This window comes from Nocardia sp. NPDC060249, from assembly GCF_042728755.1.
GTDB lineage: Bacteria > Actinomycetota > Actinomycetes > Mycobacteriales > Mycobacteriaceae > Nocardia.
This window is the reverse complement of record NZ_JBHXAQ010000006.1, coordinates 174725-232196: the sequence shown is the minus strand read 5'-3', so window position 1 is coordinate 232196 and position 57472 is coordinate 174725. Positions and strand designations below refer to the sequence as shown.

At 69.1% G+C, this 57472-nt stretch carries 55 protein-coding genes (1 of these 55 only partly in view); 31 read left to right on the top strand and 24 right to left on the bottom strand.

Annotation, left to right across the window (positions count from 1 at the left end; all coding sequences use genetic code 11):
• The 7 genes from ACFWFP_RS22760 to ACFWFP_RS22730 all read left to right on the top strand — a co-directional run.
• A protein-coding gene (locus tag ACFWFP_RS22760) for a lytic murein transglycosylase (RefSeq protein WP_379298067.1) crosses the window boundary here: on the top strand, positions 1-739 show its 3' portion. The gene continues 629 nt to the left of window position 1, outside the view; the window shows 739 of its 1368 coding nt (coding positions 630-1368); its start codon lies off the left edge, out of view; it ends in the stop codon at positions 737-739.
• Positions 740-835: 96 nt separating this feature from the next.
• Complete coding sequence (locus ACFWFP_RS22755; RefSeq protein ID WP_379298065.1) at positions 836-1699, top strand: lytic transglycosylase domain-containing protein; 864 nt, start codon at positions 836-838, stop codon at positions 1697-1699.
• A 73-nt stretch (positions 1700-1772) separates the two neighbouring features.
• Positions 1773-2909, top strand: coding sequence for an Mrp/NBP35 family ATP-binding protein (locus ACFWFP_RS22750; protein WP_379298063.1), 1137 nt, complete (start codon positions 1773-1775; stop codon positions 2907-2909).
• Between the two features lie 37 nt (positions 2910-2946).
• Positions 2947-3267, top strand: a complete 321-nt coding sequence (locus ACFWFP_RS22745) for a DivIVA domain-containing protein (protein WP_378638270.1) — start codon at positions 2947-2949, stop codon at positions 3265-3267.
• Positions 3264-3896 carry a DNA-3-methyladenine glycosylase I gene (locus ACFWFP_RS22740; RefSeq protein ID WP_379298061.1) on the top strand — a complete coding sequence of 211 codons (633 nt, stop codon included), beginning with the start codon at positions 3264-3266 and terminating at the stop codon, positions 3894-3896. The genes ACFWFP_RS22745 and ACFWFP_RS22740 overlap by 4 nt, the downstream gene beginning before the upstream one ends.
• Before the next feature lie 106 nt (positions 3897-4002).
• Positions 4003-4170, top strand: coding sequence for a DUF3117 domain-containing protein (locus tag ACFWFP_RS22735; protein WP_011211259.1), 168 nt, complete (start codon positions 4003-4005; stop codon positions 4168-4170).
• Complete coding sequence (locus tag ACFWFP_RS22730; RefSeq protein WP_379298360.1) at positions 4167-4997, top strand: putative RNA methyltransferase; 831 nt, start codon at positions 4167-4169, stop codon at positions 4995-4997. Before ACFWFP_RS22735 ends, ACFWFP_RS22730 begins: the two co-directional genes overlap by 4 nt.
• Positions 4998-5001: 4 nt before the next feature.
• Here the strand turns inward: ACFWFP_RS22730 and fxsT are convergent, their stop codons facing one another.
• The 8 genes from fxsT to glgA all read right to left on the bottom strand — a co-directional run bounded on the left by fxsT (position 5002) and on the right by glgA (position 17682).
• Positions 5002-8001 (bottom strand): FxSxx-COOH system tetratricopeptide repeat protein, encoded by a 3000-nt coding sequence (gene fxsT, locus ACFWFP_RS22725; RefSeq protein WP_379298060.1) that lies wholly within the window; start codon positions 7999-8001, stop codon positions 5002-5004.
• 2 nt (positions 8002-8003) lie between these two features.
• On the bottom strand, positions 8004-9200 hold the full coding sequence (locus ACFWFP_RS22720; RefSeq protein WP_379298058.1) for an aKG-HExxH-type peptide beta-hydroxylase: 1197 nt from the start codon (positions 9198-9200) through the stop codon (positions 8004-8006).
• Between the two features lie 7 nt (positions 9201-9207).
• Positions 9208-10824 (bottom strand): chloride channel protein, encoded by a 1617-nt coding sequence (locus tag ACFWFP_RS22715; RefSeq protein WP_379298056.1) that lies wholly within the window; start codon positions 10822-10824, stop codon positions 9208-9210.
• Complete coding sequence (locus tag ACFWFP_RS22710; protein WP_379298054.1) at positions 10821-13157, bottom strand: SAV_2336 N-terminal domain-related protein; 2337 nt, start codon at positions 13155-13157, stop codon at positions 10821-10823. Before ACFWFP_RS22710 ends, ACFWFP_RS22715 begins: the two co-directional genes overlap by 4 nt.
• A gap of 3 nt (positions 13158-13160) precedes the next feature.
• A complete protein-coding gene (locus tag ACFWFP_RS22705; protein WP_379298052.1) occupies positions 13161-14174 on the bottom strand; it encodes an AAA family ATPase in 1014 nt (337 codons plus the stop codon).
• Complete coding sequence (locus ACFWFP_RS22700; protein ID WP_379298050.1) at positions 14171-16057, bottom strand: serine protease; 1887 nt, start codon at positions 16055-16057, stop codon at positions 14171-14173. Before ACFWFP_RS22700 ends, ACFWFP_RS22705 begins: the two co-directional genes overlap by 4 nt.
• Positions 16058-16070: 13 nt before the next feature.
• Entirely contained in the window at positions 16071-16427 is a 357-nt protein-coding gene (locus ACFWFP_RS22695) for a CU044_2847 family protein (RefSeq protein ID WP_379298048.1), read from the bottom strand.
• Between the two features lie 88 nt (positions 16428-16515).
• Positions 16516-17682 carry a glycogen synthase gene (gene glgA, locus ACFWFP_RS22690; RefSeq protein ID WP_379298359.1) on the bottom strand — a complete coding sequence of 389 codons (1167 nt, stop codon included), beginning with the start codon at positions 17680-17682 and terminating at the stop codon, positions 16516-16518.
• 110 nt (positions 17683-17792) lie between these two features.
• Between glgA and glgC the strand changes: the two genes are divergently transcribed.
• Complete coding sequence (gene glgC / locus ACFWFP_RS22685; protein WP_379298046.1) at positions 17793-19010, top strand: glucose-1-phosphate adenylyltransferase; 1218 nt, start codon at positions 17793-17795, stop codon at positions 19008-19010.
• Here glgC and ACFWFP_RS22680 read toward each other — a convergent pair.
• On the bottom strand, positions 19007-19639 hold the full coding sequence (locus tag ACFWFP_RS22680) for an O-methyltransferase (protein WP_379298044.1): 633 nt from the start codon (positions 19637-19639) through the stop codon (positions 19007-19009). The genes glgC and ACFWFP_RS22680 overlap by 4 nt on opposite strands.
• 376 nt (positions 19640-20015) lie before the next feature.
• Between ACFWFP_RS22680 and sigE the strand changes: the two genes are divergently transcribed.
• From sigE to ACFWFP_RS22630, 10 genes are all read left to right on the top strand, one after another.
• Positions 20016-20678, top strand: coding sequence for an RNA polymerase sigma factor SigE (sigE, locus tag ACFWFP_RS22675; RefSeq protein WP_379298042.1), 663 nt, complete (start codon positions 20016-20018; stop codon positions 20676-20678).
• A gap of 59 nt (positions 20679-20737) precedes the next feature.
• A complete protein-coding gene (locus ACFWFP_RS22670; protein WP_378940531.1) occupies positions 20738-21106 on the top strand; it encodes a hypothetical protein in 369 nt (122 codons plus the stop codon).
• 10 nt (positions 21107-21116) lie between these two features.
• The gene (locus tag ACFWFP_RS22665; protein ID WP_379298040.1) at positions 21117-22679 is read left to right on the top strand and encodes a trypsin-like peptidase domain-containing protein; all 1563 of its coding nucleotides are present in this window, start codon (positions 21117-21119) and stop codon (positions 22677-22679) included.
• A gap of 86 nt (positions 22680-22765) precedes the next feature.
• Positions 22766-22981, top strand: coding sequence for a hypothetical protein (locus ACFWFP_RS22660; RefSeq protein WP_379298038.1), 216 nt, complete (start codon positions 22766-22768; stop codon positions 22979-22981).
• A gap of 114 nt (positions 22982-23095) precedes the next feature.
• Positions 23096-23515, top strand: coding sequence for a Sec-independent protein translocase protein TatB (gene tatB / locus ACFWFP_RS22655; protein ID WP_379223610.1), 420 nt, complete (start codon positions 23096-23098; stop codon positions 23513-23515).
• A gap of 191 nt (positions 23516-23706) precedes the next feature.
• Positions 23707-24564: a hypothetical protein gene (locus ACFWFP_RS22650; protein WP_378711877.1), complete on the top strand. Its 858-nt coding sequence runs from the start codon at positions 23707-23709 to the stop codon at positions 24562-24564.
• Positions 24565-24680: 116 nt separating this feature from the next.
• Positions 24681-25247, top strand: coding sequence for a hypothetical protein (locus ACFWFP_RS22645; protein WP_379298036.1), 567 nt, complete (start codon positions 24681-24683; stop codon positions 25245-25247).
• Between the two features lie 101 nt (positions 25248-25348).
• Positions 25349-26428, top strand: a complete 1080-nt coding sequence (locus tag ACFWFP_RS22640) for an XdhC family protein (protein WP_379298034.1) — start codon at positions 25349-25351, stop codon at positions 26426-26428.
• Positions 26429-26531: 103 nt separating this feature from the next.
• A complete protein-coding gene (locus tag ACFWFP_RS22635; protein WP_379298032.1) occupies positions 26532-27125 on the top strand; it encodes a TetR/AcrR family transcriptional regulator in 594 nt (197 codons plus the stop codon).
• 1 nt (position 27126) lies between these two features.
• Positions 27127-27573, top strand: coding sequence for a DUF6640 family protein (locus ACFWFP_RS22630; protein WP_379298030.1), 447 nt, complete (start codon positions 27127-27129; stop codon positions 27571-27573).
• A 56-nt stretch (positions 27574-27629) separates the two neighbouring features.
• Here ACFWFP_RS22630 and ACFWFP_RS22625 read toward each other — a convergent pair whose 3' ends face one another.
• The 6 genes from ACFWFP_RS22625 to dapE all read right to left on the bottom strand — a co-directional run bounded on the left by ACFWFP_RS22625 (position 27630) and on the right by dapE (position 34001).
• On the bottom strand, positions 27630-28568 hold the full coding sequence (locus ACFWFP_RS22625; RefSeq protein WP_379298028.1) for a glucosyl-3-phosphoglycerate synthase: 939 nt from the start codon (positions 28566-28568) through the stop codon (positions 27630-27632).
• Entirely contained in the window at positions 28565-29536 is a 972-nt protein-coding gene (folP, locus tag ACFWFP_RS22620) for a dihydropteroate synthase (RefSeq protein WP_379298026.1), read from the bottom strand. The genes ACFWFP_RS22625 and folP overlap by 4 nt, the downstream gene beginning before the upstream one ends.
• 139 nt (positions 29537-29675) lie before the next feature.
• Positions 29676-31442 (bottom strand): long-chain-acyl-CoA synthetase, encoded by a 1767-nt coding sequence (locus ACFWFP_RS22615; RefSeq protein WP_379298024.1) that lies wholly within the window; start codon positions 31440-31442, stop codon positions 29676-29678.
• Between the two features lie 11 nt (positions 31443-31453).
• Positions 31454-32002 carry a TIGR00730 family Rossman fold protein gene (locus ACFWFP_RS22610; protein ID WP_379298022.1) on the bottom strand — a complete coding sequence of 183 codons (549 nt, stop codon included), beginning with the start codon at positions 32000-32002 and terminating at the stop codon, positions 31454-31456.
• The gene (locus ACFWFP_RS22605; protein ID WP_379298021.1) at positions 31996-32796 is read right to left on the bottom strand and encodes a TIGR00730 family Rossman fold protein; all 801 of its coding nucleotides are present in this window, start codon (positions 32794-32796) and stop codon (positions 31996-31998) included. Before ACFWFP_RS22605 ends, ACFWFP_RS22610 begins: the two co-directional genes overlap by 7 nt.
• A 110-nt stretch (positions 32797-32906) precedes the next feature.
• On the bottom strand, positions 32907-34001 hold the full coding sequence (dapE, locus tag ACFWFP_RS22600) for a succinyl-diaminopimelate desuccinylase (RefSeq protein ID WP_379298020.1): 1095 nt from the start codon (positions 33999-34001) through the stop codon (positions 32907-32909).
• A 119-nt stretch (positions 34002-34120) separates the two neighbouring features.
• On the opposite strand from dapE, the gene dapD reads away from it, so the two are divergent.
• The 5 genes from dapD to ACFWFP_RS22575 all read left to right on the top strand — a co-directional run bounded on the left by dapD (position 34121) and on the right by ACFWFP_RS22575 (position 38736).
• Positions 34121-35071, top strand: a complete 951-nt coding sequence (gene dapD, locus ACFWFP_RS22595) for a 2,3,4,5-tetrahydropyridine-2,6-dicarboxylate N-succinyltransferase (protein ID WP_379298019.1) — start codon at positions 34121-34123, stop codon at positions 35069-35071.
• Positions 35072-35379: 308 nt separating this feature from the next.
• Positions 35380-35859, top strand: coding sequence for a hypothetical protein (locus tag ACFWFP_RS22590; protein WP_379298018.1), 480 nt, complete (start codon positions 35380-35382; stop codon positions 35857-35859).
• A gap of 138 nt (positions 35860-35997) precedes the next feature.
• Entirely contained in the window at positions 35998-37077 is a 1080-nt protein-coding gene (locus ACFWFP_RS22585) for an NAD(P)/FAD-dependent oxidoreductase (protein WP_379298017.1), read from the top strand.
• A complete protein-coding gene (gene sigJ, locus ACFWFP_RS22580; RefSeq protein ID WP_379298016.1) occupies positions 37074-37952 on the top strand; it encodes an RNA polymerase sigma factor SigJ in 879 nt (292 codons plus the stop codon). Before ACFWFP_RS22585 ends, sigJ begins: the two co-directional genes overlap by 4 nt.
• A gap of 112 nt (positions 37953-38064) precedes the next feature.
• Positions 38065-38736 carry a molybdopterin-dependent oxidoreductase gene (locus ACFWFP_RS22575; RefSeq protein WP_379298015.1) on the top strand — a complete coding sequence of 224 codons (672 nt, stop codon included), beginning with the start codon at positions 38065-38067 and terminating at the stop codon, positions 38734-38736.
• Positions 38737-38755: 19 nt separating this feature from the next.
• On the opposite strand, the gene ACFWFP_RS22570 is transcribed toward ACFWFP_RS22575, so the two are convergent.
• The gene (locus ACFWFP_RS22570; protein ID WP_379298014.1) at positions 38756-40183 is read right to left on the bottom strand and encodes an acyl-CoA synthetase; all 1428 of its coding nucleotides are present in this window, start codon (positions 40181-40183) and stop codon (positions 38756-38758) included.
• Positions 40184-40309: 126 nt separating this feature from the next.
• Here ACFWFP_RS22570 and ACFWFP_RS22565 point away from each other — a divergent pair, with 126 nt between their 5' ends.
• Positions 40310-41161 (top strand): oxygenase MpaB family protein, encoded by an 852-nt coding sequence (locus tag ACFWFP_RS22565; RefSeq protein ID WP_379298013.1) that lies wholly within the window; start codon positions 40310-40312, stop codon positions 41159-41161.
• 94 nt (positions 41162-41255) lie between these two features.
• Entirely contained in the window at positions 41256-41966 is a 711-nt protein-coding gene (locus ACFWFP_RS22560; protein ID WP_379298012.1) for a hypothetical protein, read from the top strand.
• A 31-nt stretch (positions 41967-41997) separates the two neighbouring features.
• On the opposite strand, the gene ACFWFP_RS22555 is transcribed toward ACFWFP_RS22560, so the two are convergent.
• The 3 genes from ACFWFP_RS22555 to fdxA form a co-directional block, all read right to left on the bottom strand.
• The gene (locus tag ACFWFP_RS22555) at positions 41998-43710 is read right to left on the bottom strand and encodes a protein kinase (RefSeq protein WP_379298011.1); all 1713 of its coding nucleotides are present in this window, start codon (positions 43708-43710) and stop codon (positions 41998-42000) included.
• Positions 43711-43807: 97 nt separating this feature from the next.
• Positions 43808-44920 (bottom strand): succinyldiaminopimelate transaminase, encoded by a 1113-nt coding sequence (dapC, locus tag ACFWFP_RS22550; RefSeq protein ID WP_379298010.1) that lies wholly within the window; start codon positions 44918-44920, stop codon positions 43808-43810.
• A gap of 8 nt (positions 44921-44928) precedes the next feature.
• Positions 44929-45252, bottom strand: a complete 324-nt coding sequence (fdxA, locus tag ACFWFP_RS22545; protein WP_056813450.1) for a ferredoxin — start codon at positions 45250-45252, stop codon at positions 44929-44931.
• Positions 45253-45533: 281 nt separating this feature from the next.
• Between fdxA and ACFWFP_RS22540 the strand changes: the two genes are divergently transcribed.
• Genes ACFWFP_RS22540 through ACFWFP_RS22530 form a run of 3 tightly spaced genes read left to right on the top strand, consistent with a single transcriptional unit; the run spans position 45534 to position 47471 of the window.
• The gene (locus ACFWFP_RS22540; RefSeq protein WP_379298009.1) at positions 45534-46406 is read left to right on the top strand and encodes an SH3-like domain-containing protein; all 873 of its coding nucleotides are present in this window, start codon (positions 45534-45536) and stop codon (positions 46404-46406) included.
• Positions 46403-47110, top strand: a complete 708-nt coding sequence (scnC, locus tag ACFWFP_RS22535) for a thiocyanate hydrolase subunit gamma (protein ID WP_379298008.1) — start codon at positions 46403-46405, stop codon at positions 47108-47110. Before ACFWFP_RS22540 ends, scnC begins: the two co-directional genes overlap by 4 nt.
• Before the next feature lie 16 nt (positions 47111-47126).
• The gene (locus tag ACFWFP_RS22530) at positions 47127-47471 is read left to right on the top strand and encodes a thiocyanate hydrolase (protein ID WP_379298007.1); all 345 of its coding nucleotides are present in this window, start codon (positions 47127-47129) and stop codon (positions 47469-47471) included.
• A 1-nt stretch (position 47472) separates the two neighbouring features.
• Here ACFWFP_RS22530 and ACFWFP_RS22525 read toward each other — a convergent pair whose 3' ends face one another.
• The gene (locus ACFWFP_RS22525; RefSeq protein ID WP_379298006.1) at positions 47473-50073 is read right to left on the bottom strand and encodes a bifunctional FO biosynthesis protein CofGH; all 2601 of its coding nucleotides are present in this window, start codon (positions 50071-50073) and stop codon (positions 47473-47475) included.
• 151 nt (positions 50074-50224) lie between these two features.
• On the opposite strand from ACFWFP_RS22525, the gene ACFWFP_RS22520 reads away from it, so the two are divergent.
• The 3 genes from ACFWFP_RS22520 (at position 50225) to ACFWFP_RS22510 (ending at position 52733) form a co-directional block, all read left to right on the top strand.
• Positions 50225-50725 carry a PH domain-containing protein gene (locus tag ACFWFP_RS22520; protein ID WP_379298357.1) on the top strand — a complete coding sequence of 167 codons (501 nt, stop codon included), beginning with the start codon at positions 50225-50227 and terminating at the stop codon, positions 50723-50725.
• A 35-nt stretch (positions 50726-50760) separates the two neighbouring features.
• On the top strand, positions 50761-52278 hold the full coding sequence (locus tag ACFWFP_RS22515; protein ID WP_379298355.1) for a PH domain-containing protein: 1518 nt from the start codon (positions 50761-50763) through the stop codon (positions 52276-52278).
• A 101-nt stretch (positions 52279-52379) separates the two neighbouring features.
• On the top strand, positions 52380-52733 hold the full coding sequence (locus tag ACFWFP_RS22510; RefSeq protein ID WP_379298005.1) for a DUF1622 domain-containing protein: 354 nt from the start codon (positions 52380-52382) through the stop codon (positions 52731-52733).
• On the opposite strand, the gene ACFWFP_RS22505 is transcribed toward ACFWFP_RS22510, so the two are convergent.
• From ACFWFP_RS22505 to ACFWFP_RS22490, 4 genes are all read right to left on the bottom strand, one after another.
• Positions 52723-53142 (bottom strand): hypothetical protein, encoded by a 420-nt coding sequence (locus tag ACFWFP_RS22505; protein WP_379298004.1) that lies wholly within the window; start codon positions 53140-53142, stop codon positions 52723-52725. The two genes, ACFWFP_RS22510 and ACFWFP_RS22505, sit on opposite strands and share 11 nt — an antisense overlap.
• Before the next feature lie 10 nt (positions 53143-53152).
• Positions 53153-54568 (bottom strand): amino acid permease, encoded by a 1416-nt coding sequence (locus ACFWFP_RS22500; RefSeq protein ID WP_379298003.1) that lies wholly within the window; start codon positions 54566-54568, stop codon positions 53153-53155.
• Between the two features lie 97 nt (positions 54569-54665).
• Positions 54666-55538 (bottom strand): N-acetyl-1-D-myo-inositol-2-amino-2-deoxy-alpha-D-glucopyranoside deacetylase, encoded by an 873-nt coding sequence (gene mshB / locus ACFWFP_RS22495; protein WP_379298353.1) that lies wholly within the window; start codon positions 55536-55538, stop codon positions 54666-54668.
• Between the two features lie 5 nt (positions 55539-55543).
• Positions 55544-57277 carry an ABC transporter family substrate-binding protein gene (locus ACFWFP_RS22490; protein WP_379298351.1) on the bottom strand — a complete coding sequence of 578 codons (1734 nt, stop codon included), beginning with the start codon at positions 57275-57277 and terminating at the stop codon, positions 55544-55546.
• Positions 57278-57472 lie beyond the last annotated feature (195 nt).

Here is a 57472-nt window from a genome sequence, read left to right as displayed (position 1 = left end):
CAATGTCTTCGATGCCGCGCTGGCCGCGGGCAAGTACCTCTGCTCGGGTGGCATGAACCTGCGCGAGGCGGCCCAGGAGCTGCGGGCGGTGCTGCGCTACAACAACTCGATGTCCTACGCGGCCAACGTTCTGAGCTGGTCGGCGGCGTACCGGACCGGCGGCGCGCCGAGCCAGGTGGCCATCTCGCCGGAGATCATCCCGCCGGGCAGCGGTCCGCTGGTGGCGCCCAATGTGCTGGCGGCCTCGACCAACACGCCCACACCCACCACCACGCCCACACCGTCGACACCGAAGGTCACCACGCCGACGCAGGTGATGATCACGCTGCCCGGTCTGCCGCCGATCCCGTGCGGGATCTTCTGCCCGGCGCCGGTCGCACCGCCCGAGACATGCGTGAGCGAGCCGCTGCCCGCGCGGATGCCGAACCCGCTCGCACCCGAGCAGCAGCCCGCCGACAAGCCCGCCGAGCAGACCTACGGCGCTGCGGCGCCGAAGGACCCGGCCGCGCCCGAGCAGCCGGTGGTCGAGCCCGCCGCGTGCGCCCCGGAGGCCGTCGCCCCCGCCGAGACACCCGCACCACCCACCACGCCGCAGAAGACACCGGAACCGGGTGTCGCCCCGGCCGAGGAGCCCGCGCCCGCCGAGCCCGCGCCGGTGGCGCCGACCCAGCAGCCCGGCATCACGCTGCCGTTCGGCATCGTCATCCCGCTGCCGCCCGCCCCCGCACCAGCCCCGTAGAAATCAAACCGAAACTCAGATCACGGAGGGGTAACAAAAAGGTCTCGGGTGCGGTAATCTCTTCTCATCCAACACGGTTGAGGAGGGCACCACACAGTGGGTCGTCATCGGAAACAGCCTGCTACGACGGTTCGCCGTAGCTCGCTCATCGCACTGACCGGATTGGTCCCCGCTGGATTGGTAGCCGTGACCGCGGCCGCCACCGAGGCGACCCCGGCAACCAACGCAGCTGTCGAACACGACCTGCTGCCCGGCGCCGAGCCGGAGGCCACGGCCGATCTGGTCTCCTCGCCCCAGGCCGACATCGCCGAGCTCGTCCACGCGGAAGCGCGCCAGTCGGCCTCGGCCGCGCCGGTCGTGAAAACCGTTGCCCTGCCGGACGATCGCTCGTCCGCCGATCTGCCCGCGGGTCCGCTCGGCATTCCGGGCATCGCTGTCGCCGCCTATCAGACCGCCGAAGAGCAACTGGCCGTGGAGAACCCGCACTGCGGGATGTCCTGGTCGCTGCTGGCGGGCATCGGCCGCGTCGAATCCACCCACGCCTACGGCAAGGCCGACGCGCAGGGCAATCCGATCAAGGCGGTCTACGGGCCCGTCCTCGACGGCAGCCTCTCCGGCAACAATGTCATCCACGACAGCGACGACGGCGAACTCGACGGCCTCGGCGGCTACGACCGCGCCATCGGCCCGATGCAGTTCCTGCCCGAGACCTGGCACCGCTACGCCGCCGACGGCAACGCCGACGGCATCGCCGACCCCCAGAACCTCTTCGACGCGGCCCTCACCGCGGGCCGCTACCTGTGCGACGGCGGCCTGAACATGCGCGACCTCTCCCAGCAGTCCAAGGCGATCCTGCGCTACAACAACTCGATGGCCTACGTCGCCAACGTGATGGCCTGGTCGGGTTCCTACTCCAGCGGCCTCGCCCCCAAGCCCCAGGACCTGCCCCGAATCCACTAGGGAGCGGACCCACCGGCTATCCACTGTCGTCCCCGGATCGTCGGCCGATCCGGGGACGCATAACATCGGGGGTATGTCAGTGATTACGGAAGCGGATGTGCGGGCGGCGCTCGCGAAGGTCGACGACCCGGAGATCCGCAAACCGATCACCGAGTTGGGGATGGTCAAGTCCATCGCCATCGCCGACAGCGGTGATGTGCACATCGAGGTCTACCTGACCACCTCCGGGTGCCCGTTGCGGACCGAGATCATCCAGCGGGTCACCAAGGCCGTCGCCGACGTCAACGGGGCGGGGGCGGTGACCGTCGACCTCGATGTGATGAGCGACGAGCAGCGCACCGAGCTGCGCAAGTCGCTGCGTGGCGATTCGGCCGAGCCGGTCATCCCGTTCGCCCAGCCCGGTTCGCTGACCCGCGTGTACGCGGTGGCTTCCGGTAAGGGTGGCGTCGGCAAGTCCAGCGTCACCGCCAACCTCGCCGTGGCGCTGGCTCAGCGCGGGCTGTCGGTCGGTGTGCTCGACGCCGATATCTACGGCCACTCCATCCCGCGCATGCTCGGCACCGACGCCCGCCCGACCCAGGTCGAGCGAATGATCATGCCGCCCGTCGCGCACGACGTGAAGATGATCTCGATCGCGCAGTTCACCCAGGGCAATACCCCCGTGGTGTGGCGCGGACCGATGCTGCACCGCGCGCTGCAGCAGTTCCTCGCCGACGTGTTCTGGGGCGACCTGGACGTGCTGCTGCTCGACCTGCCGCCCGGCACCGGCGACGTCGCTATCTCCATCGCCCAGCTCATCCCCAGCGCCGAGATCCTGGTCGTCACCACCCCGCAGATCGCCGCCGCCGAGGTGGCCGAACGCGCGGGCGCGATCGCCCTGCAGACCCGTCAGCGCATCGCCGGCGTCGTGGAGAACATGTCCTGGCTCGACCTGCCCGACGGTTCCCGGATGGAGCTCTACGGCTCCGGCGGTGGCCAGGTCGTCGCCGACAGCCTCACCCGCGCCGTCGGCTCGAATGTGCCCCTGCTCGGCCAGATCCCGATCGAGCAGGCCCTGCGCGAAGGCGGCGACGAGGGCCACCCGATCGTGCTCTCCGATCCGGAGAACCCCGCCGCCGTCGCCCTGCGCGGTGTCGCCGACAAGCTCGCCGTCCGCAAACGGGGCCTCGCGGGCATGTCACTGGGAATCGATACCACCCGCCATCTGTGATTCGGGGGTTGTCGGTGGCTGTGCCTAGGCTGGGGTAATGCTGACGCTGCTTCTATACGTGCTCATCGTCGGGTTGGTCGCGGCGATGCTGTTCCTCGTCGCCAGTGCGGTATTCGGGCGGTCCGAGGAGCTCGGGCCCTTGCCCGAGGGGACCACCGCTACCGTGCTGCCCGCCGACGGCGTCACGGGGGCCGATGTGCGGGCGTTGCGATTCCAGCAGGTGGTGCGCGGGTACAAGGCCGGCGAGGTCGACTGGGCGCTGGGCAGGCTGGCCGAGCGGATCGACGAGCTCGAGTTCGAGCTGGCACAGGCTCGGCAGTGGCAGGCGCAGGTGGCGGCGGGCCAGGATCGCGGGTGAGCGAGCTCGCCGGCGACGGCCTCGTGCGCTGCGACTGGTCGACGGGCTCGCAGCTGTACCGCGATTACCACGACACCGAATGGGGCCGGCCCCTGCACGGTGACGACGCCATGTTCGAACGGCTCTGCCTCGAGGCCTTCCAGTCCGGCCTGGCCTGGATCACCGTCCTGCGTAAACGCCCCGCCTTTCGCGCCGCGTTCGCCGGTTTCGAGATCGCGAAGGTCGCCGAGTTCGATGATCGGGACCGCGCGCGGCTGCTGGCCGACGCGGGCATCGTGCGCAACCGCGCCAAGATCGACGCGGTGATCAACAATGCCCGGGTTGCTCGCGACCTGCCGGTGAGCCTGGACGAGCTGCTGTGGTCGTTCGCACCCGCGCCACGCCCACGGCCCGCCTCGATCGCGAATGTGCCCGCCACCACACCCGAATCCATTGCTCTGGCAAAGGAATTGAAGCGCCGAGGGTTCGCTTTCGTCGGCCCGACGACGGCGTATGCGCTCATGCAGGCAACCGGCATGGTGGACGATCACCTGGATGTTTGCTGGGTGGGAGCGGTACCGAACGGAACCGACTCTGCAGTCACATTTCGCACTCAGGTGTCCGCCCGCGACGGCAATAGGGAAGAATAGGACCAGTGTGGCCCGCCGAACACCCGGCGAGCCCGCTGGTTGGCGACAACCGGCAGACGAGAAAACAGTGCGCAGAACCACCGCGCAGATCTGGAGGGAGCAGAGGATGGCGGCCATGAAGCCCCGTACCGGGGACGGTCCCCTCGAAGCAACCAAGGAAGGTCGTGGAATCGTCATGCGGGTTCCACTCGAGGGTGGCGGGCGTCTGGTCGTCGAACTCACACCGGACGAGGCTGCGGCGCTCGGTGACGAATTGAAGAGCGTCACCAGCTGAGTGCGCTGACCGAGGTCGCCGCACTTCTGGCCTGCCCGGAGTGCGGCGACGAGCTGCAACCGCACGATCGTGCGCTGCGATGCGGTACCGGTCACAGCTTCGACATCGCCCGCCAGGGTTATGTCGGACTGCTGACCGGCGCATCGACGAAAATGACCGGCGACACCGCCGACATGCTCGACGCCCGCGCCGCTTTCCAGGGTGCGGGCCATTTCGCCCCGATCGCCGCGGCGATCGCTCGCGCCTTCGATACCGATCCCACGGTGCTCGACATCGGCGCGGGCACGGGCTACTACCTCGCCGAGGTGCTCGACGCGCACCCCGGCGCTCTCGGCATCGCCTTGGACGTGGCCAAGCCCGCGGCCCGCCGAGCCGCCCGCGCGCACCCCCGGATGGCCTCCGTCCTGGCCGACGCCTGGCGCGGCCTGCCGGTGCGCGACGACGCCACTACCGGCGTGCTCTCGGTCTTCGCCCCGCGCAACCCCGCCGAAGTCGCCCGCGTCCTCGCACCGGGCGGACGCTTCGTCGTCGTCACGCCCACGGCTCGCCATCTGGGCGAGCTGATCGGCCCCCTCGGCATGGTCAGCGTCGACCCGGACAAAGACCGCCGCCTGGCCGACTCCCTGGCCGGCACCTTCACCCGCGCCGAGCACACCCTCGTCGAGTTCCCGATGAAGCTGTCCCGCCCCGACGTCACCCACGTCGTCGCGATGGGCCCGTCGGCCTTCCACGGCACCCCCGCCGACGATCCACGCATCGCGGCGCTACCCGAGATCACCGCAGTGACGGCCTCGGTCACCGTGTCGATCTACCTACCGATGTCCTGAGCGGCTACATCGGCGGCGGTTCGATATCGCAGGTGCCGCGCCGCCGCTGTGCCGCCTGCGCCGTGTCCGGATGATCCAGCCCCAGCGTCGCGCGATATCGACCCAGCGCATCGGCTTCGAGGCCGTCGGCTTCGGCGACCCGGCCCAGCGCCCGCAGGTCCAGCGCGTAGTTGATCGCCACCTGCAGGGTGTACGGGTGGTCGGCACCGCGCGCCTCGGTCGACCGGGCCAGCACCGCCGCGCCGATCTCCACCGCCTCGGCGTACTCGCCGAGCCCGGCCAGATCGGCCGCGACCCCGCTACCGGCCGCGAGGGTGTACGGATGGGCCGCGCCGAGGCGATCGGTGAAGATCCGCACGGCCTGCCGGTCCAGGTCGAGCGCATCGGTGACATCGCCGCCGGTGCGCAGCGCTGCCGCGAAGTTCACCGCGCAGGCGGCGGTATAGGGATGGGCGGGGCGCACGGCGGCGCACCGCTGATATGCCTCCTCGGCCAGTTCGAGCGCCTCGTCGTGCCGGTCGAGCAGTCGGCAGTCGTTGGCCAGGTTGGTGCGCGCCGCCACCGATTCGGGGTGGTCGGGCCCGTACACCGCGACGTGGTGGTCGAGGGCACGCAGCTGCAACCGGTAGCCGTCGGCGAAGCTGCCCGCCTTGCGGTAGGAGACGGCCAGGTTCTTCTCCGCCCGCAGCACGTGCTGCTGACGCGGGTCACCGAGCAGGGTGAGCATGTCGCGCACCACCTCCTCCTGGACCCGCACCGATTCGGTGTAGCGGCCGAGTTCGCGCAGATCGCGGGCGACATTGTTGCGTGAGTGCAGAGCGAAGATCTGGTCCTCGTCGTCGGGGTCGTCGCGCCGGCTCGCGTAGACGGCGCTGTCGAGCTCGAGCGCCTCGGCGAAGCGACCCATCATGCGTACCGCGACCGCGAAATTGTGCTGAGCGCGCAGGGTCTCGCGATGTTGCGGCCCGAGGACCGCGCGAACCGTCGCGTAGGAGGCCTCGTTGTAGCCCACCGATCCGGCCCAGTCCCCGGACGAGCGGAGGCAGGCCGCGATCAGGTCCGAGGCAGCGGTGTATTCCTCGGGATATCGGTCCCGATTCGGCGCCACTCCCGCCAGTGCTCGCCGCGCGATCTCGTGTGCGCGTTCCCAGCGGTCCATCTGCCACAGCACATTGCCGGTGGTGGTGCGCAGCCGGACGATCCCGATGTGGTCCGCGCCCAGATGCGGTGCCCACGCGTCGGTGGCGCGTTCGCCCAGCGCGGCCGACGCGGTGAGCTCGCTGCGGTTGCGCAACGCCTGCACGATGTGGCCGGTCATGCCGAGCAAGCCACCGCAGGAGTGCCGCGGATCGCCGAGCCGGTCGCAGGCCAGCGCGCCGCTCGGATCGAGCTGGCGCCACAGCCAGTGGTAGCGCTCCCAGTGTTCGGAGAGGTCGGGGCGGCGCGGGTCGGCGGCACACAGGATGCGATGGGCTTCGTGCCGGATGCTCTGCACGCGGCTGTCGGACAGATTGACCTGGATGCCCATGGTGATGACCGAGTGCAGCACCACCCCGGTCGCCGCGACAGCGACCGGGGTCGTCAAGGTGAGCGTGTCGGCGAGCGATTCGGTGCGGATGAGTTCGAGCAACCGTGCGCGCCGGTCCTCGTCACGCAGGCTGCGGCGGATCGTGGCCTGCCAGCCGGGATCGACGGTGTCGGCAACGGGCACACCGTCGGGCTCTGCCTCGAGCAGGACCAGCGGAATCGGCATGTTCGGCGCGAAGTAGGCGAGCAGCCGCAGCAGGTAGCCCGCGGCGCGCTCGTCGGATCCGGCGGGTGCGTCGATGAGTCGGCGCAACGAGTTGCCGAGTATCCGCTGGACCGCGCGATATTCGCGGGCATCGGCTTTGTCGAGCATGAATGTGGGTGCCGTGAAGGCCTTCTCGCGGAGGTCGGCGGCGAGACGGGCCGCGTCCTCACGGCCGCGGCGCGCCATCGTGTGCAGCAGCAGCGGACTGCCCGCCGACTCCTCCACCGCCAGTTCGATCAGGTCCTCGGCCAGTTCGGGCACGTGATAGCTGAGGAATCGGGCGCCGTCGTCGTCGGTGAACAGCGGGACCGTGACGGTGTGGGGACCCTGCCAGCGCTGAACTTTCGAGGTGAACAGAATGTGCCCGTTGCCGCCCCACGGGACGACTTCGGCCAGCGGCGCCGGCTTGGACCCCACCGCCTGCTGGTCGCCTGCCGAGTCGGGGCGCGCGTCGTCGTAGACGAGCAGGAAGCGCTGCGGCATCTCGACGAGATGCTGCACGACCAGCCGATGCGCGTCCTGGTTTCCGACGACCTGCCCGAGGCCGAGCGGCCCGGCGAGACGGACGAGATCATGGCGCAGCGTCGTCGGATTCCCCGCGTTCACCCAGGCGATCAGGTCGTACTGCGAGCGGTTCCGGTCGAGGTAGGTCTTGGCCAGTGAGGTCTTGCCCGACGCGGTGGTACCGACCAGGACCACCGCCCCGGTGGTCGCCAGTCCGGCCCGGATGGCGTCCAGTTCGCCGTAGCGCCCGTAGAACCAGCGCGGTTCGGTGAGCGACTCGGGCACCACCCTCGGCGCGCCCGCCGTCGGCCCGGGGAACCGGACCCGGTCCCCGCGCAGCGGCAGCGCGCCGGTGGCGGGCGGCAGTCCGAGCCGTGCGCGGACATGATCCTCGTCCGCGGCCAAGTCGACCAGCGGCAGGCTCGCCAGCGCCGCGGGCAGCGCCGCCGCGTCGATCCCCGTCAGGCACACCGTGACCGCGCGATCGGCGACCGCGGCGACCAGCTCGGCCCAGTTCGGCGATTCCCTGCTCCACACCCCCAGCAGTACCTCGCTGACGATGACGATCAGATCCCCCGCCGGTGGCACCACGTCGACGACGTCGATGCCCGGCACCATCCGGGTGACCGCGAGCCGGTCGATCCACTCCTGGCGCAGCCAACGTACCCACACCGAGTCCTTGGCGACGTGAACGAGCGTGCTGGGCACAGTCACTCCTTCCCCGCCGCGGCGACGGCGCGCGCATCGTCATCGACGGTCCGGCGCAGCACCGTGACGAAGGTACGCCCGATCTCGGTCAATGTGGCGGAATCCAGCAGTGTGGCACAGGCTTTCACGGTCTGCCGGTGCGCGGTATCGGCGCGCTCGGCGAGTTCGGCCGACCCGTTCGCCCTCGCGAGCCCGCGGGTGAAGCGTCCCACCGCGAGGTGCGCGTACACCCCGTGCAGTACCGCGCTGGGCGGGCGGGGCCCGGCACGCCACGGCGACGGCAGCGATACCTCGGTGTCGCAGGCGATCATCGGCACCAGTTCCAGCACGATCCCCAGCTTCGAATGCTGGAATTCGTGCAGCAATCCGGTGGCCAGGCCCATACCGTCGACCGGGGTGATCATCGCGGCCGCGCCGAAGGCATCGACCAGGGTGGAACTCACGAAGCCCGTGTTCTCGTGCGAGCGCGGCACCACGGCGCGCATGCCGTGTGCCAGCGGGTGGGCCAGTTCGGGAACGGTGTCGTCGAGTAGCTGCCGCGCGGTCTCGAAACACCCCTTCCACCAGTCATAGTCGGTGTCGGCGATCGGCATCCAGTGTGGCGCGACGACCTGATCCGGCCAGGCCGCCGGAGTGGGTGGCAGGTCGTCGAATTCGAGCGTCGATGCCCCGGAGTGCCAGGTGCGCACGGGATTCCATGTCTGCCCGCCGTCGAGTTCCAGCCTGCCGTGGTGGCCCCGGACGTGCAGGTAGGCGCCGTCGGCTCCGCTGACAGTGCCGAGGCCGGGGACGACGCCGACGCCGCCGACCACCGGAATCGGCAGCGCGAACTCGATACCGGCGCGCAGTGCGGCGGCGACAGCGAACGAGGCGGCGAACCCGATCGGGTCGGCGAACTGCCCGTGGCCGGGTGCGGCCGTGGCACAGTAGGCCGCCCACGCACCGAATCGCGGGTGCGTCAGCACGCTGTCGACCGCCGCGCGATCGGCCTGCTGGGCGCGAATGAGGGTGTCCAGCGGCGATTGTCCGGTGCCGGTCGCGCTGACCTGCGGTGCGGGGGACACCGCGGCGAAGAAGGTCAGATTTCGGCTCAGCCAAGCCCGGCGCAGCAGCGAGGCGATGCCGGGGTGATCGCGGCCGCGGGCCAGCGAGGTCAGCTGGGCGGCCGAGATGCCGAGGTAGCGGGCGGGGGCAGGCATCGGGCGATCACGCCCCCGAGTTGCTGTTGTGCCCGGCGAAGACGATCCCGGCGGCCGCGCGGCGCTCGACCGCGCGATCGATGAGTGCGGTCATCACCGGATCATCGGGTGGCGCGAGCTGTGCGAGATCGACGGCGGACAGGTCGGCGACCTGACCTACCGTCGGCGATTCGGTTCGGCGCGCGCAGCCGATGGCTGTGCTCACGCCCGCTCCGGACCGTCCGCTGAAACCCGATTCGCGCATTCCCCCCGGGTCCCCCTTCCCGCTCTTTCGTTTCCACAGTACCGATATCCGCTGGTGCGGCGGCCTGGTTCGTTCGCCACCGTTCGCCTGGCTCGGAAACAGAACCACGCCGCGCGTCACCAGGGTTGCCACGAAGACGGCCAGCACGAGCCCGACCGGCGGTACGGTGGCGCCCACCGATTCGGTGGCGAGCGCGATCGCGGTCAGCGGCACCCTGGCCGCGGCTGCGACACAGGCCGCGAGCCCGGCGACAACGAATACGGCGGGGGCTCCGACGGGCACACCGGCTTCGCTCGCGAGCCGCCACGCCAAGGCGCCGGTGAACGCGCCCGCTACCATCGCGGGCCCGAAAACACCACCGGCGCCGCCGGTATTGAGCGTCACCGCCGTCGTCACGATCTTGGCCACCGGCGCGAGGGCGAGCAGCCACAGCGGTGCGGCCAGTACCACTGTCGCCGACAGGGTCGCGCCCGCCGCCGCATACCCGGTGGACAGCGACGCGGGAACGACGATCCCGATCAACCCGACCACCGCGCCCGCCGACACCGCCACGAGTGCCATCCGACCCGGCCGCGCGGCGCGCACCGCACTGCCCGTCCGCAAGGCCGCCACATAGACCCACGCCAGCACCGCGCAGGGCAGACCGACGGCGGCGAGCACACCGGTGCTCACCGGATCCAACAGCGGCCCCAACGTCACCGTGCCGAACATCGGATGCCTGCCATGGATCGCGACGAACACCGCGAACGCGATCGGCGCGCAGACCGCCGCGGGCAGGATCATGCGCGGCGAGAGACCACGCCGCCGCAGGATCTCCGCCGCGAACAGCGCACCGCCGACCGGGGTCTGGAACAGCGCGGCCACCCCGCCGCCCATGGCACAGCCGACCAGGACGGCGGCCCAGTACTCGGGCAGCCGCGCCCACCGCGTGACGACCGCACCCGCCGAGGCGGCGATCTGCGCGACCGGCCCCTCGGTGCCCGCGGACCCGCCGGTACCGAGAGTGAGCACCGTGCCCACCAATTTGGTTGTGCCACCGCGGGCATCGAGCCCGGTCAGGTCGCGGCTGTTCACCGCCGCGATCACCCCGTCGGTGCCGTTGATCGTGCCGCGCCCGATCCGGCCGACCCACGCGGTGGCCAACAGTCCGGCGGCGACCACCGCCGGCAGCAGCCAACCACTGCCCCGCGGTATCGGCCCGGCCCAGGCCGACGCCGACATCGGCAGCGCGACAAGCTTTTCCAAGATCAGCTCGGTCGCCACGTCGAGCAGCCACTTCAGCACCGCGGCCGACAACCCCGCCGCGACAGCGACCCCGACCGCCACCACCAGCACATGCAGCGCGGTGCGGAGCCGGGGCCGTGCCGCGGCGGCTGTCACCGCGCGCCGCTCGGCCGGGCGGCGCGCAGCTGCGATATCACCTCGGCCGGTACCGGTACCGCGCTGTCCGCCAGGATCGACACCAGCGAATCCGCGTGCCGCGGTGCGAGTTTCCCGGCGCCGATCGCGGTGATCGCGGCGGCCACCGCGGCGCGGAGCGCGATCTCGAAAGCCGGATCGGTGACCGTCGCCGAGGATTCGGTGGTAGCGGCCAGGAACAGCGCGGTGACCTGCTCGGGCACCTCGGCATCCGGGTAGGCCGACACGGTCGCCGTCACCAGCTGAGCCTTGGCCAGCTCGAGCTGGATCGTGCGACGCCGCTCGTCGGAATCGGTTGTCTCCAGCGCGCTCTCGTAGAGGTCGATCGCGTCCCAGCCGAAGATCGCTTCCTCGGTCGCGAGGCAGCGCAGGATGGTCGCTTCGGCCAGCCGATCGACCAGCCGGGCATATCCCTCGTCGGCGGGGTCAGCGGATTCATAGGCGGCCCGCAGCAGCCGGGCGGCGTCGGCGAGATGGTCGAGGCCGCCGAACCGCGAATACCGTTGCACCAGTATGTCGCCCAGTGCGGCAAAGCGCGCCGGGTCGTCGGTGCCCGCTTCGCCGATCGCCAGCTTCGCCACCCCGATCGCCTCGTCGAGCGCGTCGGCACTGTCGCTGTCGGTGGCCAGCAGCGAACTCAAGGTGTCGAGCAGCGAGATCCGCGACGGGTGCCGCACGGGCACGGCGGCCAGCGCGATCCGGTGCGCCGACACCGCGGCCGCCCGGTCGCCGGATCGCACCGCCGCCGTGGCCGCCTCGATCAGCCGCTCTCCGGCGTCCACATCGACAGCCGTGTCCTCGGCCGCGTAGTGCGGAGCCAGCATGCGCAGGACCTCCGGCGACAGATAGGCGAAACCCTCGCCCGCGCCGGAATACGACAGCGTCGCCCGGAACACCACGCCCGGCACGTCGTAGTGCGCGCACAGGTGGTCGGACACGGCGGCCCGCACTCGCAGCACCTCGCTGCGCGGCATCGCCGCCCGCAGCACATCGGCCACGCCGGGCCGGAACTCGAACGCGCGACTGTCCTCCGGCACGCCGTAGGGAGCGAGGCCTGGCACGGCATCCAGGATCAACCCGCCCGCGAGCACCTCGGCCAGCACACTCGACCCGCTGCCCGGCAGCAGCACCCGCTGGACCAACCGAATGATCGGCAACCGCAAGGGAAATTGGGCGAGCCCGGCGGCGAGCCGGAACGCCTCCGGCGACGATCCGGCCCGGAAGCGGCGGACCCGTTCGACGGGATTCGCGCCGAGTTCGTCGTCTTGGCGCCTGCCCAGCGGCGGCGGCTGCGCGTGCGCCGACGGCGCACGCAGCAGCGGATACACGGCCGAGAGCCGGTCGCCCGCCAGCACCTGTGCCCAGGGCCCGAACCAGCCAGGACCGAGCTCGAGGACCGGAATCGGGTGCAGCGCGGGGTCGGTGCCCGCGACGACGCGCAGCGGCGAGGGGCGTGCCTGGATCACCGAAGCGATTCGTCCCCTCTCCCAATCCAGACCGGTCCGCCGCCACAGAAAGTTCGGCAACGGCTGCAACAGCACCACCGGCGAGAACTCGGCCAGCTCCGCCAGTTGCGCGGCACCGGTCCCGCGCGTCCACGTATCGCCGAGGCAGGCACTGAGCACGAAGACGACCCGGCGCCCCGACGGGTCACGCAGGTCGCTCAGCGGCTGTCGCGGCTCCTGCTGCGGCCGGGTGGACAACCGCAGCGCGCCGTCGGAGCGCTCGGCCATGAATCGCACGGTGAACGTGCGGAATCCCGCCGACTCCAGCAACGCCCGCGCTTCCTCGGCCAGCCTGCTCCACACGACCATCGCCGAGTTCAGATCCAGGACGAGGACCGCGTCGCGTTCGCGGCCCGGCCGCGGCCCGGTCACCGCCCACGGCCTGCCGATGCGCGCGCTGCGCTCCGCCGAGGCCACCTCGTCGAAGCTCTCCCGCCGACCGGGAATCCGCCGGGTGACGGGGCGCAGTTCGCGCAGCACCGTGCGCCATCCCGCCAGCGCCCGCGGCGCGACGAGCCGGACCGGACGATCCCCGCGCGCGGCGGCACTCGGTGCCTGCGCGGGCCGGTGCACATCCACCGGCACGCCCCGCTCCGGCGCGCGTTCGGCGGCGACGGCCGGATCATGGTGGGCGACCGCGTCGATGCGGTGTTCGGCGTACCGCCCCGATGTGGCGGGATCTGCTTGTTGCTCGGTGATGTGCGCGGCCAGCCAGAGCGCGTCGGCCATCGCGGGCGCATCGAGCTCCAGCGCGTCGACAGCCGCCACGAACTCACCCAGCTTGGACATGTTTCAGTCTCCTGGCCCGATCGGCTGCAACAGCGTGCGCGCCAGGCTCTGCCGGTCCAGCGTGGCGTCGCCACCCGCGTGGGTCAGCACATGCAACGCGGTGAGCAGGCGGTCGGCGGGCAAAGCCCCCAGATCGGCTCGCCGCTGCAGGAACGTGGCGATGATGTCGTCGTATTCACGCGGCACCTCGCTGCCGAAGTGCGAGGCGACCAGCCGTTCGAGCTGATCACGGTCGGGCTCTTCGAGTTTCAGCGTCAGGCAGCGGCGCAGGAACGCGGGTGGGAACTCGCGGTCGCCGTTGCTGGTCATCACGACGATCGGGAAGGCGTGACAGCGCACGAAGCCGTCGGTGATCGGCACCTGCCTGCCCGCGTCGTGCGCGACCACCGACACCTGCGGCCGATACGCGCGAATGCGGCGGAGTTCGTTGATCGTGTACTCGCCGTCCTCGAACACGTGCAGCAGATCGTTGGGCAGGTCGGCGTCGGCCTTGTCGATCTCATCGATGAGCAGCACCCGTGGCCTGCGGCTCGGCAGCAGCGCCGTACCGAGCGGACCGAGCGTGACGAAATCGGCGACCCCGGCCCGCGGATCACGCCACCACCGTCGCGTGAGCTGTGCTTCCTCGAAGCGGCGCATCGCGTCATAGGTGTAGAGCCCGTCACCGAGGATGCTGCGGCTGGTGATGGGCCAGTGCAGGACCGGGCCGAGCGCGAGTTCCCTGGCGATCAGATAGGCCAGCGACGACTTACCGAGCCCGGGGGCGCCGGTGACGAGCAGCGGGCGCCTGCACAGGATCGCCGCGTTGATCACGTCGAGGTCAGCGGGCCGGAGCTGATGCGCGCCGATGCCCTCGGTGCCGAGCCTGCGTTCGGTCTGCGGTACGGCGCCGGCCGGGGTGTAGTCGAGCGGCGTGCCGTCGAAGGCCCTCGCCGACATGGGTTTCGGCACTGCCTCCCACGCCTGGGGGCGCGGTTCACCCCCACCGAGAAACACGTGCCAGCTCGGTGCGTTCATCGAAATCCTCCTGACACCGCGGGCGGCCCCGCCAGCGGGTGTGGCTTCCTTCTGCTGTGCCCCGGAATGTCGAGGACATACCCGACGCGCAGCCAGAAATCATTGTCCCGCTGCGCCTTCGCCGAGCGACACTGCTCGCGCCAGACCACCGGATGCCCATCGATCCAGCCGCTGTCACCGAGCTCGGTGACGAGCCGGTCGACGAAAGGCGGACCGCCGCAATCGAGGTGACCGGGTGACCGATCCGGGCAGCTCTCGTCGCGCCAGATCAGCACGGGCAGCGCGTTGGCGCCCGCCGCGGCGAACACCGCCGGAGTCGGTGGTTCGGCGATGCCGAGCGCGTCGACGGGGACATCGAGTCCGTCGGCCTCGACGAGTGCGTGCAGCGCGCGCAGATCACCGGACCGGTCGTCGGCGCAGGCGAGCCAGGCCAGCGCCCCGCCTGCGCGCAACCGGTTCCAGCGCTGCTCGAGTTCGCGGATCTGCTCGGCCGGCTTCTCCCAGGTCGCGCTGCGCCGCAACCGCATCATGAACTGGCGGAAGGGGCGCTCATCGGGTCGCAGCCACCGGCACAGCAGGTCGGCGGTGAGGTACTCGTCGGGCAGCGCGACCACGATCTCGATCTCGGCGCCGTCGGCGTCCAGGTGCTGGAGCTGGTCGTCGAGCGCGACTTTCACGGCCGCCTTGGCCGCGGTGAAACTCGGCATCGATGTGGCCGACCGTACCCCGATGATGTCGCCGTCACCGGTGCGGCGATGAATCTCGTAGCGATGTCCCTGCTCGGAACCCGCTGGGGTACCGGGCGTTTCGTCGGGGGTGATGATGGCGAACAGGGTGATCGGCACGCCACCCGGTCGCGGCGGCTTGGGCGCGAGCCTGCCGAAGCGGTTGCGCATCGAGCGGTCGAGATTCACGAATCGCCGACCGGCCGCGCGCCGGGCGATGGCCACGATCGCCTCGCGATCCGGGTCAGCGGCCGCGCGGTTGCCGATCAGCCAGGCGCAACGCGCCAGATTGAGACCGTCGTCGCCGGGGGCCTCGATCGCCACGTACTCGGCGAGATCGCGGATCACCCGCCAATCGGTCGGCACGTCGAGGTGATTGGCGAGGATGACCTCGGTGAGCTCGGCCCGCAATTGGTCCTGGACCGCGGTGGGCAGCCCGGTGCACACACCGTTGAGGTCGATGAGCAGGCGGCGGATCGTGGCCTCGCCGCCGACGACATCCGACCAGCGCATATCGGCCCGATGGTATCGATCGTGCGAGCCGACGACCTCCCGGTACAGCCCCGGCGCGCACAGCCTGCGCAGCCCGGCGAGCAACCGCACGGCGGCGCCGCCGGTCGGATTGCGGTTGTTGTACTGCTTGACCAGCCCGATCACGCCCTGACCCGGCAGCACCACCGGGCCGCCGGACATCCCGGCGAGCAGTCGCTGGTTGCCGGTGAGCTTGAGGTAGGTGGCGCCGACCTCCCCCGCCTCATGGGTGGAGAACTCCAGTGCCGTAGCCGCCCCGAGCTCGAGGAAGCCCGCGTAGTCGGCGTTGTACGCGCACAGTTGCAGCCGAGTTCCACGGCCGATCACCGCTTCGACCATCAGCGCACAGGTCGCGTCGGCGGCGGGCGCGCCGTCGAGGCGCAGGACCGCGAGGTCGTCGAATCCGCCCACCGCGTCGGTGCTCGCGGCGACGTCCGCGCCGAAGCGCGTACCGTCACCGAATTCCACCTCGACCCGGCCACCGGCCGCGACCACCACATGCGCGCAGGTCACGACGAATTCGGGCGCGATCCGGCAGCCGGTACCGTTGGCCTTCCACTGTCCCGATTTGTTGCGGACCCAGATGACGCAGGCCGCCGCGGTCACCAAGTTGTCGACGTCGTCCATCGCCAGTCTTCCGTCAGGGTTGCGACTGCTCCGCGTCATCGTCACCGCGCAGATCCCAGTCCAGCCGGACCTTGACCGAGGTCTTCGCGCCACCGGAGGCGATCACCGCGATGATCCCGCCTGTGCCCATGGACAATTCGATGCCGAATTCGACCGACACCGAGTCGGCCGAGAGACCGGCGACGCTCGCGTGCACCGACGAGGCCACACCGCGAATGGTCGGGCCGAGGTTCTCCAGGCGGCTACCGAAACCGAGCGCGATATCGGTGACACCCGGTGTCTCGGCGTCGTCTTCCTCCCCGTCGAGCCCGTCTATCCGGGCGAACACCTCGGTGCCGTCCGGCAGTTCCAGCTGCTCGATCCTGGTCATGCTCACCCCCCATGTGTCCTGAAGACCCTGTGCGACAAGGCTACCGGCGGGCTGGGCGACTGGCTATGCGAACGGTGATGCCGACGACCTACCTGAGCACGCCGCGATACACCTCGACCGTGCGCTCGGCGATCCGCGCCCAGTCGAACTCCGCGATCGCCCGCGCCCGCCCGGCCTCGCCGTAGCGCACGGCCAGCGCCGGATCCCCGGCGACCTCGTTCACCGCGGTCGCGAGCGCCCGCTCGTAGTCTCCCGTCGCATCTGGGTCGTAGTGCACCAATCGGCCGGTGACCCCGTCGACGACCACCTCGGGAATCCCACCCACATCGGAGGCGACGACGGCGGTCGCGCTGGCCATCGCCTCCAGGTTCACGATGCCGAGCGGTTCGTACACCGACGGGCACACGAAAACCGAGGAGGCGGACAGGATCTGGCGGACCTGCTCGGCGGGCAGCATCTCCTTCACCCAGAAGACGTTGCCGCGCCGCTGCAGCAATCCGTCGACGGCGGCCGCGACCTCCACCTCGAGTTCCTTGGTATCGGCCGCGCCCGCGCACAGAACCAACTGGATGTCAGGGTCGAACCCGGCGGCTGCCGCGAGTAGATGCCCGACACCCTTCTGCCGGGTGATCCGCCCGACGAACGACACGATCGGCAGGTCGGCGCGTACGCCGAGCCGCTCCAGCACCGGCTCCTCGTCACCGGCGGGCGGGCCGGGGTGCCACACGCTCGCGTCGATACCGTTGTGCACCACATGAACTCGACCAGGATCGATCGCGGGATACGCGTCGAGCACGTCGTGACGCATGCCTTCGCTCACCGCGATCACCGCGTCGGCGTGCTCCATCGCGTTTCGCTCCGACCACGACGAGAGCCGATATCCCCCACCGAGCTGCTCGGCCTTCCACGGCCTGCGCGGTTCCAGCGAATGCGCCGTGAGCACGTGCGGAATCCCGGACAGCATGGCGGCCAGATGCCCGGCCAGCCCCGCGTACCAGGTGTGCGAATGCACCACGTCCACCCCGCCCGTGGCCGCGGCCATCCGCAATTGCGCCGACATCATCTGCAACGCGGCGTTGGCGGCGTACAGCTCCGGGTCGGGCCGGTGCACCACGGCACCGTTGCGCGGCGCGCCCATGCAGTGCACGGTGACGTCGCAGAGCTCGCGCAACCGGGCAGTGAGTTCGGTGACATGCACTCCCGCGCCGCCGTACACCTCGGGCGGATATTCCCGGGTCAGCATCGCGACTCGCAGCGCTTGCGCTGGAGTCTGCTCGCTGTCGGTGCCATCACTCACCGGTCCAAATTAGACCCTCGGGTCGACATGGGCCACCGTTCCCTCGCTGGCCCTGTACTTTGAGCAGGGTGAGGAGCCAGCCGCACGTACTCGGGATCGTGCTCGCCGGTGGCGAGGGCAAACGACTGTTTCCACTCACGGCCGACCGCGCCAAGCCCGCGGTTCCGTTCGGTGGCGCCTACCGGCTCATCGACTTCGTGTTGAGCAACCTCGTGAACGCGGGATACCTGCGCCTGTGCGTGCTCACCCAGTACAAGTCGCACTCGCTCGATCGCCACATCTCCCAGACCTGGCGGCTGTCGGGCTTCACCGGGGAGTACATCACCCCGGTGCCTGCCCAGCAGCGTCTCGGGCCGCGCTGGTACACCGGCAGCGCCGACGCGATCATGCAGTCACTCAACCTGATCTACGACGAGGATCCCGACTACATCGTGGTGTTCGGCGCCGACCACGTGTACCGGATGGATCCGGAACAGATGGTGGCCAGCCATATCGCCTCGGGCGCGGGCGTCACCGTCGCGGGGATCCGGGTGCCGAGGGCCGAGGCCAGCGCGTTCGGCTGCATCGACACCGACGAGTCCGGCCGGATCACCCAGTTCCTGGAGAAGCCCGCGCACCCGCCCGGTACCCCCGACGACCCGAACGTGACGTTCGCGTCGATGGGCAACTACGTGTTCACCACCCGCGTGCTGGTCGACGCCATCCGCGCCGACGCCGAGAACTCCGATTCCGACCACGACATGGGCGGCGACATCATCCCGAAGCTGGTCGCCGACGGCAAGGCCGCCGTCTACGACTTCGCCGACAACGATGTCCCCGGCGCCACCGAACGCGACCGCGGCTACTGGCGCGACGTCGGCACCATCGACGCCTTCTACGAGGCGCACATGGACCTGGTCTCGGTGCACCCCGTCTTCAACCTCTACAACAAGCACTGGCCGATCCGCGGCGCGGCGGAGAACCTGCCGCCGGCGAAGTTCGCGCAGGGCGGGCTCGCTCAGGAGTCCATCGTCGGGGCGGGCTCGATCCTGTCGGCGGCCACGGTCCGCAATTCGGTGCTGAGCTCGAACGTGGTGATCGAGGACGGCGCGACGGTCGACGGCAGTGTGTTGATGCCCGGTGTGCGGATCGGGCGCGGCGCGGTGGTGCGCCACGCGATCCTGGACAAGAACGTGGTGGTCGGCGAGGGCGAGATCATCGGCCTCGACCTCGACCGCGACCGGGAGCGTTTCGCGGTCAGCAACGGCGGTGTGGTGACCGTCGGCAAGGGGATCTGGGTCGGTTAGCCCCGCGAGGCGCAGAGCAGGCCGTCACCGATCGGGATCAGCACGCTGGTGAGCTCGGGGTTCTCGGCGATCGCCCTGGTCGCCGCGCGCACGGCCTGCGTCGCCGGGTCACGCTGGTCCTGATCGGGCACCCGCCCGCCGAGTAGCGCGTTGTTGAGGATGAACGCGCCACCCTCGCGCAGCAGCCGCACGCCCTGTTCGACGTAGTGGGGGTGTTCCATCGGCGCCGCGTCGATGAACACCAGGTCGTAGGAGCCATCGGCGAGTCGGGGCAGCACGTCCAGCGCGCGCCCGTTGATCAGTCGCGTGCGCGAGGGCGCGATCTCGGCGGTCCGGAACGCCTCCTTGGCTGCGCGCTGATGCTCGGGCTCGGAGTCGATCGTCGTCAGGGTCCCGTCCTCGCGCATCCCGTCGAGCAGCCACAGCCCGCTGACGCCCGCCCCGGTACCGACCTCGACCACCGAGCGCGCGCCCAGCATCTGCGCGTACATGCTCAGCAGCGCGCCGACCGCCGCGGGCACCGGCGCGGCACCCAATTCGGTGGCGCGCTCACGCGCTTCGAGCAGGACCTCGTCCTCGACGACGGACTCCTCCACATAGGCCAGGTTCCGCTCCACGTTCGATGCCACAGCTATGAGGCTAGGCCACCGGAGGGGTCTGTGTATTCAGCAAAGGGACGGATCCGGCACTGTGTCGCACAGATCCCGGACAATTGCCGAAGATTTGCGGATCGGTCACAACAGGCTCCGAACTGCTGGTTCTCCGTTGCCGGCGGGACTAGGCTCGAGTCCGACCGGAATTCTCAGGTCACACTCAGGATCTCCACACCTGACCCATATCAGGGCAGGAAATAGTTGCCCTACGCAAGGCCAGCCGATCGCGGCGGGCACGAAGCTCGGGAACAACCGCACACAGTTGCTGGTTGATTGTCGATAAGCAAGGTTCGCTGACCCGGACCGGCCAGGTTTCGTGCCAGCGGTCCCGAGTAGGAGGTGTCCCATCCCGATGGTAGACACGGCGCGTCAAGACGCCACCGACCAGACTCTGCCCGCTGATCTCATCGCGGCAGAATCCGAAGAACTCGACGCCGAACTCACCGGCACCGCCGCTTTCGACGCGACCGGCGATCGCGCCGCCATGCCGTCCTGGGACGAACTCGTCCGCGAACACGCCGACCGGGTCTATCGCCTGGCCTACCGTCTCTCCGGCGACGCCCAGGACGCCGAGGACCTCACGCAGGACACCTTCATCCGGGTCTTCCGCTCGCTGCAGAACTACCAGCCCGGCACCTTCGAGGGCTGGCTGCACCGCATCACCACCAACCTGTTCCTCGACATGGTCCGCCGCCGCAACCGCATCCGCATGGAAGCGCTGCCCGAGGACTACGACCGGGTCCCCGCCGAAGGGCCGACCCCCGAGGACGCCTACCACGACTCCCGCCTCGACCCCGACCTGCAGAAAGCGCTGGACTCGCTGGCGCCGGAGTTCCGTGCCGCCGTGGTGCTGTGTGACATCGAGGGTCTGTCCTACGAGGAGATCGGCGCCACGCTCGGGGTGAAGCTCGGCACCGTGCGCAGCCGGATCCATCGCGGGCGTCAGGCACTGCGCGAGTACCTTGCGCATAATGGAAGTGAGCAGCGGTACTCCGCTGAAGCCCCATCGGTGTGACGGGTGTTGCGACGTCACCCGGTGGCTCAGGTGATGTCGGTCGGAAGGAAGAACTCCGCATGAGTGTGGACCCCAGTGCCGCAGGTCGCCCACCGCGCTTTCAGCCCACCGAGCACTTGGCCAGTGAGGCTGTCGCGGCCTTCGTCGACGGCGAACTGCGCATGAACGCGTATCTGCGCGCCGCCCAGCATCTTTCGGTCTGCCCCGAGTGCGCCGCCGAGGTCGATGCCCAGCAGCAGGCGCGGATCGCGCTGCGCCGGGCCGCCGAGGTGGCGATTCCGCGTAGCCTGCACGACAGCCTCTCGCGCATTCCGCTGGCCGACCTCCCCGGCAACGCACCCGAACCGCAACGCCGTAACGAGGCATTTCTCGGATTCATCACCGATTCCTTCACCGCGACCCGGTGGACAACGTGGCGGCGCAAGTAGAGTCTGCGACGTGACAGGCGAATCGACGAATTCCGGATCGGCCGACCACTCGGATTCGGGGGCTGAATCACCCAGGGCGGATTCACGCAAGGACGCGCGCGGCACCCTGCGCCCCTCCGACGCGCCGAGCCTCGGGCCGCGCCCGGTCTACCGGCCGCACATCGACAGCCACACCGCGCGCGCGTTCCGCCGCCCGAACGGCCAAGCCGGTTCGTTCGCACCGCACGACCCCCAGCGCGCGAGCGGAAAGGGCGCCGACGAGGGGATCGTCCAGCGCCCGCCGGACGGTGTGCTCGCCGAGGCGTTCGCCCGGCCCGAGGGCTCCTCGGAGCTGCTGCAGCGTGAACCCGGCGCCGACGAGCCGACGACCGTCATCGCGGGTCCGGTGGATCCGTGGCGTGACCCCGACGCGGCAGCCCGGCTCGGCTCGCCCGCCGTCGACACTCCCCCGCCCGCCCGGCTGCCTGTCGCCGACAAGCTGAGCGCGCGCGAGGTGCTGTTCGGTTCGCGGGTGGCGCCCAAGGCGCTCGCCATCTTGGCCGCGCTGGCGCTCGGCATCGCCGTGTTCGGCGGGCTCGTCGGCCGGATCACCGCCGAGACCGCGTCCACGCTCACCTCACGCAAGGTGACCCTCGATCAGAGCGCGGGTGTCGAGACTCCGCACAGTCAGATCGCCGCCGTCGCCAATGCCGTTCTGCCCTCGGTGGTGTCGATCCGGGTCACCGTCGGTGACAACGGCGCGACCGGTTCCGGCGTGGTGATCGACGGCGGCGGGTACGTCGTCACGAACAACCACGTGATCTCGATGGCCGCGACCGACAAGTCCAATCGGGCCGCCATCCAGGTGCAGTTCTCCGACGGCACCCGGGTGCCCGCGCAGATCGTGGGCCGCGATCCCAAGACCGACCTCGCGGTACTCAAGGTCGAGGCGAAGAACCTCACGGTGGCCAATCTCGGCAAGTCCGCCGACGTTCAGGTCGGCGACGACGTGCTGGCGGTCGGTTCGCCGCTGGGTCTGAGCAAGACCGTCACCTCCGGCATCGTCAGCGCCCTGCACCGCCCCGTGAAGCTCGCTGGCGAGGGCAGCGACACCAACGCGGTGATCGACGCCGTCCAGACCGACGCCGCGATCAACCCGGGTAACTCCGGTGGCGCGCTGGTCGACATGCAGGGCCGCGTGGTGGGCATCAACACCGCCATCCGCAGCGAGACCGGCGGTTCGGTGGGCCTGGGCTTCGCCATCCCGGTCGACGTGATGACCACGGTCACCCAGACCCTGATCCGCGACGGCCAGATGCACCACCCGACCATGCGCCTGGCGGTCCGCACGAAGACGGTCGCCAACGAGGTCACCAGCGGCGCTCAAGTCGCCGACGTCGCCCCTGACGGCCCTGCCGGACGGGCGGGAATCAGCGAGGGCGACGTGATCGTCCGGGTCGGCGACCGTGAGGTCACGAGCGCGGATGAGTTCACCGTGGCCGAGCAGTCGCATCAGATCAATCAGACCGTTATCGTCCAACTCATTCGGGACGGCCGCAAAGTGGATGTTCCGGTGACCCTCGAGTCCGATTGACCTGCCGAAATTCTTTCTGGCGCAACAGTAGTCGTACGACATAGACTCGGGAGCGTTCGATTCGGAATTACCTGGGGAGGGTGACGATGCTTCGTCTCGTAAAATTGTCAATCGGATCTTCGATCGCGATGGTCGCGCTTGCCGCAGCATTGGCAACGCCGGCCGCGGCGGAAACCAACGACCAGTACGTCGACTGGTTCGTCTGCCAGCAAACCGGCGGGAAGACGGCGGTGGCGACAGACGGTCAGGAATATTGCTACAACGGGCCGCACCACGGCAAGATCGTGGTGTATCCCACGTAGGAGTATTCTCACCCGAATGCCAGGTGGTCGATAGGCCGCCTGGCATTCGTTGTTCGTTTGGGCGCAATCACCTCATTCCGGTACCGGCGTCCGGCAACCGGTAGTCTGAGATCCGTGTTCAGCAATATCGGGTGGAGCGAGATGATGATCCTGCTCGTCGCCGCCCTCGTGATCCTCGGCCCGGAGCGCCTGCCCGGTGCCGTCCGCTGGACCACGGGCGCGCTGCGCCAGGCGCGCGACTACGCCAGCGGCGCCACCTCTCAGCTGAAGCAGGAACTCGGGCCGGAGTTCGACGACCTGCGCAAGCCGCTCGCGGAGCTGAACGAGCTGCGCGGTATGAGCCCGCGGGCCGTGGTCACCAAGCACCTGCTGGGCGGTGACGACTCGGTGCTGCGCGATCTGGAGAGCGCGGTACCCGACAAGCAGCAATTGTTCGGCACCAGCAGCGGGATGCCGGGCACCCCGTCGAAGCCCGAGCCGCAGAAGTCGCTGGAGCGCAACGAGCGCCCCCCGGTCGATTACGACGCGACCTAGCACGCTCCTGACCACCGAACACACCGCACGGTCGGCATTTGCTGCGAGGTCGCGCCGATCGGCCACTGCGGCGGCGACCTCGCCCATCTGTGATTTGCCGACAATCGGTGTCCGAGATCGTTGTCTCGCAAGACAGTTCGATGTCAACCGATATAGACACACAACGCTGTCGAGCTGTCTAGACTTCGCACATGTCGGCCGATGACGTGGCACGAGTCTTTGCGATCGAAGACAAGGTCGAGAGACTCAAAGCAGCCACCGACGGGGTGGCGGCTGCCCAGCAGACCATCAACGAACTAACGAGGATCCGGCGAGCCGTGATCCGAGAACTCCATGCCGACGGCTGGACGTTCGCCCGGATCGGTGCCGCCGCGGGATTGTCGCGTGCGCGCATCCACCAGGTGAGCACCCAGGGCCCCGTGCCCGAAGGGCTGTTCTTCGGGCACGGCACGCTGACCGTGCTGGCCCCCGAGGTCCGCTCGGGCAGGCTGCTCGGCGCGCCCGACCCCCAAGCCGCCCAGCGCCTGGCCGAGCTCCTGCGACAGCTCGGCTTCGCCGCGAACGTCGAGACGTTCCTGCCGGGCAGGCCGATCGACCTCAATCGCGACGGGCTGGTGATCCTCGGCGGCCCCGAGCTCTCCCCCAGCCTGCGTCAGCTGGTGGTGGCCGATCCCCGCCTGCGCCGCACCGTCACCCGGGCCGGCGATACCCGGCGTGGCATCGAGGACAGGGCGGCGCGGCGCGTGTACCGGCCGGGCGGCACCGAACCCCACGACATCGCCTACCTCGCCCGGCTGCCCAGACCGGACCGCCGCGGCAGCATCATGCTGATCGACGGACTGCATCCGCCCGGCTCGCTGGGTGCGATCCGATTGCTGGCAACTCGGTTGGCGACCCTGCACGAACGCGCGAGCAGCCATTTGTTCTCGGTGCTCATCGCGGTCCGGTACGACCGCGCGACCGGTGAACCCGTTGATGCGGATCTGCTCACCCCGGTATACCGCCATGAAACAGACCCCAAGTTGGCTACGACCCGGGTTCGTCCATAGTCTGAATTAAACTTGCCATACTTGGTGATCTGCATCACTGTACTGTTATGGATCACAAGTCGCCCGCGATGGTTAGATTGCTAGCGAGTAACCGAGTGTGAGTAGGTGAGCATCAGATGTTCTCGTCTCCCGAGGCCGGCGCATGCCGGGTTCTGCCCGTGCACGCGACAGGCCACCCGCAGCCAGTTCCGCCCTTCGACCCGGAGCCGGCCACCGGCGACGTCATCGTCACCACCCATCGCGTCACCTACAGCGACCGCCTGAAGGTCTTCCTCGGCCCGCACGAGGACGTGGACAGCTTTCTGCGCCCCCTGCGCCGGATGGACGGTCATCAGCGCTACGCGCTCGATCTGACCGTGCTGCCCGAACCGGTGCCCGCCACCGAGGTCACCACATCGGTGAGTTCGGCGCGCGGCGATCTCGCGCTCGGCTGCGTCGGCTCGGCGGACGCGATGGCGCTGCAGCTGCGCAGGACGGTCGATCACGTCACCCGGCGCTTCACCCTCGGCCTACCCGGCGGACGGCTCGGCCTGCCGACGGTCTACCTCCCGCACGGCGACGAGGACACCTACGTCTACCCGGAAGAGGTGTTCACCGCCGACAACGCGGTGGAGATCTTCCGCGACTTCTTCCGCACCGGTGCGGTGCCCGCCGGCCTCCAGCAGCGCGAGATCCTCGACTGACGACTCTCCGGCCGCTCCCCGCGCGCGCATGCCCGGAGATAACTAGGCTGGTCAGCACGGTCACAACGCCCGGACGGTGATCGTGGAGAGGCCGGTGCGCAATGCGTGATCTGCTCGGGCAGGTGCTCGAACTGCTCCCCGACCAGGCCCTCGCGCTGGCCAGGATCGTCGACCGGACCGGTGCCGGGCCGCGCGAAACCGGGGCCGCGATGGTGGTCACCGGCGACGGACGGGTACTCGGCTCGCTGTCGGGCGGCTGCGTCGAATCGGCGGTACTCACCACTGCCCACCGGGTTCTCCTCGACGGCCACGCCACCCTCGAGCGTTTCGCCGCCGCCGACGAAATCAGCGTCGGCCTGCCGTGCGGTGGCGAGATCGAGGTCTTCGTCGAACGCCTCGACGACACCGACCTGCCCACCGTGCGCGCCCTCCACGCCGCGCTCGAAGCTCATCGTCCGGTCGCCTACGCCACCACCCTCGAGTCGGCCCCCGACCGGAGACTCCTGCACCCCGGCGATTGCCCGCCATGGCGCGGCCTCGATCACGATGCGGCCACCCTCCTCACCGCCGGCCACAACGGCCTCGTCGGCGCCCAGGACTGCACCCCGGCCCAAGCCGAGCGCCCCCGCACCTTCGTGCAGGTCTTCCGCTCGCCCGCCCGGATGATCCTGGCCGGCGCCAACGACTACACCCGGGCGCTGACCGTCGCCGCGACGAACCTCGGCTACCACGTCACCGTCGTCGACGCCCGCGAAACCTTCACCACCCCCACCCGTTTCCCGGCAGCCGACGAGGTGGTCGTCGACTGGCCGCATCGCTACCTCGACGCGGAACAGGACGCGGGCCGCGTCGACGACCGCACGGTGGTCTGCGTCCTCACCCACGACCCGAAATTCGATGTCCCCCTGCTGGCTTCGGCCCTGCGCCTGCCGGATGTCGGATTCATCGGCGCGCTCGGCTCACGCCGGGCACACGCCGAGCGCACTGCCCGCCTCCGCGACGCCGGCCTCACCGCCGCCGAAACAGCCCGCATCCGCAGCCCCCTCGGCCTCGACCTGGCCGCCAACACCCCCGAGGAAACCGCGGTCTCCATCCTCGCCCAAATCCTCGCCGACCGGGGTAACACCACGGCCCAACCCCTGGCGAACCTCGACGGCCCCATCCACCGCCGACCGGACTAGACACGCCTCGAAAAAACGAACGAACCCGGTAGCTGTTCATCCGCGCACAAGTTCGATACAGTTTGTTTCGAAGTTATGAAACAGATTGTCCGGAAGGAGTGCGGTGCGACCACCCGACCCACGAACGGTGCGCAGTCGCGATGCCGCGCTCGCATCGGCTCGCGAACTCTTGGTCGAGCAGGGACTGGCCGGGCTCACGCACGGCGCCGTCGCGGCACGTAGCGGGATCAGCCGGGCCACGCTGTACCGGCTCTGGCCGGAGCCGACCGATCTGGTGCGCGCCACCCTGACCCGCCACATCACCCTCGCCCGGCCGGAACCGACCGGGGATCTGCGCGCCGACCTGCTGACCGAACTCACAGCCACGCGCGCGATGCTGCACGAACCGGCGACCGAGCAGGGCATGCGGGTGATGATCGAAAGGGCCGCTGTCGACCCGAAATTCGCGGAGGTCAAGCAGGCGCTGTACCGGTCGGGAACCCGGGCGGCGCGCACGACCTTGACCGAGGCCGTCGCCCGCGGCGAGCTACCCGCCGAACTCGATGTCGACCTCGCCGTCGATCAGTTGCACGGTCCGCTGTTCTTCCGTCGTCTGGTCGCCAACCGCACCTTCGACCTCGATTACGTGTGTGATGTCCTCGACGACTTCCTGCGCCTCCACTCCCCGAAACATCCACATCAGCAAGGAACCTCGTGACATGACGACCGTCGTCTCCAGAAACCTCTCCGCCCCGCGCGTTCTCGCCGTGCTCGTCGCGGTCATCACCGTCTTCGGCGCTCTGCTGGCGGATTTCGTCATTCCGGCGGGCGCGGCACAGCACCTGCGCAACGACGCGTGGCCGCCGCACGCGAAATTCCACGATGCCCAGTACATCGTTATGTCGATCCTGCTCGGCGCGCTCGCGTCGACGCTGCTGCTGCGGCGCGACGGCGCTACCCGGACACGGTTGTGGACGGCCTGCGCGATCCTGGCCACGCCGTGGCTCGGCTTGCTGGCGGCAATGCTGTTTCCCGGCACCGCTGTGCACGATCCGGAGTTCGCCGGCATCACGATCATCGGCCTGCATCCCCAGGTACTGCTCGCGGTGATCCTCTTGGCGCTACTGACCGTCGCTGTCGCGCTCAGCGCGCGTCACCGGGACTGACACACCTCGGGCGCCGCACCGGCCTGACGACCGAGGCGACGCCCGAGGTGGACGAACTACGCCGCGACTTGTTCTGGGCGAAGGGTTTTCATCGGGGGGCGGTCTTCGAGGGAGACCGTGGTGGCGTGGGCGATGAATTCGCCTTCGATCAACGGGAATTGGGTGAGGGGGGCGCCGGAGTCGGGCACGCCGCTGCGGCGCAGGGCGGTGCCGAGGATTTGGCGGCTCATGACGCCCAGGTCGGCGAGGGGGCGGTTGCGGTGGGTGCGGACGCCGAGGTTCACCTGGGTGATGGCGTCGAGGCCCATCGTGTCGTAGGTGTCGAGGAGCAGACCGATTTCGACGCCGTAACCCGGGGCGAAGGGAACCGACGTGAGGAGTTCACGGGTGCCCGCGTATTCGCCGCCGAGCGGCTGGAGGACCTGGGCCAGTTCGGGGCGAAGGGCGGCCAGCAGGGGGCGGGCGACGAGTTCGGTGACGCGGCCGCCGCCGTTGGCGTCCACCGACTCACCCTGGCGTAACGGGCGGCGGTAGTAGGCCTTGGACAGGTGGGTGCCCGGCATCATCAGCAGCGGGCCGAGGAGCTTGGGCACGAAAGCTGGGTCGGGATCGATCAGGTCGGAGTCGACGAACGCGATCAGGTCGCCGGTGGTGGCCGCCAGCGACCGCCACAGCACCTCGCCCTTGCCGGGGACCGGGTCGAGTTCGGGAACGGCCTCCTCGCGCGAGATCACCTCGGCGCCCGCCGCGCGTGCGCGTTCGGCGGTGGCGTCGGTGGACCCGGAGTCCAGCACGATCAGTTCGTCGACGAGGGTGCCGAGCAGCGGCCGGATGCTGGCCACGACATCGGCGACGGTGTCCTGTTCGTTCAGCGCGGGCAGCACCACCGAAACGGTGCGGCCCTCCTTGGCGGCGACGAGTTCGCCGACCGTCCAATCAGGGGTGTCCCATGTGTGGGTAGTGGCCCAGGCGGGCTCGCGGTGTTGGATTTTCATGCCAGACCTCGCAGAGTTCGTGCGGGGGGCCGGATGCCCTGGATCGCGGCGATCATGTCCACGACCCGCCGGGTTTCGGCGACTTCGTGAACCCGGAAGATCCGAGCACCCGCGGCGGCCGACCATGCGGTTGCCGCCAACGTGCCCTCGACCCTTTCGGTAAGACCTACTCCTAGAGTCTCCCCGATAAAATCCTTGTTGCTCAGTGCCATCAGGACTGGCCATCCGGTTTTTACAAGACCGTCGATTCCGCGCAACAACTCGAGCCCGTGATAGGTGTTCTTCCCGAAATCATGGGTGGGATCGATCACGATGCCGTCGGCTCGCACCCCCGCGGCCGCGGCGTTCTCGGCCGCGGCGACCACTGTCGCGGTCACCTCGGCCACCACATCGGCATACCGAACACGGTGTGGACGGGTGCGCGGCACCGCGCCGCCGGTGTGGCTGCAGACGATCCCCGCGCCCGTGTGGGCGGCGACGTGCACGAGATCGGGGTCGGCTCCGGCCCAGGTGTCGTTGATCAGGTCGGCGCCCACGCCGACGGCCGCCCGCGCCACGTCACCACGCCAGGTATCCACACTGATCAACAGGTCCGGATATTTGGCCCGGATCGCCGCGACGAACGGCACCACCCGCTGCGTTTCCTCGGCCGCGTCGACGGTGACGCCCGGCCCGGCCTTCACGCCGCCGATGTCGACCAGATCAGCGCCCTCGTCGACCGCGCGCGCGACCCGGTCCATCGCGGCCTCGTCGCTGAACGTGGCACCACGGTCGTAGAACGAGTCCGGCGTGCGATTCACGATCGCCATCACCAGCGCGCGATCCGTGGCCACCTCGCGCCCGCACAAAGTCCGCTCGTCGCGCCTGCCCGGGACTTCTGCCGACAACTCGGGACCGCGACTGCTTGTGTTGCGGGCAGGCGGTTCGTTCTCTGGTCGGGGTCCGGGCGTACCCGACGAGTTACCCATGTGCTTTTCCGCCCCTCCGCGACTCCTGGCCGGACTCGAGTGGTCGAGATTCGCGTTGGCGACCTGCGGACAGGCGGTGGCTCGGTGTGCCGGTCCCTGGTGAGTTACCCATGTTCATGCGAAATCAGACGTTACCTTGCTACCTCGGGGCTTTGCCGACGGCAACGTCAGCCGCGTATTCGTCGTAGGCCGGGATGTAGCCATCCGCCGGGCCGGACAGCACATACAGCTGACTGTCCGGATCGGGTGCGTAGCCCTGCTTGCGCAGTTCCACCTTCCGGCTCTTGAACGTCGAGGTCTGTTCCAGTTCCCCGACCACTCGCACGTAGAGCGGGACCGCGTACAGCGGCAGGCGTCCATAGGCGGTGGCGGCCAGGGCCTTCCCGTCGAACGAGGCTTCGGCGGCGAGGGTGATCGCGGCCATGCCCGCTTTTCCGTCGGTGCCGGGGATGTCGACGCCGTAGACGACGGCCTGTTCGATGCTCTCGTGGTGCCCGAGCGCGCCCTCGACCTCGGTGGTCGCGACGTTCTCACCCTTCCAGCGGAAGGTGTCGCCGAGCCGATCGACGAACGCGATGTGCCAGAAGTGCTGATCGCGGACGAGGTCGCCGGTGTCGAACCAGCAGTCGCCCTTCTTGAAGCCGTCACGCACCAGCTTGGACTCCGACGCCTTCTTGTCGGTGTACCCGTCGAACGGCTGACGGTTGTTCACCTTCGCCAGCAGCAGCCCCACCCCGCCGGACCGCACCCGGCGCAGCTTCCCGTCACGACCGCGCCGGGCCCGGCCGGTCTCGTCGTCGTACTCCACCACCGCGTACGGCAGCGGGCACAGCCCGGCGGTCCGGTCGACGCCGAACGCGTTGACGAACGCCAGCGGCGCCTCGCTCGACCCGTAGAACTCGACCACCCGGCCGATCCCGAACCGGCGACGGAACTCGTCCCACAATTCCGGCCGCAGCCCGTTGCCGACGGCCAGCCGGACCCGGTTGCCCTGCTCGGCGGGCCGCACCGGCTGGTTGATCAGGTACCGGCACAGCTCACCGATGTAGATGAACGCGGTGGCCCGTTCGCGCGCGATCTCGTCCCAGAACCCCGACGCCGAGAACTTGCGGCTGAGCACATAGGTCGATTCGCCCGCGAGCACCGCCGACAGCGCGACCGTGAGCGCGTTGTTGTGATAGAGCGGCAGGCAGCAGTACAGGGCGTCGTCGGCGCGCAACCGGACACCGAGCCCGCCGAGCCCGGACATGCTCTTGGTCCAGCGCTGATGGGTCATCACGCTGGCCTTGGGCAGGCCGGTGGTGCCGGAGGTGAAGATCAGGAACGCCCGCTCCCCCGCGCGCACCCGCGCGCACACCGCGGGATCGGAATCGGCCGCGGTGCGGGCGGATTCGGCCAGTTCCTCGGCGGTGAGCACGTTCGCCGCGGGCTCGGGCAGCGATTCCAGCGCCTCGGCGCACTCCGCGCCGACGACGTTGAGCACGCTGCCGAGCAGGCCGATGCTGTGGGCGAGGACCTGATCGCGCTGGTTGTAGTTGAGCAGACCGACCGTGGCGCCCAGTTTGAGCACGGCCAGCACCGTGAACAGGGTCTCGGGCCGGTTGGTCATCAGCACACCGACCACATCACCACGCGAAACCCCGCGCGCGGACAGCACCGCGGCGTACCGGTTCACCTCACCGTTGGCGGCACGGTAGGTGTAGGAGCGGCCTTCGAAACGCAGGAACACGCGATCGGGCCGGCGGTGCGCGACGCGCTGGAAGTACAGGCCGATGGAGGCTTTGTCCTTGGGCCCCACCAGCATTCCGCGCGCGTTGCGCAGCATGCCGGGGGCGTCGAGTGCCATTGCGGGCAGGGCTTTGGCCAGGTCGAACACGCTTACCGTGTCGCGGGCGTCTGTGCTCACGTCGATCTCTCCTACGGTGCGGCCGGTTCGAGCGCGGCGAACGCGGTGGGCAGGTCGGTGGCCACGATCAGGCGCTCACGCGCCTGCCTCGGCACGATGGTGCGTTCGGACAGTTCATCGATCCAGCGGAACAGGCCGTCGTAGAAGCCGTTCGCGTTCAACAGGACCACGGGTTTGGTGTGTTCGCCGAGGTAGCCGCCGGTCCAGGTCTCGAACAGTTCCTCGAGTGTCCCGATGCCACCCGGCAGGGTGAGGAACGCGTCGGCGCGCGCTTCCATCAGCTGTTTGCGCTGGCGCATGGTGTCGGTGACGAGCAGTTCGTCGGCGTCGACATCGGCGACTTCCCTGTGCACCAGATGTTTCGGGATCACGCCGATGGTGTGCGCGCCACCGGCCCGCGCCGCGGTCGCTACCGCGCCCATCATCGACACGTGACCACCGCCGGAGACCAATTGCCACCCGCGCCGGGCGATTTCGGTGCCGACCCGCGCGGCGAGGCTGATCAGATCGGGATCGGTGGTGCTGGCGGAGCAGTAGACACAGACGGAATAGCTCACCATTGATCCTCGGTGCCGAGACGTTCGATGTTCGCGTGGTCGCCGGTCTCGCCCTGGATGATCCGCACGACCTCGTCGACGCTGTCGGTGAGCTGGATCAGATCGAGGTCCTCGGGCGAGATCTTGCCCGAGCCCGCCAGCGAGCTGCGCAACCAGTCGACCAGGCCCGACCAGTAGTCGACGCCGAACAGGATGATCGGGAACCGGGTGATCTTGCGGGTCTGCACCAGGGTGAGCGCCTCGAACAATTCGTCGAGGGTGCCGAAGCCACCGGGCAGGCAGACGAAGGCCTGGGAGTACTTCACGAACATCGTCTTGCGGACGAAGAAGTACCGGAAGTTGATCCCCAGATCCACCCAGTTGTTGAGCCCCTGCTCGAACGGCAGCTCGATGCCGAGCCCGATCGAATAGCCGCCCGCCTCCGAGCAGCCGCGGTTGGCCGCTTCCATCGCGCCGGGGCCGCCGCCGGTGATCACCGCGAAGCCCGCCTCGGCGAGCGCGGTGCCGATCGCCGTGCCTGCGGTGTACTCGGCATGGTCGGGACCCGTTCGCGCGGAGCCGAACACCGTCACCGCGCGCGGAATCTCGGCGAGCGCGCCGAACCCCTCGACGAACTCGGCCTGGATCCGCAGCACCCGCCACGGATCGGTGTGCACCCACTCGCTGTCCTGCCGCGTATCGAGCAGATTCCGGTCGGCGGTCCGCGTGCCGGGCTTGCGCTCCCGGCGGAACATCACCGGCCCACGGAACTTCGGCTTGGCCTTCCTGACCTGTTCATCAGCGGAATCGGTAGACATGAAACCAACCTACTGTGTGGGATTGCGGGCACGGGCGCGCACTTGGTGGATCGACCGGGCCACGGCACGGCCGCCTTGTTCACCGGCGGTTGCTGAGCGCCTGTCCGACGCTAGGGCTTCGAGAGATAGGTCCGCAGCATCGCGGTGACGGCGGTGATCTGGCTGAGCGGGACGTGCTCGTCGCGTTTGTGCGCGAGGTTGGGATCGCCGGGGCCGAAGTTGACGGCGGGGATGCCGCGGGCGGCGAAGCGGGAGACGTCGGTCCAGCCGTACTTGGCGCGCACGCCGCCGCCGCCGTGGGCGTTGACGGAGTCGATGAGGGTGCGAGCGGCCGGTGCGGTCAGGCCGGGGAGGGCGCCGGGCGAGGAATCGGTGACCTCGAAGGCGACATCGAGCCCGTCGAAGACCTCGCGGACGTGCGCGACGGCCTGCTCGACGCTGCGATCGGGGGCGAAACGGAAGTTCACATCCACCTCGGCGACGTCGGGCACCACATTGCCCGCAACCCCACCCGAGACCCGCACGGCCGACAGCCCCTCGCGATACACGCAACCGTCGATATCGACCTCGCGCGCCTCGTAGGCCGACAACCGTGCCAGCACGGGAGCGAGACCATGAATCGCGTTCTCCCCCAGCCAGGCTCGCGCCGAATGCGCGCGCACGCCCGAAGTGGTCAAGCGCACCCGCAGCGTGCCCTGGCAGCCTGCCTCGATCCAACCCGCCGAGGGCTCACCGAGAATCGCCAAGTCGCCTTCGAGCCATTCCGGCAATTCCCGCTCGATGCGCCCGAGGCCGTTGAACTCCGCGGCGATCTCCTCGCCGTCGTAGAAGATCAGCGTCAGATCATGGGCCGGATCGGCGATCGTGGCGGCCAGATGGAGGAATACCGCGTCGCCGGACTTCATATCGACTGTGCCACAACCGAACAGCACCGCTTCACCGTCGACTTCGTCCGGCCGGCTCGGCACATTGTCCGCGATCGGCACGGTATCCAGATGGCCGGCCAGAATGACCCGCGTCGGCAGCCCGCGCCGCGTGCGCGCCAGCACCACGTTTCCGTGCCGCAGAATTTCGAACCCGGTGGTCTGCTCCCGGATCGCCTGCTCGACCAGATCCGCGATCTTGGCCTCGTCACGCGACACACTCGGCACGTCGACGAGGGCGGCGGTCAACTTGATGGGATCGGCACGCAAATCGAGAGTCACATCTTCGACAGTAGTACGGGTTCGCCCTCGAACCCCTGATCCGGGCGAACCAGACCGCGTGGTCGAACGCACAGGGCCCGCGGCACACCGCGACAGCCGGAACGGGCAAAATAGCGTCCGTGAGTATTCAGGGAGCAACTGCAGTCGGTATCGCCAATGTGACCTCGGACGGGACCGTCCTCGATACCTGGTACCCCAGCCCCGCGCTGGGCGAGTTCACCGAAACCGGCTCCCAGCGTCTCGACGCCGTCGACGTGCCCGAGTTCGCCGAACTCCTCGGCGTGGACGCGGCGCGTGGGGTCGAGGTGATCGCGGTGCGCACCACGATCGCGGACCTGTCGGCTGCCCCGGTCGACGCGCACGACGTCTACCTGCGCCTGCACCTGCTCTCGCACCGCCTCGTGCGACCGCACGGGCTCAACCTCGACGGCCAGTTCGGCCTGCTCAGCAATGTCGTGTGGACCAACCACGGCCCGTGCGCGGTCGACGGCTTCGAGCAGACCCGCCTGAAGCTGCGCGCCCGCGGCCCGGTGACGGTGCTCAGCGTCGACAAGTTCCCCCGCCTGGTCGACTACGTGGTCCCCGCCGGTGTGCGCATCGGCGACGCCGACCGGGTCCGGCTCGGCGCGCACCTGGCCGCGGGTACCACCGTCATGCACGAGGGCTTCGTCAACTTCAACGCGGGCACCCTCGGCAACTCGATGGTCGAGGGTCGTATCTCGGCCGGCGTCGTGGTCGGCGACGGCTCCGATGTGGGCGGCGGCGCCTCCATCATGGGCACCCTGTCCGGCGGCGGCACCCAGGTCATCTCGGTCGGCGAGCGTTCACTGCTCGGCGCCAACGCGGGCGTCGGCATCTCCCTCGGCAACGATTGCGTGATCGAGGCCGGCCTCTACGTCACCGCGGGCACCAAGGTCACCGGGCCCGACGGCACCGTCGTCAAGGCCGCGAGCCTGTCGGGTCAGGACAACCTGCTGTTCCGCCGCAATTCCACCACCGGCGCGGTCGAGGTCGTGCCGCGCAAGGGCACCGGCGTCGAACTGAACGCCGCATTGCACGCCAACGATTGATCGGCGGCGAATTGCCGGGCCGAGCGGCCCGGCAATTCCCGGCACAGAAACAATTCAGCAAATATTGCGGTTTCATGACAATGAACCCGAATGTGCGACAAGCAATTTCGCACGCTAACCTTCGTTTCGCTGGTCCGATCAGGACAGCGAAAAAGCGGAGGGATTGAAGAATGAAGTTCGGAAAGATCACTACTGCTGTTTTCATGGCAGTCGCTGCGGTGGGGATTACCGCGGCCACTGCTCACGGTGCGCCCGCGGTGGCCACCGAGCAGCCCGCTGTAGTGGCTTCGGGGGGCGTGACTTCTGGCGTGACGCAGGGAATCAACTACCAGACCACGGTCTCGCCCGCTGACAAGACCGTCACCTGGGCGGTCGACAGCGGCAAGTTCGAGCTCGCCGCCGACGGCGCCTCGGTGCTGCTGAAGGCCACCGACGGCGCGATCGTCGACCAGGCGCCGCTGCGTTCCGAGGTCGCGGGCCTGCCGATCGCCGTGAACCAGCAGATCAGCGAGGACGGCCGCACCGTCAAGCTGACCTCGACCATGGCGCCCGAGGATTCCGCGAAGCTGAGCAACATCGCGGAACTGAAGGACATCAGCTCCTACGACCGGCTCATGGCGCAGGTCAACAAGAACCTGCCCGGCGTCGTCATCGGCGGTGTCATCGGCGCGTTCTTCCCGTTCCTGTGGCTGTTCACCATCCCGGCCGGCATGGTCATCGGCGGCTACGTGATGGGTGGCCAGGAATTCCTGGACGCCGTGATCGCGTTCGCGACCGGTCAGCCCTGATCTGACCTCGCGATAGCGAAAGGCCTCGTACTTCTGCGGAGTACGGGGCCTTTTCGCTGTGATGCGGATCACTGTCACAAACGAGGGCTGGGCCGCATCCCATGGTTGAGCACACAGTTCCCATGGCAGGAGGCACAGATGAACATCGTGGTTATCGGCGCGGGATACGCGGGTACTGTCGCGGCGAATCGGCTGAAGCGCAAGGCCCCCGATACGCGGATCACCGTGGTCAATCCGCGCGAGGTGTTCGTCGAGCGGGTGCGATTGCACGAACAGCTCGCGGGCAGCGGGACCGCGGCCCGGCCGCTCACCGAGATGCTCCGGGACGGGATCGCGGTCGAGACCGCGAGCGTGGACAAGATCGGCGACGGTGTCGTCACCCTGGACGACGGCCGCAACCTCGACTTCGAGCACGCGATCCTCGCGGCGGGCAGCATCGCGAACCCGCTACCCGGCGCGATCCCGGTCGGCACATGGGAGGGCGCCGAACAGGCCCGAATCGCGCTGGAGGCACTGCCGGCCGGCGGGATCGTCACGGTGATCGGCGGTGGGCTGACCGGGATCGAGACCGCGGCCGAGGTCGCCGAAGCCCGGCCCGACCTGCGCGTGCGACTGGTGAGCGACACCGTCGGCGCCGCGCTCTCGCCCGGTGCGCAGCGGCATATCCGCACCACCCTCGCTCGGTTGAACGTGGAGATCGTGGCCGGCCAGATCGCCGAGATCGACGGGACGACCCTGCGACTGGGCTCGGGCGCCGAACTCGATTCCGGGCTCACCCTCTGGGCGATCATCTCGGCGGTGCCCGCATTGGCGGCCCGCAGCGGACTCGCGGTGGACGTCGACGGCCGGGCCCTGGTCGACGCGTCCTTGCGCAGCGTCACCGACCCCCGCGTCTTCGTCGTCGGCGACTGCGCGGCCGTCCCCGGCATGCGCATGGCCTGCGCCACCGCGGCTCCGCAGGGCGCACACGCGGCCGATACGCTGGCCAGGATGATCGAGGGAGGGGATCCGCGGCCGTTTTCGATGGGCTACGGCGGGCAGGGCCTGAGCCTGGGCAGGCGCGACGGAGTGCTGCAAACGACCGACCGCGCAGACACCGCTCAGCGCCTCTACGTCAGCGGGCCTGTCGCGGCGTTCACCAAGGAACGCATCACCCGCTACGCCGCCTACGCCTCGCGCACCGGCAACAGCGTGTGGATCAGCGGCCCGAAGCAGTGACCCGGGCACACGAGGACACCTTCACCGAGAACCGGCGGCTGCTGTTCTCGATCGCCTACGAGATCCTCGGCTCGGTGGTCGACACCGAGGACGTCCTGCACGACAGCTACCTGCGCTGGCGCGAGGTCGACCGCACGCTGATCGACAACCCGCGCGCCTACCTCGCGCAGATCGTCACCCGGCAGGCGCTGGGTGTGCTGCGGTCCACCGCCCGCAGACGCGAGGAGTACATCGGGCAGTGGCTGCCCGAACCGCTGGCCACCGAGGCGGACGGCGGGGTCGAGCACGTCCTCACCGGTGAGGCCGTGACCACCGCGATGCTGCTCGTGCTGGAAACGCTCACACCGGTGCAGCGGGCGGTGTTCGTGCTGCGCGAGGTGTTCGCGTTCGACTACCCGGAGATCGCGGCGGCGGTGGGCAAATCGGAAGCCGCTGTGCGGCAACTGAACCAGCGCGCTCGCGGCCGGGTGCACGCGGCCCGCCACACCGCCGTCGCCACACCCGCCGAGGCCAGGTCGGTGGCCGAGCAGTTCTCGATCGCGGCCGCCACCGGCGATGTGCAGGCATTGATGGATGTGCTCGCTCCCGAGGTGGTGTTCCTCGGCGACGGTGGCGGTGTGGTGAACACGGTGCGCAGACCCGTGCGCGGCCAGGACAAGGTGGCCCGGCTGGTCATCGGGTTGCTCGCCAAGGGCAGGCGGCTCGGTGTCCTCGGTGCGCACCTCGGCGTCTACAACGCGATGCCCTCGATCCTGGCGACCGTCGACGGCGTGCTCGATCAGGTGACGTCCATCGAGGTCACCGACGGCCGCGTCACGGCGATCTACTCCATGCGCAACCCCGAAAAGCTCAGCGCTGTGCGAATTCCGGAATGAGGCCGGGGATCTCGAGGCGCCGCGTCCGCCACAGCCGCACCTGGGCGGTTCCAGCCTCGTGCCGTGCGCGCTAGACTGGCGATATACGGCACCGTATAACTGGAGGTTCGACATGACGCTTCCCCCTGGTCAACGTGCGATCGACGGCTTTCCTCGCTTCGGCACCCACCTGCATCACCCACCGCCGCCGATTCCGGCGGACCCGGTGATCGCGGTCGGCGGGGAGCTGGCCGAACCGTTCACGCTCACCATGGCGGGCCTCGCCGAGCTACCGCGCGTGGAGGTGAAGGCCGACTTCCACTGCGTGGCCGGCTGGTCGGCCACCGACCTGCGGTGGGAGGGCGTCCCATTCGCCACGTTCTATCGCACACGCGTCGAACCGGTACTCGCGCCGGGAAGTTCTATCAGCCACGTCGTCTTCACAGGGCTCGACGGGTATCAGTCGGTCGCGCTACTGGCGGACGCGCTGGCCGACGATGTGCTCATCGCCGACCGGCTCGACGGACAGCCACTCACCAGCGACCACGGCGCGCCGATCCGGCTGGTGAGTCCCCGCCAGTACGGGTTCGTCAACACGAAACACCTGTGCCGCATCGAATTCCACAGCACGCAACCCATCGACCCGGACAAGTGGTCACCGCTCGCGGCGCACCGCAGGGCGCGCGTCTGGGAGGAAGAGCGCCATCGCTACCTGCCCGGCCGGGTGGTTCGGCCGATCTACCACGCGTTGATCGGGCCGATCCGCCGGATGAGCGCTCGCGGAAGCATCGAACGAACTGGGTGAATCCCGGCGCCGGGCAGACTCAGTCCAGCAGCTTCTTCTGCACCTTGCCCATCGCGTTGCGCGGGAGCGAGTCGACGAAGCGCACCTCCCGTGGGCGTTTGTGGGCCGAAAGCTGTTCGCCCACATAGGCGGTCAGCTCGACGCCGAGCGCATCGGAACTCCCGTCACGCGCGACCACGAAGGCCACGATCCGCTGCCCGAGATCGTCGTCGGGCAGCCCGACCACGGCGACCTCGCCGACCGCCGGATGCCCGAGCAGCACGGTCTCGATCTCCCCCGCGCCGATGCGGTAGCCGCCGGATTTGATGAGGTCGATCGACTCGCGCCCGACGATGCGATGGAACCCGTCCGCATCGATGACTGCCACATCGCCGGTGCGGAACCATCCGTCCTCGGTCCAGTCCCGCGCGGTGGCCTCCGGCCGGTTCAGATATCCGCCGAACAGCATCGGTCCACGAACCTGCAGTCCACCGATGCTCGCGCCGTCGTGCGGAACAGGTTCGCCCGCTTCGTCGCGCAGTCTGGTCTCCACCCCGCGCACCGGGGTGCCGACCCAGCCGGGCCTGCGCTCGCCGTCGGCCCGGGTGGACAGCGTGATCATGGTTTCGCTCATGCCGTACCGCTCCACCGGCGCCTGTCCGGTGAGCTCGGCCAGCTTCTCGAACACCGGCACCGGCAGCGGCGCGCTGCCCGAGACGAGCAGCCGCGCCTTACTCAGTTCCTTGGCCAGTTCGGGTTGCTCGACCACGCGTGACCACACCGTCGGCACGCCGAAGTACAGGCTGCCGCCCGCGGCCGCGTAGGCCTGCGGCGTCGGCTTGCCGGTGTGGATCACCGGACTGCCGACCCGCAACGGCCCGAGCAGCCCGAGGATCAGCCCGTGCACGTGGAACAGCGGAAGCCCGTGCACCAGTGTGTCTTTCCACGTCCACGCCCACGCCTCGGCCAGCGCGTCGAGCCCGGCGGCGATGGCACCGCGGCTGAGCATCACGCCCTTGGGCGGCCCGGTGGTTCCCGAGGTGTAGAGGATGAAGGCGATCGCGGCCGGATCGGGTTCGGGGTAGGTGTGCCACGACCGCGCGTGCAGCCGCACCGGCACCACCGGCAGGTCCGTGCCCTCCGGCGCCGGGCCGAGCCAGGCCTGCGCGCCCGAATCGCGGAGAATGTGCTCACGTTCGGAGGCACCGGAGTCCGGCGGCACCGGAACCACGGTCACGCCCGCGATCAGGCAGCCGACCACGGCGATCACGGTGCGCAAGGTCGGTTCGGCCAGTACCGCGACGCGGTCGGCGCGGGCGATGCGTTCGGCGACCGATGTTGCCGAACCCAGCAGATCGCTGCGCGAGACGGTGGCAGAATCGATGGTGACGGCGTCGGGAATGTCATCCCCGGCGGCGACGGCGGCCGGATTCAGCGAAGCGAGCAGCAGCGGCGGACCATAGGGCATCCGTCAACGCTAACGCGACGCGGTTCGGCGTGTGCCGCCGCCGCTGTCGTTGACACCCCGGCAACATGGTGAGACATTAAATGCACAACTCTCTCATGCTCTCTTCGATGAAAAACGGGGTCAACGATGACCATCCTGTCGCGCTCGCGTTCGCAGCGGTCCGAACCTGCGCCCTTCGACATCCGTGACTACGTCGACGGCTCCGCTGCCTTCTACGGCGCGACCGCCAATGTGATCATGCAGCTCAGCCTGGCCCCCGTCGGCCACGGCGTCGCCGAATCCACGGTGCACAGCGGCAGCATCATGAAGCACCCGGTCAAGCGCACCCGAACCACACTCACCTACCTGTCGGTGGCGCTGATGGGCACCGACGCGGACCGCGAGGCCTTCCGCACCGCCGTCAACGGCGCCCACCGCCACGTCCGCTCCACCGCCGACAGCCCCGTGCCGTACAACGCCTTCGACAAGAACCTGCAGCTGTGGGTGGCCGCGTGCCTGTACTGGGGCTCGGTCGACGTGATGCATCGCCTCTACGGCCCCGTCGACGAGGCCGTCGCCGACACCTTCTACGACTACGCCCACTACCTCGGCACCACTCTCCAGGTGCCCCGCGAGATGTGGCCCGCCGATCGCGCCGCGTTCGATGCCTACTGGTCCGAGCACCTGCCGCTCACCAGCGTCGACGCCACGATCAAGGCCTACTTCGACGCCCTGCTCGATCTGAAGATGGTCAGCCCGCTCCTGCGCCTGCCCTTCGCCCGCTTCCACCGCTGGTTCACCACCGGCCTGCTCCCCCAGCATCTGCGCGACGAGCTCGGCCTGTCCTGGACCCCCGCCGACGAGCGCAAACTCAACCGCCTGATGCGCACCACCGGCACGGTGACGGGCCGCATGCCACGTCCCGTCCGCAACTTCCCCTTCAATGTCACCCTCATCGACATGCGCCGCCGCCACCGGCTCGGCAAGCCGCTGATCTGACCGGCCTTCCCGCGCGCCTCCCGCGCCGACCTGCGGCGTTCGGGTTTCATTCCCCACGATCGCAACGCCCGTCGCGCGGAATCGGAGGACGCTCGTGAGCATTCGAACAGTGACATGGTGTACGGCGGTGGTCGCTGCCGGCCTCACGGTGGCCGCGCCCGCCGCCCGGGCCGACGAGGACCCGGCGACGGTGCCGCCACGAACCGCGATTTCGCTGCGGATGCCGGGCGGATTCGCCTGGGGCACAGCCAACGAACACGAAGCGCGATCGGCGCTGTCGATGTCCAAGCTCTACATCGCCGATTACGCGCTGCGTCACGGCGACGGCTCGCCGGAGGATCGCGCGCTGTCGGAACGGATGATCCGTGACTCCGACGACGCCGCCGCCACCCAGCTCGCCGGCAAATATCCGCAAGCGATCGAGGCGACCGCGGGCGAATACGGATTGCGCTCGACGCACGGCACCGACGACTGGGGCAGGTCGAGCACCAGCACCGCCGACATCACCGACTTCCTGGCCGCCAAGCAGCGCACCGACGCCGGGTCGCCGATCTTCGAGTGGATGGCGGGTGCGAGCAATACCGCCGCCGACGGCACTCCCCAGAACTGGGGCACCGCCCAGCTCCCCGGCGTGCAGGGCAGCAAGTGGGGATGGTCGGATGTGGGTGCCCCCGAGGTGGCTTCGGCATCCTTCGGGCCCAGCTTCTCGGTCGCCGCGCACACTTACGGCACCCCCGCCGACCAGTCCACCGATGTGCTCGATGCCGTGCCCGCGCTGATCCTGCGCCTGGCCGGGGCGTACTGACAGCAGTCCCGTGGTGCGGGAACCGCCCGCGTCAGAACGGGGCTTGCTGCCACCAGTTGTCGCGGGTCTGCTCGAAGGTGTGGCCCGGCCACGACACCTCGACGACCGAGTTCGCGCTGAACACATTGCCGCGTTCCCTGGCCGCGAGCGTGAACGGCGCGGCCGGGTCGCGAGGGCGGTAGGCGGCGAGACTGGTGTGGTGCAGCTCGCGCGTGGTGTCCTCGGTGGTGTGGCGCAGCAGATACGCGTCGGCGTCGGCCGCGGTGGGGTACTCGGTGTACCAGGCGATCAGTCCGTCGGAATCGGTGCAGCTGATCTGCCGCAGCGGCGCCGGGTCACCCGGCAGCACGACCAGTGAGGGGGTCGCCGAACAATTCGCCTCGCGCCAGCCGCGCCCGGTCGGCCCCGACGGGATCAAGTCGGTGAACCCCGAGGCCACCGAATCATGTGCCCCCCAGGTAGGCGGCGGTGGAACCCGGTTGGGCCGCACGAACTTCCAGTAGATCGCCCCGACGCCGATGACGCCGGCCCCGGCGACCAGCGCGAGCACGATCAGACTCACCGCGAGTACCCGCCACCGCGACGAAACCGCCCGCTGCGGTCGTCGTCCAGATGATTCACCCGAGGGAGCGCGCTGCCCGGCCCCATGGGCACCCACCGGTGTGTATCCGGGACGCGGAATCGACACGGCGCCGGCCGCTTCCCTTCGACCACCGTGCACTGCGGCCGGCCGCGGACCAGAGGACGACGGCGAACTCACCAGGGTCGGGTTCAGCGAACTCACGCCGGGATTCGCCGGCAGGTGTGCACGGCCGAAAGACGCCCCAGCCGAATCGGCCGACCTACTCGCCACACGGGCGGCCTCCCAGTCGGGGGGCGGCGGGGAACCACCTGGGCCCGGCGAGGCACAACCCGCGTCGAGCAAGGCCGCAGTCGCCGCGCGCGCGAATTCCTCGCAGCTGTCGAATCTTTCGTCCGGCGTTTTCGCCATCGCCCTGGCGATGACCGCGTCGATTCCGGACAGCAGGTCGCCGACCACCGCCGAGGCGCGAGGTACCGGCTTGGTCAGGTGGGCGGCGACCACCGCGCCGGGATTGTCGGCGGGAAAGGGACTTTCGCCGGTGAGCAGAGTGAACAATGTGCAGCCGAGCGAGTACTGGTCGGAGCGGTGATCGACCGGTGCGCCCGAGAGTTGTTCAGGGGAGGCGTAGGCCAGGGTCGCGAGGAAAGCGCCGGTGCGGGTGAGCTGGCGGGCATCGCCGCGGAGCCGGGCGATGCCGAAGTCGGTGAGCAGCACGCGGTCACCGGAACGGCTGGGGCCCAGCAAGATGTTGGCGGGCTTCACATCTCGGTGCAGCACGCCGCGATCGTGGGCGTAGTCGAGGGCTTCGGCGGTCTGCGCGATGATGCCGACCGCCCGCGCCGGAGCCAATGGCTCCCCGCGGAAGGCCGAGGCGTCGCGGCCGTCGACGTACTGCATGGAGATCCACATCAGACCGTCTTCGATACCGCGGTCGAGCACCGACACGATGCCGGGATGATCGAGATGGGCGGAAACATCGGCCTCGCGCTCGAACCGGCCGCGAACCTCGTGGTCGGAAGACAGTTCGCGGTTCAGCAGTTTCAGCGCCACCTGCCGAGGCAGACGTGGATGCGCCGCGAGGTACACGGTGCCCATTCCACCCCGGCCGAGCAGCCGGTCGATCCGATACCCCGCGAAGACCGTGCCTGCACTGAACTCCACCCCGTGCATTCCGTTGTGCCTCTCGATCTTGTGCAGACAGCTACCGCCCCTGTGCCGCACACGATATCGGCAGCCGCGGACAGCCCGGAGCCGGTGTTCAGGACAGGCGTGCGGCCGCTTCGGCGATGCGCTCGTCGGTGGCGGTGAGGGCGATGCGCACGTGTTCGGGCGAGCGGGGGCCGTAGAAATCGCCGGGGGCGGCGAGGATTCCGCGTTCGGCGAGCCAGTCCAGGGTGACGCGGCAGGGTTCGCCGCGGGTAACCCACAGGTACAGACCGGCTTCGGAGAAGTCGATGCGGAAACCTGACTGCACCAGAGCTTTTCGCAGGATCTCGCGACGGGCGCGGTAACGCTCGCGCTGCTCGGCCTCGTGGATGTCGTCGCTGAGCGCGGCGGTCATCGCGGCCTGGATCGGGAACGGCATGATCATGCCGGAGTGCTTGCGTACCTCGAGCAGTTCGGCCACCAGTTCGGGGTCGCCGGCGAGGAAACCGGCGCGGTAGCTGGCCAGGTTCGAGGTCTTGGACAGGGAGTGGATGGCCAGCAGGCCGGTGTGGTCGCCGTCGCAGACGCGGGGGTCGAGGATCGACACGGCCTCGCCCTCCCAGGTCAGGCCCAGGTAGCACTCGTCGGAGGCGACGATCGCGCCGCGCTCGCGCGCGAACGCCACCACCTTGCGCAGGTGCTCGACGGGCAGCACCTTGCCGGTGGGGTTCGAGGGCGAGTTCACGAAGATCAGCGCCGGATTCTGCGGGCCGATCTGGGTGAGACCGTCTGCGCGCCAAGGCTTCGCGCCCGCCAGCAGCGCGCCGACCTCATAGGTCGGATAGGCGATCTCGGGGATCACCACCAGGTCGCCGGAGCCGATACCGAGCAGTCGCGGCAGCCCGGCGATGAGCTCTTTCGTGCCAAGCACCGGCAGTACCGCCGCCGGGTCGAGGCCGGTGACGCCGAACCGGCGCGCCAACGCGGCCACGGCGGCGGAGCGCAGCTCAGGGGTGCCGTGTGTGGTCGGATAGCCGGGAACAGCCGCCACCGAGCCCAAGGCCGCGCGGATCAGCGGATCGACCGGGTCCACCGGCGTACCGACGGACAGGTCGACGAGACCACCGGGATGGGTGGCCGCCTTCTGCTTGACCGCGGCGATGGTGTCCCAGGGAAAGTCGGGCAGCAGACCGCTGACCCGGCCTTTCCGGCTCTGGGTTGGCACCCCTGCGCTCATTCCTCGGCCATCGGGGGCAGCGCCTTGATGAAGGCGGGGTCGAAATCGACCACACCGACCTTGGTCGCGCCGCCGGGGGATCCCAGCTCGTTGAAGAAGTCGACGTTGGCGTTGATGTAACCGCTCCACTGATCCGGAGTGTCGTCCTCGTAGAAGATCGCCTCCACGGGGCAGACCGGCTCACACGCACCACAGTCCACGCACTCGTCGGGTTGGATGTAGAGCATGCGACCACCCTCGTAGATGCAATCCACGGGGCATTCCTCGATGCACGCCTTGTCCTTCACGTCAACGCACGGTTCAGCGATGATGTACGGCACTGCCGTTCTCCTAGTCTGTCCTCACCTGCGGGGTTACTCCGCCCACGCAACCCTAGCTTGATCCTGCCCCTCGGCGCAGGTCAGCCTGCCCTAACTGCCCCAGTCGAGGCGCCTGCGACGCCGCCGACCCGACCGGTTCGCCCGGTCAACCGATTGTCAGCGCCGGGGACCGGGTTTCACCCTTTACCTGTGTCACGCGCAGGCTTAGATTTGTCCTTGGAAATCGTTGCACACAGCGGATCCCCCTCGCGTCACGGAGCCGCGCGACGAAGGGAACCGCTATGAGTACAGCGCAAGAACGCGCGGCCGCGCTGGAGCTGGTAGCCCGGCTGAAGTCGTCCTATCCCGAGTTGCCGAACGCGCCTGCCCCGGATCAGCTCGATCACGACCGCCTATGGGCCTATTTGAAAACCGACCACGATGTGGGGGGTGAGCCCGACGCCCCGATCACCTACGAGAACAAGCAGTACGAGCTGTGGGAGCACCACACGTATGTGATCTGTGAGGTGCTCGCCTGGCGTGGGATCTGGCTCTCCGAGGAGCGGCGCCGGATCGGCAATGTCGATCTCGGGCGCGCGATGTATCTGGGTCTTCCGTACTACGGCAGATGGCTGCTCGCCGTCGCGCGCGTGCTGGCCGAGAAACACCACATCGGCCTGACCGAACTGAGCGAACGAATGGTCGAGGTCACGGCACGCTACAAGGGCGGTCTGGCCGGCAAGACCATGACCGCCGAGCCGAAGTTCGAAGGCGACGGCACCCAGGTCGCGCGCAATCGTCATCACCTCGAGGCGGTCGGCAAGGGCGATCCGCAGGTGTTCGCCGGTCGGGCGGGCGAGGCGCGATTCGCGGTCGGTGCCGCCGTGCGGGTGCGGGAACTGCCCGCGCTGTTCTACACCCGCACCCCGGAGTACGTGCGCGGCGCGGTCGGGCGGATCGCGGCCCTCGCCTACGAGAGTTCGGCACCGGAGGACGAGACGTGGGATCGGCCGGACGCGCAGCCCGAGTGGTTCTACGTCGTCGAGTTCGACCTCGCCACACTGTGGCACGGCTACACCGGCAACAGCGCCGACCTGTTGCGCACGGAGATCCCCGAACGCTGGCTGGAGCCATCCGCCCAGACCGAACATCTTGCCCAGAAAGGGATTCCATGACCGGGCACGACCACGATCACGACCACGAACGCACGGTGGCCCCGATGGTCGACGAGATCACCGATTTCGAAGTGCTCGAGATCGCGCTGCGCGAGCTGTGTATCGAGAAGGGGATCTTCACCGCCGAGGAACACCGGCGGTTCACCGAATTCGCCGAACAGATCGGTCCGGCTCCCGCGGTGCACCTCGTGGCCAGGGCGTGGCTCGATCCCGATTTCAAGGCGCTCGCCCTCGCCGAACCGATGACCGCGAGCAAAGAGGTGGGGGTGGATTGGCTGGAGCCGACCGGTTTCGGCACACCGAGCGACTTCACCGCCTTCTCCATCCTCGAAGACACCCCGACGCTGCACAACGTGATCGTCTGCGCGTTGTGTTCGTGCTATCCGCGACCGATTCTCGGTAACTCCCCCGAGTGGTATCGCACACCGAACTACCGGCGGCGGATGGTGCGCTGGCCACGCCAGGTGCTCTCCGAGTTCGGGCTCGAGCTCCCCGCGGATGTCGCGGTGCGCGTGCAGGATTCGAACCAGAAGCACCGATTCATGGTGATGCCCCTACGCCCCGCGGGCACCGACGGCTGGAACGAGGACCAGCTCGCCGAGATCATCACCCGCGATTGCTTGATCGGCGTCGCGCTGCCCACCCCGGGTGTGACCACGAATGCGGTCACCCACACCCGGCCCGCCGTCCACCCGGCCACCTGACGGAGCGCGGACAACGATGAGTACACCCGAGATCGCCGCGCTGCGAGCCATCGTCGAACGCGACCAGGTGTGGCCGCGGATGGCCGCCGCGTACGGGGTGAGCAATCTCGTGCCACCGTGGAAGACCAGCCTCGACGGTCTGTGCGACGCGCTCGACCACGCGCGCTGCGCCGCGCCGATCCCGGATTTCCGGAGCCGGCGCGCCGAGGAGGACTCGCTGTCGGCGACCGTCTATTCCAGCCTGCCCTACCCCGAGAACCAGCTCGTCGCCCTGGCGCATTCCCTCGTGACGCGCGGCATCATCGATGAGCGAGAACTACAGGAGCGGCTGGTCACCGTTCGGGCCCGGCTGGAATCCTGACTCAGCCGATCGAGAGCGGCAGCGGCGCCGGTTTGGGTTCCACCCGGCCGTAGACCGTGGTGCGTTCGCGCACCGGGCGCGCGATACCCGCCGCGATCTCGGTGAGCTCGGCGACGGTTTTGGCGGAACCGTGCTGGGAACCGGCCATCCGGGAGATGGTCTCCTCCATCAGCGTGCCACCCAGATCGTTGGCGCCACCGGTGAGCATGGCCTGGGTGCCCAGGGTGCCCAATTTCACCCAGCTGGTCTGGATGTTGTGGATGCGGCCGTGCAGCATGATCCGGGCCAGGGCGTGGACCGCGCGGTTGTCGCGGTTGGTGGGGCCCGGCCTGGCCGCGCCCGCGAGATAGAGCGGCGCGCTCTGGTGGACGAACGGCAGCGGGACGAACTCGGTGAAGCCGCCCGTCTCGTCCTGGATGCCGCGCAGGACCCGCAGGTGGCCCACCCAGTGCTTCGGGTTGTCCACGTGCCCGTACATCATCGTGGAGCTCGACGGGATGCCCAGCTTGTGCGCGGTGGTGATGACCTCGATCCAGGCCGAGGTGGGGAGTTTGCCCTTGGTGAGCACCCAGCGGACCTCGTCGTCGAGGATTTCGGCGGCCGTTCCGGGGATCGAGCCCAATCCGGCTTCCTTCAGCGCCGACAGCCAGTCGTGGATGCTCTGGCCCCCGCGCGACGCGCCGTTGACGATCTCCATCGGGCTGAACGCGTGGACGTGCATCGAGGGCACCCGCGCCTTGATGGCGCGGACCAGGTCGGCATAGCCGGTGACGGGGAGTTCGGGGTCGATGCCGCCCTGCATGCAGACTTCGGTGGCGCCGTCGACGTGGGCTTCCCACGCGCGGTCGGCGACCTCGTCGGTGCTGAGAGTGAAGGCGTCCGCATCGCCCTTGCGCTGGGCGAAGGCGCAGAAGCGGCAGCCGGTGTAGCAGATATTGGTGAAGTTGATATTGCGGTTCACCACGTAGGTGACCTCGTCGCCGGAGACCTCGCGGCGCAGCGAGTCGGCCAGTGCGGCAACGGCTTCCATATTCGCACCGTCGGCGGTGGCCAGGGCCAGGTATTGATCGTCGGTGAGACCGGCCGGGTCCTGCTCAGCGGCGCGCAGGGCGTCGAGCACCTCGGAATCGAGCCGCTCGGGCGCGACGACGGCCAGGTCGCGGGCGTGTTCGCGGATCGTCTCCCAGTCGCCGAACGCGCCGACGACTTCCTGACCGAGCCCGGAATCGCTGCGGCTGTCGGTGTTGCGTCCCTCGGTGTCGATGGCGGTGTTCAGGTCGACGCGGCCGACCGAATCCCACGACTCGTCGGGCTCCTGCCACGGCAGGCCGACCGGCATGGCATCGGGCCTGGCCAGGCCCGTCGCGGGGTCGGTGAGCGCGTCGACGTGCGCGCCGATGCGCGGGTCGATCCACGGATGGCCCGCGCGCACGTATTTCGGGTGCGCGGAGGTGCGCTCGACGAGGGTGAACCCGGCCGCCTCGGTGATCTCGCGCAGAGTGTCCAGATTCGGCCACGGGCGTTCGGGGTTGACGTGGTCGACCGTCACCGGCGACACGCCACCCCAGTCGTCGATGCCTGCGTCGATCAGGGCCCGGCAATCACTGTGCGACACCAGGTTCGGCGGTGCCTGCACCGGAACATCCGGGCCGAGCAGCAACCTCGTCACCGCGACAGTCGCCAGGAACTCCGCGACGCCCGCGTCGGGAACATCGCGCATGGCGGTGTCGTCCTTGGCGCGGAAGTTCTGCACGATCACTTCCTGGATGTGCCCGAACTCCCTGTGCTGCTTGCGAATCGCCATGATCGACTCGGCGCGCTCGGTGAGATTCTCGCCGATGCCCACCAGGATGCCGGTGGTGTAGGGCACCGAGAGCCTGCCCGCGTCGGTGATCGACCGCAGCCGGACCGCGGGATCCTTGTCGGGGCTGCCGTAGTGGCATTCGCCCTTGTCGGTGAACAGCCTGGTGGCGGTGGTTTCGAGCATCATGCCCATGGACTGGGCGACGGGCTTGAGGCGGGAGATCTCGTTCCAGCTCATCACGCCCGGGTTCAGGTGCGGCAGCAGGCCGGTCTCCTCGAGCACGAGGATGGAGACGGCGCGCAGATAGTCGAGGGTGGAGTCGTAGCCGCGTTCGTCGAGCCACTGCGCGGCCTCGGGCCAGCGGTCCTCGGGCCGGTCACCGAGGGTGAACAGCGCTTCCTTGCAGCCCAGCGCGGCACCCTGGCGGGCGATCTCGAGCACCTCGTCGGGTTCGAGGAACATGCCCTTGCCCTCGGCGCGCAGCTTGCCGGGCACGGTGACGAACGTGCAGTAGTGACACTTGTCCCGGCACAGCTTGGTGAGCGGGATGAACACATTGCGCGAATAGCTGATCGTGCGGGGCCTGCCCGCCGATTCCAGGCCCGCGTCGCGGACTCTGGCGGCGCTGGCGCACAGGTCGACCAGGTCGTCGCCGGTGGCATGCAGCAGGACGGTGGCCTCGTCGACGTTCAACGTGACGCCGTCGCGGGCTCGGCGCAGGGCCCGTCGCATCGCGGCGGGACTCGGCGGCGACATCGGAACGCTCGGCTTCGGAAGATCGGTCACCCCGTCGATCATGCGCTACTTCTTCCCCGGACGTGTGGTCGGTGAGGTCACGGGCCCACGGCGGGCGCGGCGTGGTCGTCCTTGTCCGACGACAACCTCCGCCGTGACCACGCGTATTCCCGACGAGGTGAACTCGTCGCACGCGCATGGAACCATGGGCAGCATGTCACTACCGCGTTCTACCATCCTGGCCGAACCGGCCTGGCGTCCGAGTTCCAAGGCCAAGCTGCTGTGGGCGCTGGAGAACGCGATCGGGGTGGCGGTGTCGTTCATCGCGCTGGTGGTGTGGGTGGTGCTCGACGAGGACCGTCGTGGCTGGCAGGTGCTCGCCGGGCTGGCGCTCGTGGTGCTCGCGGCGCTCGCCGTCGTGGTGATCCCGGTGTGGCGGTACGCGGTGCATCGGTGGGAGGTCACCGACGAGGCCGTGTACACGCGGGTGGGGTGGCTGGATCAGGAGTCACGGGTCGCGCCGATCTCGCGGGTGCAGACCGTGGACACCGAGCGCGGGCCGCTGGAACGGATCCTGGGGCTGGCGACGGTCACGGTGACCACCGCGTCGTCGGCGGGGGCGGTGAAGATCAGCGCGCTCGACCTGCCGGTGGCCGAGGAGACGGTGCTGCGACTCACCGCGATCGCCGCGCAGCACCGCGGGGACGCCACGTGATCCAGCCCGTCGAATGGCAGCGCCTCGATCCGCGCATGCTGCTGGTGTATCCGGTCAACGAGATCATGAAGTACATACCGGTGCTGCTCGGTTCGATCATCGTCGGCACGACGAGCGGCAATCCGCTGTGGAGTCTCATCCCGGTGGTGCTGGTCGCGGCGTTCGGCATCGCGCGCTGGTTCACGACGTCGTATCGGATCGACGCCGATCACGTGCAGCTGCGCAGCGGGATCGTGGCGCGCCGGACATTGTCGGTGCCGAGGCCGCGCATCCGGTCGGTGGATGTGGAAGCCGATCTGCTGCACCGGGTACTGGGGCTGGCGGTGCTGGCGATCGGGACCGGGAAGCAGACCGACAAGGGCGAGGAGTTCAAGCTCGACGCCCTCGACACGAGTCAGATCCCGGCGTTGCGGGCCGAATTGCTCTCGCACACCGGGCAACACGCGCCCGAGCACGTCGACGAGGCCGGGGCGGCGCGTGTTTCGCACCCCGACGCGCTCGCCGAGTCCGGGGTGGAGATCGGGCACTGGCGGGCGGCGTGGGTCCGCTACGCGCCGCTGTCGCTGACCGGGCTGGCTGTCGTAGCACCGATCGCGGGGCTCGGCGCGCAGTACGGGGTGATCGACGTGCTGTCGAAAAGCGCTGTCGTACAACATCTCGACGACGACACCGCGGCGATCGTCGCGATCACCATCGCCGGGTTGACCGTGCTGACGTTGGCGCTGGTGAATCTCGCCGCGTGCGCCCAGTACCTCGCCACCTGGTTCGGCCTGCGCGTGCTCGACAACGGCACCACCCTGCACCTGCGCCACGGACTGTTCACCACCCGCCAGATCACCCTCGACCTGGCCCGCTTCCGCGGCGCCACGCTCAACGAACCGCTCCTGCTGCGCGCCGCCCGCGCCGCCCAGCTGGAAATGATCATGACCGGGGAGAACCCTCGCCAGAAGATCCTTCCCCAGGCGCCGAGGGTGGCCGTCGAACGCACCCTCGACGAACTACTCCGCAGCCGCAGGGGCCCGCGCGCCGAAGCATCGCCCACACCGGATTCGGCCGCACCACAACCGATCACCGGTTCCGCCCTCGGCACCGTCGAGTTGCGCATGCACGGGCCCGCCGCCCGCCGTCGCCGCTACACCCGCGCCGCGTGGCCCGTCGGTATCGTCGTCCTCGCCCTGCTCGCCATCGTGCTCACGGGTGGCCACCTGCCGCCGTGGGCCTGGACCTTCCCGGTGGTCTTCGCCGTCGTCATGGCCCTGCTCGCCGAGGACCGCTATCGCGGCCTCGGTCACCGCGTGCTCCCCGGCACCACGGGCCCGACCTGGCTGATCACCCGCCGCGGCAGCCTCGATCGCAATCGGGACTGTCTCGAAGCGCCGGGCATCATCGGGTGGACTGTGCGGCAGACCTTCTGGCAACGCCGTGCCGGACTCGCTACCGTCGTCGCGGCCACCGCCGCGGGCAAGAAGTCCTACCTGGTGGTCGACATCCCGATCGATCAGGTCGCGGCGCTGATCGAAGAAGTGACCCCGGGCGGACTCGGCACACGCTGAGAGGTCCGGGAAGACCCGCCGAGCCCGATAGCAGCGCGGACGACAGCGACGCGGCGTAGCGTTCGATTCGATCGCCGTGCCGCTGACGCTAGGGGTGATTCGTGCATTTCACCGAGGTTATCGAGAACGCGGGCAAAGTGCTGGACGCCGCGGGCGTCGCGGCCATCGTCATCGGCGCGTTCGTCGGCACGGTCCGCTTCCTGCGACAGCTGGCCGGGCGCGAGCAGTTCGAGCTCGCCTACAGCACCTATCGGCGCGGGCTCGGCCGGGCGATCCTGCTCGGGCTGGAATTCCTGGTGGCGGCCGACATCATCCGAACGGTCGCCATCTCACCGACTTTCACCAGCGTCGGCGTACTCGCGTTGATCGTGCTGGTGCGGACGTTCCTCAGCTATTCGCTGGAACTCGAGCTGACCGGGCACTGGCCGTGGCAGACCCCGAAACCTACCGGCTGAGCTGGGAGCGGTAGTACAGGTACCCCGCGGGCGCGAGCACACCGCAGGCGAACAGCAACAGGGTGCGGCCGTCGCTGCCGAGCATGATGTCACCGCCGGGCCCGCGCGAGGCGCAGACCAGGAACCCGAAGACCCACACCACGATCGGGGCGAAGGTGAAGCCGATCCGGTCGGTCACCGATTCCATGCCGTAGACCAGCGCGATGTTGATCGGTGCGGCGAACAGCGCCACCACCGGAAACGCCAGCGAGCCGATGTACAAGGGCAGGAACAGCACTTCGACGGCCAGCGTGATCAGCGCGTCGACGAGCAGCAACACGACGATGAGTCCCGAGATCAGCGGATCCGCCACGCCGGAGATGCGTGCGGACCGCAGCACGGCGGTGGGCTGATCGCGATCGGTGACCATACGCGTGAGTCTATTCGGCCGAAGCGGTCTGCTGTGCCGCGCGCGCCTGGGAGAACCGCCAGCCGATCAGCAGCGCGGGCACGATCACCAGCAGACTCGCCACCGTCCAGGTCCCGACCGGGCGATCGATCGCCATCAGGACCAGCACCGTGCACAGGAAGGCCAGCGTGGCCCAGCCGGTGTACGGCGCGCCCATCATCCGGAACGCGGGCCGCTCGATCTGCCCCCGCTTCCACAGGTGCCACATCCGCAGCTGACACAGCACGATGGTGGCCCACGACGCCAGGATGCCGAGCGAGGCCATATTCAAGACGATCTCGAAGGCCTGATCCGGAACGAACCCGTTGAGCACCACCCCGAGCAGCGCGATGCCGAAGGTGAGCAGGATCCCGCCGTAGGGCACGCCGTGGCTGCTCATCACCGCGGTGAACCGAGGGGCGCTGCCGCGCATCGACATCGAACGCAGAATGCGCCCGGTCGAATACAGGCCCGCGTTGAGACTGGAGAACGCCGCGGTGAGCACGACGATGTTCATCAGCGAGCCGATGCCGGGCACGCCGAGCGCGGCGAAGAACGTGACGAACGGGCTCTCCCCCGCGTGATAGGACGTGTAGGGCAGCAGAAGTCCGAGCAACAGCAGCGATCCGACGTAGAACACCGCGATCCGCACGATCACCGAGTTGATCGCCCGCGGCATCAGCTTCTCGGGATCCTTGGTCTCCCCCGCCGCCGTACCGACCAATTCGACGGCGGCATAGGCGAAGACCACGCCCGAGGTGACGAGCACCAGCGGCAGGATGCCGGTCGGGAACATGCCACCGTGCTCGGAGATCATCGACGGCCCGGTCTGTTCGCCCCGAATGGTGAAGCGCCCCAGCAGGAACACCGTGCCGATCACCAGGAAGGCACACAGCGCGGTCACCTTCACCAGCGCGGCCCAGAACTCCAGCTCACCGAATGCTTTGACGCTCACCAGATTCACGATCAGCACGATCACCAAGGCGATCAGCGCCAGCGCCCACTGCGGCACCGCGGTCATCGGCTGCCAGTAGTGGAAGTACAGCGCGATGGCGGTGGAGTCGGCGATGCCGGTCATCGACCAGTTCAGGAAGTACATCCAGCCCGCGACGAAAGCGGCTTTCTCCCCGAGGAATTCGCGCGCGTAGGAGACGAACGAACCGGATGTCGGGCGGTGCAGCACCAGCTCGCCCAGCGCCCGCAGGATGAAGAACACGAACACGCCGCAGACCGCGTAGACGACCCACAGCATGGGCCCCGCGCTGGCCAGCCTGCCGCCGGAACTCAGGAAGAGGCCGGTGCCGATCGCGCCGCCGATCGCGATCATCATCAGCTGGCGTCTGCCCAGGGATTTGTGATACCCGGCGTCCTCGGCGTCGAGCTCCGATCGATCACCCACAGCGGTCATGACACGCCACCCATCGTGTGAGAGCACCCGAGAACGCGGACACCGGAACGGTACCGGCAAGCGCCCGAGCCGCGATGGCAACCCTGTGGCTAGCGACTCAATCGAGACCGGCGAACAGGTCGTGCTCGAATCCGTCGGCACCCACCTGGCCACTGGTGCCGCGCACCAGCCTGAAGTGTTCCTCCGGCAGCACCGGCAGCGCGATATTGTTCGACAGAGCGAATTCCCGGCCACTCGGCGCGACGGTGACCTGGGTGGCGTGCGCGCGCATGGCGGCGCGCTTGGCCGAGACCGCGTCGGAGACGTCGACCACGGTGGTGACCCCGCTCGTCGACATGGCGGCCAGTTCCGCCTCGACCGGCAGGCGCCAGCCCGCCGGCAGCGCACCGGGCAGCTCGTCGACGGTGCGGCGAGCCAGCGCGGCGGTGTGCTGGCGCAGCAGATCGCCGTCGGTGACGGTCCAGTAGAACTTGGGGACGTCCCAGCCCTGCTCGGCGGCGGCCGCGACCGCCGCGGTGGTGATCTCGTGCGCGCGGATGTGGTCGGGATGGCCGTAACCGCCGCGCGGGTCGTAGGTGACGACGACCCGGGGCCGCAGTTCGAGGATCACCGCGACGAGCGCGTCGACGGCGGCGTCACCGGAATTCACGAAGGCCCGTGGGTTCGCCGCCGACGGCGTGCCCGCCATGCCGGAGTCGCGCCACCGGCCGGGGCCGCCGAGAAACCACGGCTCGCCCGCGTCGAGGGCCGACAGCGCGGCGGTGAGTTCGCCGATGCGGTAACCGCCGAGCTGGTCGGCTTCGGCGGCGATCAGGCGCGACCACCGTTCGCCGATGACCTCGCCCTCCTCGCCGAGCGTGCAGGTCACCACGGTCACCGGGACACCACGGCGGCGGTAGTGCGCGATAGTGCCGCCCGTAGTGAGGGTTTCGTCATCGGGATGCGCGTGGACGAGGAGCAGGCCGCCGATCTCGGTCACGGGATCCTCCGCCACTGCGCTGTATCACCGAAGATGCCGACCTGGATGGCGCCCGACAGCGACACACCGTCCACGCGCGGACCGGCCGCCGCGACGACGTTGTCCTGCACGATCGGCAACACGGTCGCCAGTTCCCACAGCCGTGGCTCGGATTCGGCCAGGATCCGGGGCACCTCGAATCCCCGCAGCGCTTCGTCGATCGACGGTTGCAGGGCCGGATCGCACACACCGCCGATATTGCTCGGCGCCTTGCGATACATCTCGGCCGCGGCCAACGCGGGCCCCTCGGCGCCTGCCGGTTCGACGGGCGGACAGCCGTAGCGTGAGGCGAGCGCGGTGGCGGGGTCCCCGCCCGCGAGCTCCCAGCCGACGATGGCGTCGATCGAGGATTCGGTGAGTTCCTTGCCGTACAGCTCATCGGCGGCCAGCCCGCGAACGGTGGCATCGATACCGGCACTGCGCAATTGGTCGGCGGCGGTATTGGCGACGGCCAGCGCCGACGCGTCCTCGGTGACAGCGCCGATCCGTACCGACAGTCCCTTGCCGTTGCGCGCCACCGAGCGCGGGCGCGGCGCGGGCGAGGTGGGCGAGCCGGTCTGCGGTGTCTCCGGCGCACGGCCGTAACCGGCTTCGGCCAGCAGGGCGAAGGCTTCCTCGGAGGTCATCCGCGGCGGCGCGGTGGGCACATAGCCCGGACTCGACGGCGAAAGCACTTGGGCGCGAGCGGGTTCCACCCAGCCGCCGGTCTGCGCGCCGACGGTCGCCAGCAGCGCGGGGTCGAGCAGCGCGAGCACCGCCTTGCGGACCCGGCCATCGGCGAGGTCGCCGGAGCGGCCGTTGAGCGCGAGTTGCAGTTCCCGAGCCTGCGGCATGATGGTGGTCCGCACCGACGGGATCGCGGCCAGTTGTGCCTGGGTCGCCACCCCGCCGTGCACGAGCGCCATCTGCGCGTCACCGGTGCGCAGCGATTCGGCCAGCTGCGAGGGCGTACCGCCACGACGGAACTGGATCTGATCCGGGGACGCGGGCGTGCCCCAGAAACGGTCGTTGCGTTCGAGCAGAATCTCGTCGCGTCCGCGATCGACCGATTTGATGGTGAAATTGCCGCCGGAGACCGGGATCTTGTCGACCAGCCCGCTGGTGAACCCACCCGGCGAGTCCTTCACCAGGTGTGAGGGCAGCAGATTCGAGAACAGTTCACGCCAGGCCGGATAGGGCTGGGTCATGGTGACCGTGACCGTCTTGCCGCCACCCGAGGACGCCACATCGGAGATGAGCCGGTAGCCGGCCGGGTCAACCACGCCGGGCTGGCTGATCATCTGCTGCCAGAGGAACCGGAAGTCCTCGGCGGCGATCGGAGCGCCATCGGACCAATTGGCCTGATTGCGCAGGGTGTAGGTGATGGTGAACGGCTCCTGGGCCGTCACATCGGCCGACACGATCAGCGAGGTATCGGGCACCCAGTCGACCAGACCCGGATGCACGGGACTCGGCGCGGCGCGGAACGGGCTGGGCAGCACCATCGAACTCACCGCGCTGGTCACCGGCGACTGATCCGAGCGCAGATGCGGGTTGAACCCGATCCCGATGTCGTCGATCGCGACGACGACGGTGTTCTTGCCCGGCTTGGCCTGGGTGGTCTTGGGCGAGTCGGAGGACTCGATCGGCGGTGGCGGATTCGCCGTGCAACCGGCCACGACCGCCGTCGAGGCAATCATCGCCAGCACCATCGCGCGCCACCTTGCGCGCCGCCCCAGACTCACCTTGCGCACTCTACCCAACCCCGCTGTCCACTGCCGGTCGCCCATTACAGGCCCACAAAACGGCGTCGGGCGGGGGCGGTTACGGTAACCCGCCCACCCCCGTGGCCACAACAGCCCACAAGTTAGCGGCGGCCGTGTCGCGAGCCGAGGCACGCGGAAGGT

Excerpts from the sequence above, each read along its gene's own strand:
- ACFWFP_RS22750 (WP_379298063.1), top strand. The coding sequence starts at position 1,773 with ATGTCAGTGATTACGGAAGCGGATGTGCGGGCGGCGCTCGCGAAGGTC.
- ACFWFP_RS22745 (WP_378638270.1), top strand. The coding sequence starts at position 2,947 with ATGCTGACGCTGCTTCTATACGTGCTCATCGTCGGGTTGGTCGCGGCG.
- ACFWFP_RS22735 (WP_011211259.1), top strand. The coding sequence starts at position 4,003 with ATGGCGGCCATGAAGCCCCGTACCGGGGACGGTCCCCTCGAAGCAACC.
- ACFWFP_RS22720 (WP_379298058.1), bottom strand. The coding sequence starts at position 9,200 with ATGCCTGCCCCCGCCCGCTACCTCGGCATCTCGGCCGCCCAGCTGACC.
- ACFWFP_RS22710 (WP_379298054.1), bottom strand. The coding sequence starts at position 13,157 with ATGTCCAAGCTGGGTGAGTTCGTGGCGGCTGTCGACGCGCTGGAGCTC.
- ACFWFP_RS22705 (WP_379298052.1), bottom strand. The coding sequence starts at position 14,174 with ATGAACGCACCGAGCTGGCACGTGTTTCTCGGTGGGGGTGAACCGCGC.
- ACFWFP_RS22700 (WP_379298050.1), bottom strand. The coding sequence starts at position 16,057 with ATGGACGACGTCGACAACTTGGTGACCGCGGCGGCCTGCGTCATCTGG.
- ACFWFP_RS22695 (WP_379298048.1), bottom strand. The coding sequence starts at position 16,427 with ATGACCAGGATCGAGCAGCTGGAACTGCCGGACGGCACCGAGGTGTTC.
- sigE (WP_379298042.1), top strand. The coding sequence starts at position 20,016 with ATGGTAGACACGGCGCGTCAAGACGCCACCGACCAGACTCTGCCCGCT.
- ACFWFP_RS22670 (WP_378940531.1), top strand. The coding sequence starts at position 20,738 with ATGAGTGTGGACCCCAGTGCCGCAGGTCGCCCACCGCGCTTTCAGCCC.
- ACFWFP_RS22660 (WP_379298038.1), top strand. The coding sequence starts at position 22,766 with ATGCTTCGTCTCGTAAAATTGTCAATCGGATCTTCGATCGCGATGGTC.
- ACFWFP_RS22650 (WP_378711877.1), top strand. The coding sequence starts at position 23,707 with ATGTCGGCCGATGACGTGGCACGAGTCTTTGCGATCGAAGACAAGGTC.
- ACFWFP_RS22645 (WP_379298036.1), top strand. The coding sequence starts at position 24,681 with ATGTTCTCGTCTCCCGAGGCCGGCGCATGCCGGGTTCTGCCCGTGCAC.
- ACFWFP_RS22640 (WP_379298034.1), top strand. The coding sequence starts at position 25,349 with ATGCGTGATCTGCTCGGGCAGGTGCTCGAACTGCTCCCCGACCAGGCC.
- ACFWFP_RS22630 (WP_379298030.1), top strand. The coding sequence starts at position 27,127 with ATGACGACCGTCGTCTCCAGAAACCTCTCCGCCCCGCGCGTTCTCGCC.
- ACFWFP_RS22625 (WP_379298028.1), bottom strand. The coding sequence starts at position 28,568 with ATGAAAATCCAACACCGCGAGCCCGCCTGGGCCACTACCCACACATGG.
- folP (WP_379298026.1), bottom strand. The coding sequence starts at position 29,536 with ATGGGTAACTCGTCGGGTACGCCCGGACCCCGACCAGAGAACGAACCG.
- ACFWFP_RS22610 (WP_379298022.1), bottom strand. The coding sequence starts at position 32,002 with ATGGTGAGCTATTCCGTCTGTGTCTACTGCTCCGCCAGCACCACCGAT.
- ACFWFP_RS22605 (WP_379298021.1), bottom strand. The coding sequence starts at position 32,796 with ATGTCTACCGATTCCGCTGATGAACAGGTCAGGAAGGCCAAGCCGAAG.
- ACFWFP_RS22585 (WP_379298017.1), top strand. The coding sequence starts at position 35,998 with ATGAACATCGTGGTTATCGGCGCGGGATACGCGGGTACTGTCGCGGCG.
- ACFWFP_RS22575 (WP_379298015.1), top strand. The coding sequence starts at position 38,065 with ATGACGCTTCCCCCTGGTCAACGTGCGATCGACGGCTTTCCTCGCTTC.
- ACFWFP_RS22570 (WP_379298014.1), bottom strand. The coding sequence starts at position 40,183 with ATGCCCTATGGTCCGCCGCTGCTGCTCGCTTCGCTGAATCCGGCCGCC.
- ACFWFP_RS22565 (WP_379298013.1), top strand. The coding sequence starts at position 40,310 with ATGACCATCCTGTCGCGCTCGCGTTCGCAGCGGTCCGAACCTGCGCCC.
- ACFWFP_RS22540 (WP_379298009.1), top strand. The coding sequence starts at position 45,534 with ATGAGTACAGCGCAAGAACGCGCGGCCGCGCTGGAGCTGGTAGCCCGG.
- scnC (WP_379298008.1), top strand. The coding sequence starts at position 46,403 with ATGACCGGGCACGACCACGATCACGACCACGAACGCACGGTGGCCCCG.
- ACFWFP_RS22530 (WP_379298007.1), top strand. The coding sequence starts at position 47,127 with ATGAGTACACCCGAGATCGCCGCGCTGCGAGCCATCGTCGAACGCGAC.
- ACFWFP_RS22525 (WP_379298006.1), bottom strand. The coding sequence starts at position 50,073 with ATGATCGACGGGGTGACCGATCTTCCGAAGCCGAGCGTTCCGATGTCG.
- ACFWFP_RS22520 (WP_379298357.1), top strand. The coding sequence starts at position 50,225 with ATGTCACTACCGCGTTCTACCATCCTGGCCGAACCGGCCTGGCGTCCG.
- ACFWFP_RS22515 (WP_379298355.1), top strand. The coding sequence starts at position 50,761 with ATGCTGCTGGTGTATCCGGTCAACGAGATCATGAAGTACATACCGGTG.
- ACFWFP_RS22505 (WP_379298004.1), bottom strand. The coding sequence starts at position 53,142 with ATGGTCACCGATCGCGATCAGCCCACCGCCGTGCTGCGGTCCGCACGC.
- ACFWFP_RS22500 (WP_379298003.1), bottom strand. The coding sequence starts at position 54,568 with ATGACCGCTGTGGGTGATCGATCGGAGCTCGACGCCGAGGACGCCGGG.
- ACFWFP_RS22490 (WP_379298351.1), bottom strand. The coding sequence starts at position 57,277 with ATGGTGCTGGCGATGATTGCCTCGACGGCGGTCGTGGCCGGTTGCACG.